The sequence below is a fragment of the Vogesella sp. genome, from assembly GCF_046297735.1.
GTDB lineage: Bacteria > Pseudomonadota > Gammaproteobacteria > Burkholderiales > Chromobacteriaceae > Vogesella > Vogesella urethralis.
Map to the genome: position 1 here is coordinate 57,443 of NZ_JBKBHK010000012.1, position 50,355 is coordinate 107,797.

Annotated in this window: 42 protein-coding genes (1 of these 42 running past the window's edge); 33 read left to right on the forward strand and 9 right to left on the reverse strand. The window is 60.9% G+C overall.

Going from position 1 to position 50,355, the window contains the following annotated elements; translation table 11 throughout:
• Window positions 1-1,668 carry the 5' portion of a PHA/PHB synthase family protein gene (locus ACK4FZ_RS13780; RefSeq protein WP_409821795.1) on the reverse strand. Its footprint begins 102 nt before the window's first position, so only the first 1,668 of its 1,770 coding nucleotides appear in the window; it begins with the start codon at window positions 1,666-1,668; its stop codon lies beyond the left edge, outside the window.
• Between the two features lie 299 nt (window positions 1,669-1,967).
• A complete protein-coding gene (locus tag ACK4FZ_RS13785; RefSeq protein WP_409821797.1) occupies window positions 1,968-3,578 on the reverse strand; it encodes a methyl-accepting chemotaxis protein in 1,611 nt (536 codons plus the stop codon).
• Window positions 3,579-3,693: 115 nt separating this feature from the next.
• On the opposite strand from ACK4FZ_RS13785, the gene ACK4FZ_RS13790 reads away from it, so the two are divergent.
• From ACK4FZ_RS13790 to ACK4FZ_RS13805, 4 genes are all read left to right on the forward strand, one after another.
• A complete protein-coding gene (locus ACK4FZ_RS13790; protein ID WP_409821799.1) occupies window positions 3,694-4,338 on the forward strand; it encodes a fumarylacetoacetate hydrolase family protein in 645 nt (214 codons plus the stop codon).
• Window positions 4,335-4,742, forward strand: a complete 408-nt coding sequence (locus tag ACK4FZ_RS13795) for an RNA-binding S4 domain-containing protein (RefSeq protein WP_144371425.1) — start codon at window positions 4,335-4,337, stop codon at window positions 4,740-4,742. The genes ACK4FZ_RS13790 and ACK4FZ_RS13795 overlap by 4 nt, the downstream gene beginning before the upstream one ends.
• Window positions 4,743-4,905: 163 nt before the next feature.
• Complete coding sequence (locus ACK4FZ_RS13800) at window positions 4,906-6,072, forward strand: MFS transporter (protein WP_409821801.1); 1,167 nt, start codon at window positions 4,906-4,908, stop codon at window positions 6,070-6,072.
• Window positions 6,073-6,175: 103 nt separating this feature from the next.
• A complete protein-coding gene (locus ACK4FZ_RS13805) occupies window positions 6,176-6,691 on the forward strand; it encodes a hypothetical protein (RefSeq protein ID WP_409821803.1) in 516 nt (171 codons plus the stop codon).
• On the opposite strand, the gene ACK4FZ_RS13810 is transcribed toward ACK4FZ_RS13805, so the two are convergent.
• Complete coding sequence (locus ACK4FZ_RS13810) at window positions 6,692-7,465, reverse strand: helix-turn-helix transcriptional regulator (protein WP_409821805.1); 774 nt, start codon at window positions 7,463-7,465, stop codon at window positions 6,692-6,694.
• 184 nt (window positions 7,466-7,649) lie between these two features.
• On the opposite strand from ACK4FZ_RS13810, the gene leuC reads away from it, so the two are divergent.
• The 17 genes from leuC to ACK4FZ_RS13895 all read left to right on the forward strand — a co-directional run bounded on the left by leuC (window position 7,650) and on the right by ACK4FZ_RS13895 (window position 26,552).
• Window positions 7,650-9,056 carry a 3-isopropylmalate dehydratase large subunit gene (gene leuC, locus ACK4FZ_RS13815; protein ID WP_144371430.1) on the forward strand — a complete coding sequence of 469 codons (1,407 nt, stop codon included), beginning with the start codon at window positions 7,650-7,652 and terminating at the stop codon, window positions 9,054-9,056.
• A gap of 16 nt (window positions 9,057-9,072) precedes the next feature.
• Complete coding sequence (locus tag ACK4FZ_RS13820) at window positions 9,073-9,195, forward strand: entericidin A/B family lipoprotein (RefSeq protein WP_409821807.1); 123 nt, start codon at window positions 9,073-9,075, stop codon at window positions 9,193-9,195.
• The gene (gene leuD, locus ACK4FZ_RS13825; protein ID WP_409821809.1) at window positions 9,192-9,830 is read left to right on the forward strand and encodes a 3-isopropylmalate dehydratase small subunit; all 639 of its coding nucleotides are present in this window, start codon (window positions 9,192-9,194) and stop codon (window positions 9,828-9,830) included. The genes ACK4FZ_RS13820 and leuD overlap by 4 nt, the downstream gene beginning before the upstream one ends.
• 59 nt (window positions 9,831-9,889) lie before the next feature.
• Window positions 9,890-10,954, forward strand: a complete 1,065-nt coding sequence (leuB, locus tag ACK4FZ_RS13830; RefSeq protein WP_409821811.1) for a 3-isopropylmalate dehydrogenase — start codon at window positions 9,890-9,892, stop codon at window positions 10,952-10,954.
• Window positions 10,955-11,108: 154 nt separating this feature from the next.
• Window positions 11,109-12,215 carry an aspartate-semialdehyde dehydrogenase gene (gene asd, locus ACK4FZ_RS13835; RefSeq protein ID WP_206210890.1) on the forward strand — a complete coding sequence of 369 codons (1,107 nt, stop codon included), beginning with the start codon at window positions 11,109-11,111 and terminating at the stop codon, window positions 12,213-12,215.
• A 170-nt stretch (window positions 12,216-12,385) separates the two neighbouring features.
• Window positions 12,386-13,399 carry an aspartate-semialdehyde dehydrogenase gene (locus ACK4FZ_RS13840; protein ID WP_409821813.1) on the forward strand — a complete coding sequence of 338 codons (1,014 nt, stop codon included), beginning with the start codon at window positions 12,386-12,388 and terminating at the stop codon, window positions 13,397-13,399.
• Window positions 13,400-13,554: 155 nt separating this feature from the next.
• Window positions 13,555-15,825: a FimV/HubP family polar landmark protein gene (locus ACK4FZ_RS13845; protein ID WP_409821815.1), complete on the forward strand. Its 2,271-nt coding sequence runs from the start codon at window positions 13,555-13,557 to the stop codon at window positions 15,823-15,825.
• A 249-nt stretch (window positions 15,826-16,074) separates the two neighbouring features.
• Window positions 16,075-17,982 carry a FimV family protein gene (locus ACK4FZ_RS13850; protein WP_409821817.1) on the forward strand — a complete coding sequence of 636 codons (1,908 nt, stop codon included), beginning with the start codon at window positions 16,075-16,077 and terminating at the stop codon, window positions 17,980-17,982.
• Window positions 17,983-18,014: 32 nt separating this feature from the next.
• The gene (locus ACK4FZ_RS13855; protein ID WP_409821818.1) at window positions 18,015-18,602 is read left to right on the forward strand and encodes a hypothetical protein; all 588 of its coding nucleotides are present in this window, start codon (window positions 18,015-18,017) and stop codon (window positions 18,600-18,602) included.
• Window positions 18,599-19,387: a tRNA pseudouridine(38-40) synthase TruA gene (gene truA / locus ACK4FZ_RS13860; protein ID WP_409821820.1), complete on the forward strand. Its 789-nt coding sequence runs from the start codon at window positions 18,599-18,601 to the stop codon at window positions 19,385-19,387. Before ACK4FZ_RS13855 ends, truA begins: the two co-directional genes overlap by 4 nt.
• Before the next feature lies 1 nt (window position 19,388).
• Entirely contained in the window at window positions 19,389-20,042 is a 654-nt protein-coding gene (locus tag ACK4FZ_RS13865) for a phosphoribosylanthranilate isomerase (RefSeq protein WP_409821822.1), read from the forward strand.
• A gap of 23 nt (window positions 20,043-20,065) precedes the next feature.
• Complete coding sequence (gene trpB / locus ACK4FZ_RS13870) at window positions 20,066-21,265, forward strand: tryptophan synthase subunit beta (protein WP_144371441.1); 1,200 nt, start codon at window positions 20,066-20,068, stop codon at window positions 21,263-21,265.
• Window positions 21,262-21,591 (forward strand): antibiotic biosynthesis monooxygenase family protein, encoded by a 330-nt coding sequence (locus ACK4FZ_RS13875; protein ID WP_409821824.1) that lies wholly within the window; start codon window positions 21,262-21,264, stop codon window positions 21,589-21,591. Before trpB ends, ACK4FZ_RS13875 begins: the two co-directional genes overlap by 4 nt.
• Entirely contained in the window at window positions 21,588-22,382 is a 795-nt protein-coding gene (trpA, locus tag ACK4FZ_RS13880) for a tryptophan synthase subunit alpha (protein ID WP_409821826.1), read from the forward strand. Before ACK4FZ_RS13875 ends, trpA begins: the two co-directional genes overlap by 4 nt.
• A 78-nt stretch (window positions 22,383-22,460) precedes the next feature.
• Complete coding sequence (gene accD / locus ACK4FZ_RS13885; protein WP_144371444.1) at window positions 22,461-23,333, forward strand: acetyl-CoA carboxylase, carboxyltransferase subunit beta; 873 nt, start codon at window positions 22,461-22,463, stop codon at window positions 23,331-23,333.
• Window positions 23,334-23,566: 233 nt separating this feature from the next.
• Window positions 23,567-24,226, forward strand: coding sequence for a methylamine utilization protein (locus ACK4FZ_RS13890; RefSeq protein WP_409821828.1), 660 nt, complete (start codon window positions 23,567-23,569; stop codon window positions 24,224-24,226).
• Between the two features lies 1 nt (window position 24,227).
• Entirely contained in the window at window positions 24,228-26,552 is a 2,325-nt protein-coding gene (locus ACK4FZ_RS13895; protein ID WP_409821830.1) for an EAL domain-containing protein, read from the forward strand.
• A 127-nt stretch (window positions 26,553-26,679) separates the two neighbouring features.
• Here ACK4FZ_RS13895 and astE read toward each other — a convergent pair whose 3' ends face one another.
• The 3 genes from astE to ACK4FZ_RS13910 all read right to left on the reverse strand — a co-directional run bounded on the left by astE (window position 26,680) and on the right by ACK4FZ_RS13910 (window position 29,390).
• Window positions 26,680-27,693, reverse strand: a complete 1,014-nt coding sequence (gene astE, locus ACK4FZ_RS13900; protein ID WP_409821832.1) for a succinylglutamate desuccinylase — start codon at window positions 27,691-27,693, stop codon at window positions 26,680-26,682.
• Between the two features lie 97 nt (window positions 27,694-27,790).
• Window positions 27,791-28,579 carry an enoyl-CoA hydratase-related protein gene (locus tag ACK4FZ_RS13905; RefSeq protein ID WP_409821834.1) on the reverse strand — a complete coding sequence of 263 codons (789 nt, stop codon included), beginning with the start codon at window positions 28,577-28,579 and terminating at the stop codon, window positions 27,791-27,793.
• A 1-nt stretch (window position 28,580) separates the two neighbouring features.
• Window positions 28,581-29,390 (reverse strand): alpha/beta fold hydrolase, encoded by an 810-nt coding sequence (locus tag ACK4FZ_RS13910; protein WP_409821836.1) that lies wholly within the window; start codon window positions 29,388-29,390, stop codon window positions 28,581-28,583.
• Between the two features lie 136 nt (window positions 29,391-29,526).
• Here ACK4FZ_RS13910 and ACK4FZ_RS13915 point away from each other — a divergent pair, with 136 nt between their 5' ends.
• The 6 genes from ACK4FZ_RS13915 (at window position 29,527) to speA (ending at window position 38,318) form a co-directional block, all read left to right on the forward strand.
• Window positions 29,527-31,332, forward strand: a complete 1,806-nt coding sequence (locus ACK4FZ_RS13915) for a phosphodiesterase (protein ID WP_409821838.1) — start codon at window positions 29,527-29,529, stop codon at window positions 31,330-31,332.
• 468 nt (window positions 31,333-31,800) lie between these two features.
• Entirely contained in the window at window positions 31,801-32,934 is a 1,134-nt protein-coding gene (locus tag ACK4FZ_RS13920) for an ABC transporter ATP-binding protein (protein ID WP_409821840.1), read from the forward strand.
• A gap of 11 nt (window positions 32,935-32,945) precedes the next feature.
• Entirely contained in the window at window positions 32,946-33,863 is a 918-nt protein-coding gene (locus ACK4FZ_RS13925) for an ABC transporter permease subunit (protein ID WP_409821842.1), read from the forward strand.
• Window positions 33,856-34,707, forward strand: coding sequence for an ABC transporter permease subunit (locus tag ACK4FZ_RS13930; protein WP_409821844.1), 852 nt, complete (start codon window positions 33,856-33,858; stop codon window positions 34,705-34,707). The genes ACK4FZ_RS13925 and ACK4FZ_RS13930 overlap by 8 nt, the downstream gene beginning before the upstream one ends.
• Window positions 34,708-34,789: 82 nt before the next feature.
• Window positions 34,790-36,079: an NAD(P)/FAD-dependent oxidoreductase gene (locus tag ACK4FZ_RS13935; RefSeq protein ID WP_409821845.1), complete on the forward strand. Its 1,290-nt coding sequence runs from the start codon at window positions 34,790-34,792 to the stop codon at window positions 36,077-36,079.
• 358 nt (window positions 36,080-36,437) lie between these two features.
• On the forward strand, window positions 36,438-38,318 hold the full coding sequence (gene speA, locus ACK4FZ_RS13940; RefSeq protein WP_409821847.1) for an arginine decarboxylase: 1,881 nt from the start codon (window positions 36,438-36,440) through the stop codon (window positions 38,316-38,318).
• Between the two features lie 148 nt (window positions 38,319-38,466).
• Here speA and ACK4FZ_RS13945 read toward each other — a convergent pair whose 3' ends face one another.
• The 3 genes from ACK4FZ_RS13945 to ACK4FZ_RS13955 all read right to left on the reverse strand — a co-directional run bounded on the left by ACK4FZ_RS13945 (window position 38,467) and on the right by ACK4FZ_RS13955 (window position 43,438).
• Window positions 38,467-39,939 carry a methyl-accepting chemotaxis protein gene (locus ACK4FZ_RS13945; RefSeq protein ID WP_409821849.1) on the reverse strand — a complete coding sequence of 491 codons (1,473 nt, stop codon included), beginning with the start codon at window positions 39,937-39,939 and terminating at the stop codon, window positions 38,467-38,469.
• Between the two features lie 208 nt (window positions 39,940-40,147).
• The gene (pta, locus tag ACK4FZ_RS13950) at window positions 40,148-42,238 is read right to left on the reverse strand and encodes a phosphate acetyltransferase (protein WP_409821851.1); all 2,091 of its coding nucleotides are present in this window, start codon (window positions 42,236-42,238) and stop codon (window positions 40,148-40,150) included.
• 9 nt (window positions 42,239-42,247) lie between these two features.
• Window positions 42,248-43,438 (reverse strand): acetate kinase, encoded by a 1,191-nt coding sequence (locus ACK4FZ_RS13955; RefSeq protein WP_409821853.1) that lies wholly within the window; start codon window positions 43,436-43,438, stop codon window positions 42,248-42,250.
• Between the two features lie 468 nt (window positions 43,439-43,906).
• Between ACK4FZ_RS13955 and ACK4FZ_RS13960 the strand changes: the two genes are divergently transcribed.
• From ACK4FZ_RS13960 to ACK4FZ_RS13985, 6 genes are all read left to right on the forward strand, one after another.
• The gene (locus ACK4FZ_RS13960) at window positions 43,907-45,016 is read left to right on the forward strand and encodes an aromatic ring-hydroxylating oxygenase subunit alpha (protein ID WP_409821855.1); all 1,110 of its coding nucleotides are present in this window, start codon (window positions 43,907-43,909) and stop codon (window positions 45,014-45,016) included.
• A gap of 172 nt (window positions 45,017-45,188) precedes the next feature.
• Window positions 45,189-45,614 carry a hypothetical protein gene (locus ACK4FZ_RS13965; RefSeq protein WP_409821856.1) on the forward strand — a complete coding sequence of 142 codons (426 nt, stop codon included), beginning with the start codon at window positions 45,189-45,191 and terminating at the stop codon, window positions 45,612-45,614.
• Window positions 45,615-45,616: 2 nt separating this feature from the next.
• Window positions 45,617-46,471 carry a DMT family transporter gene (locus tag ACK4FZ_RS13970; RefSeq protein WP_409821858.1) on the forward strand — a complete coding sequence of 285 codons (855 nt, stop codon included), beginning with the start codon at window positions 45,617-45,619 and terminating at the stop codon, window positions 46,469-46,471.
• Window positions 46,441-47,301, forward strand: a complete 861-nt coding sequence (locus ACK4FZ_RS13975) for a DMT family transporter (RefSeq protein ID WP_409821860.1) — start codon at window positions 46,441-46,443, stop codon at window positions 47,299-47,301. Before ACK4FZ_RS13970 ends, ACK4FZ_RS13975 begins: the two co-directional genes overlap by 31 nt.
• An 87-nt stretch (window positions 47,302-47,388) precedes the next feature.
• On the forward strand, window positions 47,389-47,745 hold the full coding sequence (locus ACK4FZ_RS13980) for an STAS/SEC14 domain-containing protein (RefSeq protein ID WP_144371462.1): 357 nt from the start codon (window positions 47,389-47,391) through the stop codon (window positions 47,743-47,745).
• 129 nt (window positions 47,746-47,874) lie between these two features.
• Complete coding sequence (locus tag ACK4FZ_RS13985; RefSeq protein WP_409821861.1) at window positions 47,875-50,184, forward strand: Tex family protein; 2,310 nt, start codon at window positions 47,875-47,877, stop codon at window positions 50,182-50,184.
• Window positions 50,185-50,355: the final 171 nt, after the last annotated feature.

Sequence of the window (50,355 nt, forward strand, 5' to 3'; positions counted from 1 at the left end):
TGCGGCTACCTTGTCACCGGACTGCGGTGCCAGCCAGGCGTCCCAGTCTTTCCACCAGCTGCCGGGGCGGCTTTCAGCGCCGTCCAGCCAGGCATCGGCACTGGCGACCAGATTGTCGTTCACCCAGTAGTTGCGCTTGTCTTTGGTCACCGGGTTGATGGAGCCGGCAATGTGGCCGGAGGCGCCCAGCACGTAGCGGCGCGAGGCGGCACCGCTGAGGTATTGCACGCCGTCGTAGGCCGATTTCCACGGTACGATGTGGTCTTCGCGGGCGGCAAAGATGTACAGCGGGATGTCGATCTGCGATACGTCGATCTTCACGCCGCACAGTTCGATGCTGCCCGGCTTGGTCAGCGCGTTGTTGATGTAGAACTCCTTCAGGAAGAAGGTGTGCATCGGCAGCGGCAGGTCGACGGCGTCGTTGTTCCAGTACAGCAGGTCGAACGGCGGCGGGGTCTTGCCCAGCAGGTAGTTGTTGACCACGTAGTTCCACACCAGGTCGTTGGCGCGCAGGCTGGCGAAGGTGCGGCCCAGTTCCTTGCCGCTGACGATGCCGCCACTGCCGGTGGCCAGCTTGGCTTCGCGGGCCTGGATCAGCTTGTCGTCGATGAAGACCTTGATCTCGCCCGGGTCGGTATGGTCTACCAGCGAGGTCATGAAGGTGGCGCTGTCGATGTAGTTCAGCTTGCGGTGCTTCATCACGCACAGCGCGGTGTTGAGGATGACGCCGCCAATGCAGAAGCCCAGCGCGTTCATCGACGGCTGTTTGGTGATCTTGCGTACCGCTTCGGCAGCGGCGATCACGCCTTCTTCGATGTAGTTGTCCCACTTGTAGTGCTTCATGTCCGGGGTGGCGGAGCGCCAGCTCACCAGGAACACGCGGTAACCCTGGGCCACGAAGTGGCGCACCATCGAGTTATCCTGCTGCAGGTCCATCAGGTAGTACTTGTTCACGCACGGCGGCACGATCAGCAGCGGCTTTTCGTAGACCTGCTCGGTGGTGGGGGTGTACTGGATCAGCTCGATCAGGTTGTTGCGGAACACCACCTTGCCCGGGGTGCAGGCAATGTTCTTGCCGATCTCGAACTTGCTCTCGTCGGACATGGAGATATGACCCTTCTGCAGGTCTTCCACCATGTTCTTCATGCCTTCCACCAGGCTTTCGCCCTTGGTTTCCAGCGCACGCTTCACCACTTCCGGGTTGGTCAGCATGAAGTTGGTCGGGGCCATCGCGTCGATGTACTGGCGGGTGGCAAAAGCCAGGCGTTCTTTGTCTTCGCCTTCCAGCTGGGTTTTGTCTACCAGCTCGGTCATCCATTTGCTGGTCAGCAGATAGCTTTGTTTGAGGAAGCTGTAGAACGGATGGTCGTTCCATTCCGGTGCCGAAAAGCGGCGGTCGCCGGCGGCCGGCTGTGCCTGGGTGGCGGCGGGTTGGCCGAGGAAGCTCAGCCAGATGTTCATCTGTTGCTGGTACAGGTTGTTCTGCAGGGCGATGAACTGGTTGGCGTTTTCCATCATCTGGTTCCACGCGCCGGCCATCGGGTTGGCCGCATCTTGCGGCGACAGGCCGTTACCCAGCGAATTCACGAACTGCTGCATCCACTTCTGATTGGCTTCGGACAGGCTGGCAAAAAAGCTGTCCAGCGAAGTAGGGGTTTCCTGACTCATTGAGATCTCCTTCAAACGGGGGAAGACAAACAGGCCGTGCTGCCGTGCGCGACAGGATGATTGTTCTTGTTTTGGCGCAATCTGCTGAGTAAAGACTTTACCATTGCTTTATGACAAAACACAGCGAGGGCTTGTTGCACTGCGATAAACGCAGCCGCAACGGTTGCATCGGCAACAGCTGGGCGGGATCTGGCGGAGGATTATGACATGTTTATTGAATTGGCATGCGGTTTTCGTGCGTGCATGTCAGGCTGATGCCTGCCGCAGGGCAGGCCGGCGGCAGGCGTGGGGTGGGGGGCTTAAACGATGAAATTGCGGACCTTGTTTTCCAGGTGGTCGGCCTTGTCTTCCAGCTGGTCGGCGTAGCTGTCCAGGTTGACCGCGCTGTCGGCGTTGCTTTCCGATAGCTGGGCAATCTGTTCCACGCGCCGCGCCATGTCGTTGCTGGCAGTGCGTTGCTCGGCCAGTGCGTCGGCAATTTCACTGGCTGACTGTGATACCTCGCGAATGGTGTGCTGGATGCGGGAAATGGCATCCTGGATTTCGGAGGTGAGCGCCTCGCCCTTGCTGACGCGGTTGACGCTTTGTTGCATGGCCAGGTTGGCCGCCTGTGCCGACTGGGTAATCTCGCGCACCATCTGGTCGATCTGGACGGTGGATTGTGCCGAGCGCTCGGCCAGTTTGCGCACTTCGTCGGCCACCACGGCAAAACCGCGGCCCAGGTCGCCGGCGCGCGCGGCTTCGATGGCGGCGTTCAGCGCCAGCAGGTTGGTCTGGTCGGCCACGTCACGGATCACGTCCAGCACGCTGACAATGGTCTGGCTCTGCTGCGCCAGGGCGGCCACTTGCTGTTCACTGTTGCGGATGGCCTGGCCGATGGCGTTGATCTCCTGCAGCGTGGCGTCGATGACGCGCGAGCTTTCGGTGGATACCGTGCCGGCCTGGCTGGCGCGCTGCTGGGCCACCTCGGCGCTATCGGCAATGTGGGTGATGCTGACGGCAAACTGCTCCACCGTGCTGGCAATCGACGAGGTGGCTTCGCTTTGCTGGCGCGAGCTGCCGCTAATGCTGTCGGAGGTCTGACCGATCTGCCGTGCCATCTGGTTGATATTGTCGCTGCTGTGGCGCACGTCCTGGATGATGGTGCCCATGCTGTCCAGCAAACCGTTGAGCTGGCTGGCGATGATGGCCAGCTCGTCCTTGCCGCGTACCGGAATGCGCAGGCTGAGGTCGTGCTTTTGCGTGATGGCCTGGCAGGTGTCGGCCAGTTCGCGCACGCTGCTGTTCAGCCGGCTGGCCAGGCGCCAGGCCATGATGCTGCCGATCAGCAGACTGACCAGCAGCGCGCCGCTGGCAAACAGCAGGCTGGCGTGCAGGTTCTGCTCGCTGCTTTGGTAGTTCTTTTCCGCCTCGGCCAGTTGCAGGTCGATCAGTTGGCTGATGTTGGCGCTAAGCGGGTCCACCGCCGGGTACAGTTTTTTCTCGGCCAGCGTGTGCAGCGCCTCTTTTTGCCCGGCCTGCATCAGCTGGCGGGCTTCGCGTGCTACCCCCAGCGCTTCGCCCAGCCTGGCCTTGGCTTGCTCTACCAGGCGTGCTTCTTCTTCGGTCAGCCGCGTGGCGGTGTAGGCGTCCCACTGGCGCTGGAATTCTTTTTCTGCGGTATTGATGGCGGCGACGCCGTCGCTACTGCTCAGTGTGCCGGCGTTGGTCTTGTGAATGGCATCCACCACATTGACGGCAAACATGTCCGCCACTACCTTCAGCTGCTTGAGCGGAATGACCCGGTCTTGATAGGTGGAAGCGAACGCGTCATTGCTTTTTTGCAGCAACACAAACAGGCTGCCGCACAGCATCATCATCAGTACCAGCAGGCTGCCGGCCAGCCAGAAAACCCGTGCCTTGATGCTCATGCTTACCTCCCAGTAATGTGCACACGCCCTATGCGGATATTTCTGGTTTTAGTGTATTTTTGAATTTGTTGCAGTTCTTTGAATCAATGCGCTTTGTTTTAATAAAGGTTTGTTTATGAATATCCGACTTCAGGGTGAGGATCATCGCGTCGGTACTATTTTCTGTATCGGCCGCAATTACGCCGACCATGCGGCCGAGCTGGGCAATGCCATGGAAGAAGAGCCGGTGGTGTTCCTGAAGCCCGCTGCGGCGTTGCTTGCAGAAGGCAAACCACTCGTCTTGCCGGCCTTTTCACAAGACGTGCATTTCGAGTGCGAGCTGCTGGTGCTGATCGGGCGCGACGCCGACAACGTCAGCATGGCAGAGGCGCTGGATTACGTGGCCGGCTACGGTATCGGCCTCGACCTCACCGCCCGCGACGTACAGAGCGAGGTAAAAGCCAAAGGCTTGCCGTGGACCAAGGCCAAAGGCTTCCGTGGTGCTGCCTGCGTATCGGACTTTGTGCCGGCCAGCGAGCTGGACCCGTTGGCCGCACGCTTTACCCTGCACGTTAACGATGTATTGCGTCAGCAGGGCGATACCACGCTGATGCGCTTTTCGGTGCCGTTCCTGGTGAGCTACCTGTCGCAGCTGTACGGCCTGCGTGCGGGTGACATTCTCTATACCGGCACGCCGGCCGGGGTGGGGCAGTTGCAGCCGGGTGACAGGCTGGCGCTGGACCTGGGCGTGGTACAGGCACAGTGGCAGGTGGCAGCATGAGCAAGGCAAGGTTGGCCGCAGACGACGACAAGGTGCGGCTGGATAAATGGCTGTGGGCGGCGCGCTTCTTCAAAACCCGGCAGCTGGCGCACGAGGCGCTGGAGCTGGGCCGGGTGCTGGTGAATGGCGAACGGGTGAAGGCGTCCCGCGTGGCGCGCGAGGGTGAGCTGCTGCAGATCCGCATCGACCAGCTGGTCTACAACGTTACCATTCTAGCACTGGCCACCCAGCGCCGGCCAGCCGCCGAGGCACGTTTGCTGTACAGCGAAAGCGAGGCATCGGTTGCCGCCCGCGAACACCAGATCGGCTTGCAGAAGGCCGAGCATGCGAGCTTTCCGTACGGTGAGGGGCGGCCTACCAAGAAGGCGCGCCGCGATATCCTGCGCTTCAAGGACAGCTGGTAAGTGGCCGCAGGCGGGCGACGCAACAAGCCTTGCGATCGCCCGTCTTGTGCAGCAGGAAACAGTCTGTTTGCCATCGGGGCGGGCATGCAGGTTTCATGGTGGCGGGCTTTTGCGCTATAGTGTCGCCCCGGTGCGCTGCACCCGCTTCCCTGTGTTACACCCGATGTCTGCTTCTGCCCCTCTCGCTGCGCTGGCAGCGTTCTACTTCAGCTATTTTGCCTTTCAGGGTCTGTTCGGCCCGTTCTGGTCGCTGTATCTCGAGTCGCTGTCGTTCAATACCGTACAAATCTCCATCCTGATGGCGTTGTCCACGCTGGCGCGGATTGTGGCGCCGATGTTCTGGGGCTGGCTGGCCGACCGGCGCGGCAAACGCCGCAGCATCATGCTGTGGACGTCGGTGGTGTCACTGGCCAGCTTCGTGATGGTGGCGCTGCAACACAGCTTCTGGGGCATGTTTACCTGGCTGGCAGTCAATCACTTCTTCTGGGCCGCCGCCCTGCCGCTGGGCGAGGCGTCCACCGCGCACCTGACGCGCAGCCAGCCCGGCCGCTATAGCCGGGTGCGGGTATGGGGCTCCATCGGCTTTGTCTGCTTTGCTGCCAGCGGCGGTTACTTGCTGAATCTGGTGACCATGGCCAACCTGCCGTGGCTGATCGTCGGCCTGCTGGGCTTGATCGTACTGGCCTGCTGGCGCGTGCCGGAAGTGGCCATCGAGCGTGCCAAGACGCGGCCGGAGCCGATCTGGGCTACCGTGCGCCAACCGCACGTGGTGGCGCTGTTTGCCTGCTGCTTCTTGCTGTCGTTTGCCATGGGGCCGTACTACAACTTCTATTCCATTGGTTTGAAGGAAGCGGGTTATAGCGCCAGCACCACCGGTTTGCTGTGGGCTACCGGCGTGATGGCCGAGATCGTGGTGTTCTGGCAGATGCCGCGCCTGATGGCACGCTTTACGCTGGAACGCCTGATGCTGGCGTCGCTGCTGATGTCGGCGCTGCGCTTTGCGCTGATGGCGACACTGCTGCCGGTTGGTGTGGTGGCCTTTGTGGCGCAGCTGGGCCATGCCTTTACCTTTGGCGTGCACCACGCTGCCGCCGTGGGGCTGATTCACCGCAACTTTGCCGAGCAGCACCAGGCGCGTGGCCAGGGCTTGTACACGGTGGCATCGTTCGGTGTTGGTGGCAGTATCGGCGGCCTGTTGGGCGGCGTGCTGTGGCAGCACGGCGGCGTGGGGCTGACCTTTGGCGTGTCCACTTTTGCCTTGCTGCTGGGGGTGGGCGTGTGCCTGAAGTGGTTGCGGCCAACTGCCGCCGAAAGACACAAGGCAAGTTGATTTCGTTAATGCGCGTCTGCTATGCCGCGAGTGGGGATGGCGGACGATTGCACATAGGGCGCAGCCGCCGGTGCGTTGTTGCTACCTGTTGCCGGAGTTCACCATGCGCATGCTGTTACTGATGGGCGGTCTTTTTGCCTCGCTGGCTCACGCGGCGTCTTTGCCGCAAGGCTATCTTCAGTTTGAGGATTATCGTTTTACCGAAGAGCATCAGTACGGCTACGGCGTTAGTCTGTGGCACGACAAAAGTCAGCTGCGCGGGGTGTTGTTCATGAGTGCGGCACTGCAGGGTGATGTGGCAGCAGGCGAAATCGAAGTACAGCAATACAACCCGGCCAGCGGCTACTTGCGCTTCCGTGTGGCAGAGGGGGCAGACCAAGGGCAGCCTTACTATTGCCATTTTGACGGCCAACTGACGACACGCGCGCTATCGGGGTGGATGCGCTGTCGCTATGATTACCGCGCCCGCACCACCGGCGCGTCGCGGCAGGGTGCCCATGCGGTGCGCCTGCTACGTAGTAAAGAGCCGATGGGGATGGCCGATCAAGCCGAATTTGACGCGTGGATGGTGGATTATCTGCGCCGCAATAGTGCCGTAAAGCGCTTCGCATCCCACTGACTACAACAACATCACCAGTTTCAGCTCCGGCGCGTGCGCCAGCCGCAGCGTCAGCTGCTGGTAGCTGAGTCGCCCTTGGCGCGCGTGGTTGAACACCCGCTCGCCGCCTTCTCTTCCCAATACATCCTGCTGCCGCCACAGTTCGTCGAAGGCGGCGCTGCTTTCCCGCAGGCCGGCAATCAGCGCGTTCGCCGCCTCGTGTTGCAGCGCGCTGGTGTCGGCACGGAACTCGGCCACCATGCGTCGCGCCCGCGTCGGCCAGTCGTCTACCAGCTGCGCGGCCAACGGGTGGCAGAACATGAACTGCAGCAGGTTCTTGTCGCCGGGCTGATCCAGCCAGCCGGCAAACAGTTCGCCAGCTTCGGCGTTCCACGCCGGTATCTGCCATAGCGCGTCCAGCACGTAAGCCGGCCGGCTGATGTGAGCGGTAGCGGCGGCCAGCATCTGTTCGGCTTCGGGGTTGGCCGCCGCGCTGCTGTGCTGCGGGTTTTTTTGCCCCGCCAGGTTGAACAGGTACTCGGTTTCGGCGCGCGACAGCTGCAGCGTGCTGGCCAGCGCCGCCAGCGTGGCAGCCGATACCGACTGCGTGCGACCTTGCTCTATCCACGTCAGCCAGGTAGGACTGATGCCGCACAGCGCGGCCACCTCTTCGCGACGCAGGCCTTTGGCACGGCGGCGGCTGCCAGCGGGCAGGCCGGCTTGCTCCGGTTGCAGCCGCTCGCGGTGGCTGCGGATGAAGTCGCCCAGCGGGCTGGTTTGGCTGCTGTTGCGCATGGCAAGGTCTCGCTAGCTGTTAGTGTTAGTACTAGTATAAATGCTTATCTTGTACTAGGAAAAAGCCTGCGTCATGATGGTGGCCAACGCAGGATTTGCGCCGGCGCAAAGCCGGGTGGCGCCGCAGGGCGCACGCTGGCCGGCAGGCAGATCCCTTGTTCCATCCTTACCTGAAGGCGCGACCATGACCGCACAAACCCTGTACGACAAGCTGTGGCACAGCCACGTGGTGCACGAAGAAGCCGACGGCACCGTTTTGCTCTACATCGACCGCCACCTGGTGCACGAAGTGACCAGCCCGCAGGCGTTTGAAGGCCTGAAGTTGGCCGGTCGCCCGCTGTGGCGAGTGGATTCGGTGGTGTCGACTGCCGACCACAACACCCCCACCAACGATTGGGACAAGGGCATCCAGGACCCGATTTCGCGCCAGCAGGTAGAAACGCTGGACGCCAACATCAAGGCCTTTGGCGCGCTGGCTTACTTCCCGTTCAAGGACAAAGGCCAGGGCATCGTGCACGTGATGGGGCCGGAGCAGGGCGCCACGCTGCCGGGCATGACCGTGGTCTGTGGTGATAGCCATACCTCTACCCACGGTGCTTTCGGCGCGCTGGCGCACGGTATCGGCACCTCGGAAGTGGAGCACGTGATGGCCACCCAGACGCTGGTGGCGAAGAAATCCAAAAACATGCTGGTGCGTGTGGACGGCAAGCTGCCGGCCGGCATTACCGGTAAAGACGTGGCGCTGGCGATTATCGGCAAGATCGGCACCGCCGGCGGTACCGGCTACGCCATCGAGTTTGGCGGCGAAGCCATTCGCGAGCTGTCGATGGAAGGCCGCATGAGCCTGTGCAATATGGCCATCGAAGCCGGCGCCCGTTCCGGTCTGGTGGCGGTGGACCAGAAAACCATTGATTACGTCAAAGGCCGCCCGTTTGCGCCGAAAGGCGAACAGTGGGACGCCGCCGTGGCGTACTGGAACACGCTGCATTCCGACGATGGCGCGCACTTCGACCAGATCGTCGTGCTGGACGCGGCCGACATCCAGCCGCAAGTGACCTGGGGTACCTCGCCGGAAATGGTGACCGACATCAACGGCCGCGTGCCGGACCCGGCGCAAGAAGCCGACCCGGTGAAAAAAGGTTCCATCGAGCGTGCACTGGCCTATATGGGCCTGCAAGCCGGCACCCCGATGAGCGAGATTCCGGTAGACATCGTGTTCATCGGCTCCTGTACCAACAGCCGCATCGAAGACTTGCGTGACGCTGCTGCCGTGGCGCGTGGCCGCCAGAAAGCGGCCAACGTGAAGCAGGTGCTGGTGGTGCCGGGTTCCGGCCTGGTGAAAGCGCAGGCGGAACAAGAAGGCCTGGACAAAGTCTTTATCGAAGCAGGCTTTGAATGGCGCGAGCCGGGCTGCTCGATGTGTCTGGCGATGAACGCCGACCGTCTGCAACCGGGCGAGCGTTGTGCCTCCACCTCCAATCGCAACTTTGAAGGTCGTCAGGGTCAGGGTGGCCGTACCCACCTGGTGAGCCCGGCCATGGCCGCCGCGGCTGCCGTCGCCGGCCGTTTTGTCGACTTCCGCGCACTGTAAGCAAAGGCAAACAATCATGACTATCCGACTTCTGGCACTGCTTTCTGTGGTATTGGCCATCACTGGCTGCAACACGGTTTCCGGCATTGGCAAAGATATCAAGAAGGCGGGTAGCGCCATTGAAAGGGCTGCACAATGAAAGCATTCACCACACTCAACGGCCTGGTCTGCCCGCTGGACCGCGCCAACGTCGACACCGACGCCATCATCCCCAAGCAATTCCTGAAATCGATCAAGCGCTCCGGCTTTGGCCCCAACCTGTTCGACGAATGGCGTTACCTGGACCACGGCGAGCCGGGCATGGACAACAGCCAGCGCCCGCTGAACCCGGACTTTGTGCTGAACTACCCGCGCTACGCCGGTGCCCAGGTGCTGCTGGCGCGCGAGAACTTCGGCTGTGGTTCCAGCCGCGAACACGCGCCGTGGGCGCTGGAAGACCAGGGCTTCCGCGTGATCATTGCGCCGAGCTTTGCCGATATTTTCTTCAATAACTGCTTCAAGAACGGCCTGCTGCCCATCGTGCAACCGGCCGAGGTGGTAGACCAGCTGTTCCGCGAATGCGAAGCTGCAGAAGGCTACACGCTGAATGTGGACCTGCCGTCGCAGACCATCACCACGCCGTCGGGCCAGACCTTTGCCTTCGACATCACCGAACACCGCAAGCACTGCCTGCTGGGCGGCCTGGATGAAATCGGCCTGACCTTGCAGCACGCCGACAAGATCAAGGCCTACGAAGCGCAACGCCGCCAATCGCAGCCCTGGCTGTTTGCCTGATACTCCCAAGGTTGGCCGCATGCGGCCAACCTTCTGCCCCATAGCACAGGATAAAGATCATGAAAATTGCAGTTCTGCCGGGTGACGGCATCGGTCCGGAAATCATTGCCCAAGCCAAACGCGTACTGGACGTATTGCGCAGCGACGGCCTGCCGATCGAAATGGAAGAGGCGCCGCTGGGCGGTGCCGGTTACGACGCCTACGGCGTACCGTACCCGGAATTCACCCAGAAGCTGTGCCGCGAAGCGGACGCCGTGCTGCTGGGCGCCGTTGGCGGCCCGCAGTACGACATGCTGGAGCGCCCGCTGCGCCCGGAACGCGGCCTGCTGGCCATCCGTAAAGACCTGAACCTGTTCGCCAACCTGCGTCCGGCCATTCTGTACCCGGAGCTGGCCAATGCCTCCACGCTGAAGCCGGAAGTGGTGTCGGGTCTGGACATCATGATCGTGCGCGAGCTGACCGGTGATATCTACTTCGGCCAGCCGCGCGGCATCGCCGTCAACGAACTGGGCGAGCGCGAGGCGTATAACACCATGCGCTACAGCGAAGGCGAAATCCGCCGCATCGCCCACGTGGCGTTCGGTATCGCGATGAAGCGCAACAAGAAGCTGTGTTCGGTCGACAAGGCCAACGTGCTGGAAACCACCGAGTTCTGGAAAGAAATCATGATCGACGTGGCCCGCGAGTACCCGCAGGTGGAGCTGAGCCACATGTACGTGGACAACGCCGCCATGCAGCTGGTGCGCAACCCCAAGCAGTTCGACGTGATGGTGACCGGCAATATCTTTGGCGACATCCTGTCCGACGAGGCTTCGATGCTCACCGGCTCCATCGGCATGCTGCCGTCGGCGTCGCTGGACCAGAACAACAAGGGCCTGTACGAGCCGAGCCACGGTTCTGCGCCGGATATCGCTGGCAAGAACCTGGCCAACCCGCTGGCGACCATCCTGTCGGCGGCCATGATGCTGCGTTATACCTTCGGCCAGGAAGCCGCCGCCCAGCGCGTGGAAAATGCTGTGAAAATCGTGCTGGCCAAGGGCTACCGTACTGCCGACATTTTTGAAGCCGGCTGCGAAAAAGTCAGCTGCAGCGGCATGGGTGATGCCGTGGTTGCCGCCATGTAAATGACCGTTTTAATGCTGTTCAAATAAAAAAACGACACCCCATTGTGCGAGCTGCTGTTGCCCTGCACAATGGGGTCGATCACTAGATAAGCCTGCCTTCAAGCAGGGCGGGCAAACGGTTTCAAACACCCGACGACATTCAGGAGAAATTATCGTGCGAGTAGGTTTTGTAGGCTGGCGCGGCATGGTGGGTTCCGTGCTGATGCAGCGCATGCTGGAAGAGAACGATTTTGCCGTAATCAACGAGCCGGTGTTCTTCACCACCTCCAATGTGGGTGGTGCTGCGCCCAACGTTGGCCGCGAGGTGCCGCCGCTGAAAGACGCGCGCAATATCGACGAACTGAAAGCGATGGACGCCATCGTTACTTGCCAGGGTGGTGACTACACCGCCGAGGTATACGGCAAACTGCGCGCGGCCGGCTGGACCGGTTACTGGATCGATGCGGCTTCCAGTCTGCGCATGGAAGACAACGCCGTGATCGTGCTGGACCCGGTCAACCGCAACGTGATCGACGCGGCGCTGGCCAAGGGCGTAAAAGATTACATCGGCGGCAACTGTACCAACTCCATCATGCTGATGGGCATGGGTGGTTTGTTCCGTGAAGGTCTGGTGGAGTGGGTATCGTCTATGACGTACCAGGCGGCATCCGGTGGCGGTGCCAACCACATGCGCGAGTTGCTGAAGGGCATGGGCGTGGTGCACGCAGCCGTGGCCGACGAGTTGGCTACCCCGTCGTCCGCCATTCTGGACATCGATCGCAAAGTGGCAGCCTCCATCCGCGAAGACGTGCCGACCGAGTTCTTCGGTGCGCCGCTGGCTGGCGGTCTGATCCCGTGGATCGACAAGCAGCTGGATAATGGCCAGTCCAAGGAAGAGTGGAAAGGCCAGGCCGAAGTGAACAAGATTCTGGGCACCGACGCCACCATTCCGGTAGATGGCCTGTGCGTGCGCATCGGCGCCATGCGCTGTCACAGCCTGGCACTGACCGTGAAACTGAAAAAAGACCTGCCGCTGGAAGAAATCGAAGCCATCATCAAGTCGGGCAACGACTGGGTGAAATGGGTGCCGAACGACCGCGAAATCAGCGTAAAAGAGCTGACCCCGGCGGCCATTACCGGTGGCCTGCAAATCGGCGTGGGCCGCGTGCGCAAGCTGAATATGGGCGGCGAGTACCTGTCCGCCTTCGTGATTGGCGACCAGCTGCTGTGGGGCGCGGCCGAGCCGCTGCGCCGCATGCTGCGCATCCTGATCGAGCGCTAAGCAAATTTGGCAGGGTTTCCTGCAGCGAAAAACACAGCCTGTCACTACGGTGGCAGGCTTTTTAATTTGTGCACGGCTTTATTTGTCAGGCCAGTGCGCTAAAATGACGTCAATTCTATTATCAAGGCAATCTTATATTGCCTGTGTCCGTTTGTTATCAAGGTATTTACATGTCTGAAACCATTCGTCTTGCTGTTGTCGGTGCTACCAATCTGATCGGGGAGGCCGTGCTGGATTTGCTGGCCGAGCGTCAATTGCCGATCGGCCGTGTATTTGCGCTGGATATTGCCGATAAGGAAGGCGAGACCGTTTCTTTTGGCAATCTGGAGCTGGAAGTCGGCGCGGTAGGTGAATTCGATTTCGCCAATGTGTCGCTGGCCATTTTTGTCGGTGGTGCCGACATGACGCGCCAGTATGTGCCGGAAGCGCGCCAGGCCGGTTGCGCCATCATCGATTTCAGCAGTACCTACCGTCTGTCCGATGATGTGCCGCTGTTCGTGCCCGGTGTAAACGAGGCAGTGTTGGACGATCTGGGTGAAGGCCTGCTGGTGGCGGTGCCCAATTGCACCGTCAGCCCGCTGGCGCAAGCGTTGGCCGCACTGAAGGCCAGTGGCCTGCAGCGTGTCAGCGTGGCGACGTATCAGTCGGTATCTGGTTCGGGCCGTGCCGCACTGGAAGAGCTGGCCAACCAGACCACTGCCTTGTTCGGTGCCCGTGATGTGGAACTGGAAGTTTACCCGAAGCGTATTTCTTTCAACGTGCTGCCGCTGGTCGGTGCGGTTGATGAAGACGGTGTCAGCGAAGAAGAGCGTTCCATCGAGCACGAACTGCGCAAGGTGTTGGCACTGCCGGCGCTGGAAGTGGAAGCCAGCTGCGTGCGCGTGCCGGTTTTCTTCGGTCACGGCTGGGCGGTCAGCGTGAAGACCGGTGATGAACTGACCCCGGCCAAGGCGCGCGAGCTGTTCCAGGCCGCCGGCTTGCAGGTGGTGGACGATCCGGCGGGCGAGATGCCGTACGTGACGCCGCTGGAATCGTCCGGTAACGAGGCGGTATGGGTCAGCCGCGTCCGTCGCCAGGGACAGGTGCTGTCGTTCTGGCTGGCTGCCGATAATGCGCGGACCGGTGCGGCCTTGCCTTGTGTGGCGGCGACGGTTGCGCTGATGAAGCGGGGCTATTTTGCTTGACTCGATAAGTCCTAGTACTATTGCATGCAAGCAGGATTGAATTGTTGGATGGGTATTCCGGTGACAGAAGGGCGGCGGCTTGCCGCCGAAGCCATCAAAGGCAGGGCTGTTAGCCGGAATCGACACACTATTTACCGATAAGGTAGCGCATTACGATGCTAGCCAAGAAAAAGATAAGTGCTCTGCTGGTTGCCTTGCTGTTCTCCTCTGCAGCCTGGGGCGGCTTGGGCGGGATTGCTGTCCGCTCCAACTTGGGCGAGGTGCTACGCGCAGACATTGATCTGACCGGCGCCAAGGAAGAAGACATTGTCCGTGTCGGGCTGGCATCCATCGAGACCTTTCGCGATCTGCAAGTTGACTACAGTCCCGCGCTGAGCAGCCTGCGCTTTGCCCTCGCTTACCGCTCCAACGGCCGGCCTTACATTCGGGTGCTGTCGGTACAGCCGATCAGCGAGCCCTACCTGCGCTTTGTCGTGGAGGCGCGCACCGCCAGCGGTCGCTCCATTCGCGAATACACGGTATTGCTTGATCCTGTGGAATACCCTAACAAGGCCGAGGCCATCGAGCGCTCTGCACGTGCCACTGCAGTGACCGAACCGTCCAGGCTCAAACCGGTAGAGCCGGTGCGCTTGCCGTTGCCAGCGCCGGTAGCTCAAACCCCCTCTGACAAGGGTGACGGTACCGTGGTGGTGCGTCGTGGCCAGACGCTTGCTCACGTTGCGCGCGCCATTCGGCCGCAAGGCGCCACGCTGCGTCAGACCATGGCAGCCATCATGCTGGCCAACCCCACAGCCTTCCAGAATGGCGACCCTTCCACGCTGCGCGCGGGTACCCGTCTGAAGGTGCCAACTACTGCCGCTGCACAATCATTGCGTCCGGCTCGCGTGGCAGAAGTGCTGGACGGCAATGCTGCCCCGGCGCGTGCGCCGGTCCGGGGGGCAGACGCCGTGGCAGTACCTGTGCCACAGTCCCCAGCCAAGCCGGTACTGAAGCTGGAGCAGCCTGATCCTGGTTTGTTGGCACAGGATGCGCAGCTAAAGGCTGCCCAGCAGAAAATCCAGGAGCTGGAGCAGAAACTGCAAGCGCTGCAAGCAGGCATGGCTGCACCTGTCGCTGCCAGTGTGCCTGCTGCAGTAGCCATGGCTGCTTCCGAGCCGCAGGCTCAGGCGGCCTCTGTGCCCCAGGCATCGGCGCCGGTAGTGCCCGCTGCAGTACCGGTGCATAAACCGGTAGTCGTAGCCAGTGAGCCGGTAGCAGAAGGCCCTGGTCTGATCGATCAGGTGATGGGCTACTTGCCTTTGATTGCCGCTGGTGTTGCTACGGTGCTGCTGGGTGTCGCCGGTATCCTTTTCATGCGTCGTCGCAAGCGCGGTGCCAAATCTGCCACTGACCTGGCGGGAGCCTCGATTCTGGGTGCTGGAACCGTTGGCCGCGTTGCGGCAGTGGACGAAGCCAGCAGCAATACTTTCCTGGCTGACTTTACCCGCACCGGCATGAATGGCATGGACGCCGGCGAAGTTGACCCGATTGCCGAGGCCGAGGTTTACCTGGCCTATGGCCGTGACCAGCAGGCTGAGGACATCCTTAAGGATGCGCTGAGCAAAGACCCCACTCGTCATGAAGTGCGCATGAAGCTGCTGGAGATCTATGCTGCGCGATCTGACAGGGCTGCTTTCGAAGCCCAGGCGCGCGAATTGCATGCGGCATTCGATGGCAAGGGCACCCTGTGGGCGCGCGCTGCGTCGCTGGGTCTGTCCATTGACCCGAATAACGCCTTGTACGCTGGTGAGTCGCAGGTGGCAGACAAGCCGGCAGCTGCGGCAGCTGTTGCTACCTCTGCCGCAGCTGCATCCATTGATCTGGATTCCGAACTGATGGGCGAGCCCGCTGAACTGGCACCGTTGCCGGCGGATGCTTTCATCGAACCGGAAGCAATTGATACTGGCGATGACGACCCGTTGCGCAATGCGCTGTTTGGCGCTAACGAAACCTCGCCGGCCAGTGCGGAGCCTGCACTGGATCTGGACGATTTGCTGGCTGCCCCAGCACCGCAGCCCGAGCCCGAGCCGGTAGCCGAGCCCGACGACAAGCATATGCTGGATTTTGATTTCAACCTCGACCCGCCTGCCGCTCCGGCAGCAGAGGCAGCAGCCCAGCCTGTCCAGGATGACAATGCTTTCGATTTTGATCTGTCTTCGCTCGAGTCGCTGGGTACTGATGCCCCGGCCCAGCCGGCGGCAGAGCAGGCGCCATCGCTTGATGGCATGAGCCTGTCTGAAGATCCGTTATCCACCAAGCTTGATCTGGCGCGGGTTTACCTGGACATGGGTGACAAGGAAGGCGCCCGTGAGGTGCTGGAAGAATTGCTAGCCGAGGCGCAGGGGCCACTCAAGTCGGAGGCGGAAACCCTGCTGTCATCGCTGTGATATTTGATGCAGATCGATTGCAATAGATGATGGGCTTTCTTATTGCTACGGCTTGCGGGTACTATGGCTGGACATCCAAAAAAACCGAATAAAGGATCAGGGGTGACATTGCGGCCATTGGTGGCTGGGTTGACGATTGCATTTGCAGCGTTGGCACCAGCAGCACATGCAGGTTTGGGGGGGATACGTCTGCTGACGGGGCCAGGAGAGCCTTTTTACGCGGAAGTCACGCTGGACCCGGAGCCCGGGTTGGAAAACCCTTTCGTCGCGCTTGCTTCGCGCGAGCGTTATTCCACGCTGGCGCCTTATTCCGACAAGGCGGCACAGCTTCAGATTCGTACCGTAGAAACTTCGCCTAACCAATACATGGTGCGCATCACCGGCCCTGTGCTGTCGGCTGGCGAAGTGATGAACTTTGCGCTGGAGCTGTCCTGGCCGTCTGGCAAGGTGGTGCGCGAGTACCGCGTTAATGGTGGCTCCTCCTCACCGGCCAAGTCCCCTGCCAAAGACGATGCCAGTGCGGCACTGGCAGAGCGACATCCGCTGATTGACGAGCCCGGTGGCCTGGCTTTTGGCGAAGCACGTCTGTTGTCGGCGCTAGGTTTACCGTTGCGCGCCGAGATCGAACTATTGGGCGACTGGCCGTCCAGCCTTGCATCTGACAGTTTCCAGCTTTCCGCTTTCAACGACCCGGCACTGTCAGCAGCGCGCATCGAGGTACACCAGCGCAAGGGTCGTCAGTGGCTTACCATTCGCAGTGAAACGGTGCTTAAAGCTGCGTTGCTGCGCTTTACCCTGAGTACGCAGCAGCAGGACGAGCAGATTCGTCGTGACTTCACCTTGCGCGCCACCCAGCGAGGCAGCTATCTGTCTGCAGCTTTGCCTGCCGCCGTGCCTGCATTCAAAGGCAGTTACAAGGTGCAACCGGGCGATACCCTGTCGGGCTTGGCCTACCGCTTTGCCGGTGGCAAGCCTGTAGCCAGGGTGGCGCGCGAGATTTATGCGGCCAACCCGCAAGCCTTTGCCCACGGCAATCCCGATCGTTTGTTTGCCGGTAGCTTGCTCAAGGTACCCGAGGCTGGCGGTGAAGCGGCCAATGTGCAAGCGCCAACAGAGGCGTCTTCTGCGACACCTGCTGTTATCTCTGGCAAGGCTGCTCCTGCAGCAGCTGCGGCACAGCCCGTTGCGCCTGCCAAAGTGGATGAGGTTGCCAAGCCGGCTAGCGCTGTCGTGTCGCAGCAAGCCTCCGCGCCGCAGGCTAGCGTGGTGCAGGATGCCTCTGCGGCGCAGGCTGCAGCGCTGGAGCAGGAAAAACTCGCCCAGCTCAAGGCCGCGCAGCAGCGCCTGGCCTGGCTAGAGGCAGAAATCAATCGCCTGTCCAGTCAGGCAAGCCAGCCGCGGGTGATTCCGCACCGCCCCGACATGGACGCCTCCGCAGATCAGGATGAGGCGTTTCTCGACGAGAACCTGACCCAGTGGGTGTTGTATGGTGTCGGTGGTCTGTCGGTAGCCAGCTTGCTGGCTTGGTTGCTGGTTAAGCGTCGTCGCGCCAGCAAGCCCAAAGTAACTGTGCCTTCGCTGGGCCGTGCTGGCATGGGGCCAGTCACTATCAGCGCTTCGTTGGGCCCGGACGAGCAGCCGCTGGTGCAGCCCATCGCCGACGACATCAATCTGCAAACCATCGATGTGCTGGCCGAAGCGGACGTGTTGATGGCGTACGGTCGCTTTGATGCGGCCGAGCAGCTACTGCGCGAAAGCCTGAGCAACGAGCCGGAGCGCGAAGACTTGCGCATGAAACTGCTGGACCTAATTGCGCGCAAGGGCAATAAGCAGGAGTTCGAGTCGGTAGCGCTGGACCTGCTGGCCGTATTCGGCCCGGAGAGCGCCCTGTGGAAGCGCGTGCTGCAGCTTGGCGGCAATCTCGATCCGGATAACCCGCTGTATCGGCCTGCGCCCGATCAGCCAGAACACTTTGCCATGGCAAAACCGCCCGCGGTAGATCTGGGGGTGTTTGCCCCGGATTCTGAAGACAGGGTCCCGCTGACCAGCCAAGTTGATAATGCCGAGGCAGCACAAGACTTGGCGAGGCTGTACCGCGAGATGGGCGATACCGAAACGGCCGATGCCCTGTTGCGCGAGGCAGGCGTCAAGCAGTGAGAGCGCCGCGTTTTCACCCAGCAGCCAGCCTTGTGGTCTGGCTGTTTTTCATTGTGGCGCTGGCTATGCTGCCGCTGCCGGCCTTGCTGTGCCTGATGTTGGCCGCAGCGGGTTGGCCGCGCTTGCTGTGGCAGGCGGTGCAGCGCATGCGCTGGCTGTTGCTGGCCACGGCCTTGCTGGCCGGCTGGTATGTGCCCGGCTTGCCATTGTGGCCGGCGCAAGCCTGGTCACCCAGCTGGCAGGGTTTGCAACTAGGTGCTGCCCAAGCGCTACGCCTACTGTTGATGGCGCTTAGCCTGCGCCTGCTATGGCGGCATTACGGTAGCGGTGCCATGCTGGCCGCTGTGCTGTACCTGCTGCAGCCCTGGCGTGCTGCCGGCGTGCCGGTGCAGCGTGTTGCCGTGCGTCTGGTGTTGACGCTGCAGTACGCCGAAGCACTGCTGGCGACGCAGCCCAAGCCTTCGCTGGCTTGGCTGCAGCAGCAGTTGCTGGCGCAACAGGGGTCACAAACGCAGCCGGATCAGGTAGAGTTGGGTTTTTACCCTTGGCATAGCCGGGACAGTTGGCTGCTGCTTGTAGCAGCACTGGTTCTGGCCATCATCATGAAAGCAGTTCAATGAGAATCGCGCTCGGCCTGGAATACGACGGGCGCGCCTTTGCCGGCTGGCAGACCCAGCCGCATGGCAATACGGTACAGGACAAGCTCAACGCCGCGCTCAGCCAGATTGCGGGCCATCCTGTTGTGACGTTGGCCGCAGGGCGCACCGATGCCGGCGTGCACGCGCTGATGCAAGTGGTGCATTTCGAGACGCAGGCGCAGCGCCAGCTTGGCGCCTGGGTGCGCGGCGTCAACGCCTTGCTGCCGTCGTCGGTGGCGGTGGTGTGGGCGCAAGAGGTCGGCGACGATTTTCATGCCCGCTTTTCGGCGTTTTCCCGTTCCTACCGCTATTTTTTGCTGACCCATCCGGTGCGCCCGGCACTCACCGCGGGGCGCGTGGGCTGGTACCACCAGCCGCTGGACGTGGCCGCCATGCGCGCGGCGGCGCAGGTATTGCTGGGGCAGCATGATTTTTCCAGCTTCCGTGCGTCCGAATGCCAGGCCAAGTCGCCGCTAAAGCACCTGCAGCAGCTGGATATCGTGGAAGAACGCGGCTTGATCCGTTTTGACCTGACCGCCGACGCTTTCTTGCACCATATGGTGCGCAATATCGTGGGTACCCTGCTGTACGTCGGCAAGGGCAGCCTGGACGTGGCCGGGGTGCAGGCACTGTTGGCCGCACGCGACCGCAGCAAGGCGCCGCCCACCTTCATGCCGGACGGCCTGTACCTGACCGGCGTGGGCTACCCGCCGCAGTTTGGTCTGCCAAGTGAGGCGCAGCCCGAGCGGCTGACGCTGTGGGGCTGACATGACGACACGAATCAAGGTATGCGGCTTTACCCGCCCCGATGACGCCGCTGCGGCGGCGGTGCTGGGGGTGGACGCCATCGGGCTGGTGTTTTATGCCCCCAGCCCGCGTTGCGTGACCATCGCCCAGGCGCAAGCCATCATCGCCGCGTTGCCGCCGTTCGTGACGGTGGTGGCGCTGTTCGTCAACCCGAGCGAGCAAGAAGTACAGCAAGTGCTGGCGGCTTGCGCCATCGACGTGCTGCAGTTCCATGGCGAAGAGTCGCCGGCGTTCTGCCGCAGTTTCCAGCGCCCGTACCTGAAAGCGGTGCGGGTACGCCCCGGCATGGACTTGTGCGCCTACGCGGCCAACTACCACGATGCCCGCGGCTTGCTGACCGATGCGTTTGTGGAAGGCGCGCACGGTGGTACCGGCGCGGTGTTTGACTGGACGCTGATTCCGCCGGTACTGCCTTTGCCGCTGATACTGTCCGGCGGGCTGGATGCGGCCAACGTGGCCGACGCTGTGGCGCGGGTACGCCCGGCGGCGGTAGATGTATCCAGCGGCGTGGAAGCTGGCAAGGGCATCAAAGACCCGGCGCGGGTAGCGAGCTTTGTCGCTGCCGTGCGTCAGGGTGAGATTTCGATAGTGCAGGGCGCGGACCCTGCGCTTTAAAACAAAACCATCAGGAGCATGCCATGAGCAGTTATGACTTCCCCGATGCACGCGGCCGGTTTGGCGCGTATGGCGGTGTCTACGTAGCAGAAACATTGATGGCAGCCTTGGACGAGCTGAATGCCGAGTACGCCCGCGCCAAGGCTGATCCGGCGTTCTGGCAAGAGTATCACCATGAGCTGAAGCACTTCGTTGGCCGCCCCAGCCCCATCTATCACGCCAAGCGCTGGTCGGAGCAACTGGGCGGTGCGCAGATCTACTTCAAGCGTGAAGACCTCAACCACACAGGTGCCCACAAGGTAAATAACACCATTGGCCAGGCGCTGCTGGCCCGCCGCATGGGCAAGAAACGCGTGATCGCCGAAACCGGTGCCGGTCAGCACGGCGTGGCATCGGCCACCGTGGCCGCCCGCTACGGTATGGAATGTGTGGTGTACATGGGCGCCGAAGACGTGAAGCGCCAGGCGCCGAACGTATTCCGCATGAAGCTGCTGGGTGCCACCGTGGTGCCGGTTGAAAGCGGTTCCAAAACCCTGAAAGACGCGCTGAACGAGGCAATGCGCGACTGGGTGACCAATATCGACAGCACTTTCTACATTCTGGGTACCGCCGCCGGCCCGCATCCGTACCCGATGCTGGTACGTGACTTCCAGCGCATCATCGGCATCGAGGCCAAAGAGCAGATGCAAGAGATGGTTGGCCGCCAGCCGGACATGGTGGTGGCGTGCGTAGGGGGTGGCTCCAACGCGATTGGTATTTTCCACCCCTACGTCGACGTGGACGGCGTGCGCCTGGTGGGCGTGGAAGCAGGGGGCGACGGTGTGGAAACCGGTCGCCACGCCGCGCCGCTGTCGGCCGGCAAGCCGGGCGTGCTGCACGGCTTCCGCAGCTACCTGATGCAGGATGAAGATGGCCAGATCATCGAGACCCATTCGGTGTCGGCCGGTCTGGACTACCCGGGCGTGGGCCCGGAGCACAGCCTGCTGAAAGACATCGGCCGCGCCGAGTACGTTGCCATCAACGACGACGAAGCATTGCGCGCCTTTGAAGACTGCTGTCACCTGGAAGGCATCATCCCGGCGCTGGAATCCAGCCACGCGCTGGCGCACGCGGCCAAGGTGGCACCCACCATGGGCAAGGACCAGATCATCCTGGTCAACCTGTCCGGCCGTGGCGACAAGGACATCAATACCGTTGCCGGCCTGATGGGCATCACGCTGTGATCGCGGCGCCGGTACTGGAAGCAGCCTATCTGCAAGTGAAGGCCGGGGCGGAAGCCGCGTTCGAGCAGGCGTTTGCCGCCGCTTCGCCGCTGATCGCCGCCATCGACGGTTACGCCGGCCATACCTTGCAGCGCTGCCTGGAAGTACCGGGGCGCTACCTGTTGCTGGTGCAGTGGCAAACGCTGGAAGCCCATACCGTGGGTTTCCGGCAGTCGCCGCAGTATCAGCAATGGCGCGCATTGCTGCACCATTTCTATGATCCGTTCCCGGTGGTGGAGCACTTCGCCACCGTACTGAACTACCCATGCAAGGACCACACCGCATGAGCCGCGTAGCAGAAACCTTTGCCCGCCTGCAGGCTGCAGGTGAGAAAGCCCTGATTCCCTTCATTACCGCTGGCGACCCGAACCCGGCGCTGACGGTTGACCTGATGCACGGCCTGGTTGATGGCGGTGCCGACATCATCGAACTGGGCATTCCGTTTTCCGACCCGATGGCCGACGGCCCGGTGATTCAGCGTGCCAGCGAGCGCGCCCTGGCGCACAAGGTTGGCCTGCGCCACGTGCTGGCGATGGTGAAAACCTTCCGCCAGCAGAACCAGTACACCCCGGTGGTGCTGATGGGTTACCTGAACCCGGTACACGTACTGGGCTACCAGGCTTTTGCCCAGGCTGCGGCTGAGGCCGGCGTCGATGGCGTGCTGACGGTAGATTGCCCGCCGGAAGAGGCGGAAGAGCTGACCGCCGCCCTGACCGCTGCAGGGCTGGACCCGGTATTCCTGGTGGCACCCACCACGCCGATCGATCGGGTACGTGACATTGCCCGTCTGGCACGGGGTTACGTCTACTATGTGTCATTAAAAGGGGTGACCGGCGCAGGAAATCTGGACATTGACGACGTAGCGCGTAAAATTGCCGCCCTTAGAGAACACATTACTGTGCCGATCGGCGTCGGCTTCGGTATCCGCGACGCGGAAACCGCCCGCGCCATCTCCGTGGCAGCCGATGCCGTGGTGGTGGGTAGCCGTCTGGTGCAGGAAATCGAGGCGGCTACACCCGAAACTGCCAAAGAGCAGTTGACCCGTCTGGTGGCTACATTGAAAGCCGCTATCCGTTAGAACAACGCTGGACGACCCGTGCCAGCCAGCCTGCGGCCAACCTTGGGTGGCCGCAGCTTTTAGATTCAAGGAGTCAGCATGAGCTGGTTGAACAAACTCCTGCCGCCGAAAATCAAGCGCGATACGCGTGCGAGCAAATCGTCGGCGGTGCCGGAGGGGCTGTGGAGCAAGTGCCCGGCCTGCGAGGCGGTGCTGTACCACACCGACCTCCAAAGCAACCTGCAGGTCTGCCCGAAGTGTGATCATCATCACCCGATCAACGCGCGTGAACGTCTGGACATGTTGCTGGACGCCGAAGGCCGTCGTGAGATCGGTGCAGAAGTGAAGCCGGTAGACATCCTGAAATTCAAGGACAGCAAACGCTATCCGGATCGTCTGGACGCCGCGCAGTCCTCCACCGGTGAAGACGACGCCCTGGTGGTGATGCAAGGCAGCATCAATAACCAGCCTGCCGTAGTAGCCGCTTTCGAGTTCCGCTTTATCGGCGGTTCGATGGGCTCGGTGGTGGGCGAGCGCTTCGTGCGCGGGGTGCAGGCGGCCGTTGAGGCGCGAGCACCGTTCATCTGTGTGGCGGCGTCCGGTGGCGCCCGCATGCAGGAAGGCCTGAACTCGCTGATGCAGATGGCCAAGACCTCGGCTGCGCTGCAGTTGCTGTCCGATCACCAGCTGCCGTTCATCTCTATTCTGACCGACCCCACCATGGGCGGCGTGTCCGCTTCGTTCGCCTTCCTGGGCGACGTGGTGATCGGCGAGCCTGGCGCGCTGATCGGTTTTGCCGGCCCGCGCGTGATCGAGCAGACCGTACGCGAAACGCTGCCGGAGGGCTTCCAGCGCTCCGAGTTCCTGATGGAAAAAGGCGCCATCGACATGATTGTTGATCGTCGCGAGCTGAAGGAACGGGTTGCAACCTTGCTGGCCATGCTGCAAAAGCTACCTGGCGCGGCAGCCTGACCGTCCTTCCTCGCCGTGATTACCCCTTTTGCCTGGCAAAAGGGGTTTTTCTTTTGTATGCGCGTGTTTGAACCTTGCGCCATGGGTGTGGCTCGGTATGCTTGGAGGCAGACTGCGGTTCGCGCTTTTATTCGCTGTTCTGGTTTTACATTATTAATTATTATAGAAAGATGCGATCTTATTGTTGAATTGTCTTATGTGTATGCATCGAATGACATAAGGGTGGGAATTTAATGGATAATGCGCCATTGCCAAGCAAGCGTAGTGCAATGCAGGCTTTGCTGAGTCGTGTGGCGGTCTGTGCACTGGGTTTTGTACTGCTGGCCTCTCAGGTAATAGCTGCCGAAGTCTCCGTGCATGTGCTGGACGATCAGAGCGCTCCGGTTGCTGATGCGGCCGTTTACTGGCTGCCGCTGTCGGGCAGGGCGCCACGTGGCAGCTTGCAAGGCACCATCGAGCAGGCGGACAAGACCTTCATGCCCTATGTGTCGGTGGTACAGACGGGTACGGCGGTCAGTTTTCCTAATCGTGATACGGTGCGCCACCATGTATACAGCTTTTCAGCGCCCAAAGTGTTTGACCTCAAGCTGTATACCGGTACCCCCGCCCAGCCGGTAGTGTTCGATAAACCGGGGCTGGTCGCCCTCGGCTGCAATATCCACGACTGGATGCTGGCCTACGTGCTGGTGGTAGACAGCCCTTGGTTTGATGTCAGTGCGGCCAACGGTCGTGCCGTGGTAAGGAATCTCCCCGTCGGGGACTACCGTATGGTGGTGTGGCATCCTCGAATGAAAGAAGAAATCATGCAGCAAGTCAAAATAACCGGTGCGACACAATCTGTGCGCATCAAGATAAGCCTGAGCAAGCCAGAGCTGCGCAGACAGGGGGCTTAAGGTGCGCTTTAGCCAGACACTCCGTTTTCGCGTTACCCTGCTGTTCACCACCTTGCTGGCCATTGTGCTCGGTGTTTCCTTTTTCATGGTCAGTGCGGCCAACCTGGACATTTTTGAAGACCAGGCCGAGCAGGAGCTGGAAACCGGGCAGCGCGTGTTCAATCGGTTGCTGGAACAAAACGATAAGTTACTGATTCAGGCGACCCAGGTGCTGGTGGGAGATTTTGCTTTCCGCGAGGCGCTGGCTACTGCCGATGGCCCGACCATGCTGTCCGCCCTGCAGAACCATGCCAACCGCTTGGGTGCCGAATTGGTACTACTGAGCGACTTGCAAGGCAGCGTACCCGCAGACAACAAGGGTGTAGCCAAAGAGGGCGTCTACCCATTCCCGGACCTGATGAAAACCGTGCGCAAGGACGGAGTGGCCAGTGCCATCAAGGTGGTGAACGGCGAAGCCTACGAGCTGGTAGTGGTACCGGTGAAAGCGCCGGTAGTGATTGGCTGGATTACACTGGGCGTTAAGCTTACCCAGAAGGTGGCGCAGGATCTCAAGGAAATGTCCGGCCTGGAGGTGACTTTCCTCAGCCGTTCTGCGGATGGCCGCTTGCATAGCTTTGCTTCCACGCTGGACCGGCCGGTGTTGCAAGATCTGTTGAGCCAGCCGGAACGTTTGCACGAAAAGCAGCTGGAATTGGCTGGTGCACCGTACCAGACGCGCATGCTGTCGATTGCCACCGGCCCTGGTGACAAAGTGTATGCCGTACTGCAACGCCCGCTGCAAGAGATTCTGGCCCCGTTTTATGCGCTGCAGAAGGCGCTGCTTGGTTTGGCTGTTGCCAGCCTGCTGCTGTGCATTCTGGCCAGTTTCAAGGTGGCTGGCATTGTTACCCGGCCTTTGTACCGGCTGGTGTCGGTAGCCAGGAAGATTCGTGATGGCAGTTATTCAGAACAAGTGCTGCGCCCGGAAACCTACGAGCTGGCCGAACTGGCAGACAGCCTGGATCACATGCAGACTGCCATTGCCGAGCGTGAGCAGGAGATTCTGGCATTGGCCTACCGCGATACGCTGACCGGCTTGCTGAACCGCGCAGGCTTCCTTAGCGAGCTGGCCAAGCGGCTGGACACGCCGGGCCAGAGTCAAACCGTGATGTTGCTCGATCTGGACCGTTTCCAGCAGCTTAATGACACCCTGGGCCACGTTGCCGGAGACCGGGTGATCATGCGTATCGGCTTCTGGTTGCACGCCGAGGTAAGCCGTTTTGGCGGCGTACTGGCCCGACTGGGTGGCGACGAGTTTGCTTTTGTGGTGGCCGGTACCGACTATCACGAAGTACTACAGGCTGTCTTGCAAGGCTTTGAGCGTCAGCTGGCCGTGGACGAGAAGAAGCTGGACGTGCGTGCCAGTATCGGTATCGCGTCCTACCCCGAGCATGCCGCCAGTGCACAGGACTTGCTGCGCTGCGCTGACGAAGCCATGTATGTATCCAAGCGCAAGAAGTGCACCGTATCGGTATACGATGCGGCCAAGCGCCAGTTCCGCGAAGAGCACCTGTCTTTGCTGGGCGATCTCAAAGAAGCGCTGAACCAGGAGCAACTCACGCTGCATTACCAGCCCAAAGTAGCGCTGGATGGCACTGGCCATTGCGAGGCGGAGGCGCTGGTGCGCTGGGAGCACCCGGTGCGGGGGTTTGTGCCGCCGTTCGAGTTCATTCCGTTTGCCGAGCAGACAGGGTATATCCGCGAGATCACGCACTGGGTGATTGCGCGTGCGTGTATCGATGCCGCTGATTTGTTGGCGCAGGGCATGCCGGTGCGTATCTCGGTCAACCTATCAACGCGTGACCTGCTGGACCCGGCCTTGCCGGCTTTTGTTGATAATTGCCTCAATATGGCGGCTTTGCCCAAGCAGTACCTGTGTCTGGAGATTACCGAGAGCGGGGTGATGGAAGACCCGGATAAGGCGCTGGAGACGCTGCATGCCTTGCGTAATATGGGTATGGCACTGGCGATTGACGACTACGGCACCGGCTATTCGTCGCTGGCCTATGTCAAGCAACTGCCTGTATCCGAACTCAAGATCGATCGTGCTTTCGTCAAGGGTGTGGTGGAAAGCGAAGCTGACGCGATGATTGTGCGTTCTACCACCGAGCTGGCGCACTCGCTTGGCTTCAAGGTGGTGGCAGAGGGGGTGGAGACACTGGCCATTAGCGATAAGCTGCGCGAGCTGGGCTGCGACTATGGGCAAGGCTACTACTATGCCAAACCGCTGCCGCTGGCAGCGTTCCAGCGATGGTTGCGGGACTATCAGCAAGCAGCGCCAGATTGACCAATCTTCAGGTGCGGCCTGCCTGAAAAATATGCGGCACAGCCAAGTGGCTGATGCCGCATATTTTTTTTTGTCTTCTCACAGCTTTTCCACAGCTTTTTCCCGATTTGCTGTGGATATCTGTGTTTCAGGCGTCGCTGTCGAGGCTGGCGGGCGCGATCACGATGCCGGCACGCAGGCCGATACTGACCTTGGGGTTGGGAAACAGGATGCGCTCCTGGCCGCCACGGGCGATGTAGCGGCTGTCGCCGTCTTCGGCGATCACCATGCCGTCCGGCAAGGCAGTGAAGTTCTCTACGTCATCGGCCAGGTGCAGGACGAACTCGCCGCTGAGCTTGATCAGGTCGTAGCTGGCACGGAACAGCTGCACCCGCTGCGGCTGGAACGGCGGTGTTACCGGTTTGCGACCGCTGACCAGCAGCCGTAGTGCCTGGTCGATGCCGGCAAAGCGGGCCAGCTCGTTGTGGCCGAACGGGCGCGCCTTGCCCAGCTCGAGTGTGAACGCATCCGCCTGGCAGTGGTGGCTGGTGAAGTAGCTGTATGTGGCCGCCGGCTTGCTGTGCAGCAGTACGGTACCGATGTCCGCTGCTGCCAGCCACATCAGTTGCTCGCGGTTGTGCGCCCGCTCGTGCAGGTAGGGGTAGATGGCAAAGCGCTCGAAGACCGAGCCGCGGATGGCGGTGTGCAGGTCGTAGTGGCGGCGCGGGCCATGTGCGTCGCCGAAGAAGCGCTGTGCGGCCAACTCCAGCTCGGCGGCACGCTGCGCCTCTGCAGCATGGGGTTGGCTGGCGTGCTGGCCGTTAAACAGCCGGTTCATGTCGTAGTCGATAAAGCGTTTGCCGGCCCGCATTGCCGGAATGTTGCCCAGTACCACCAGCAGGCGGGTGGCAAGCGGTAGTTGGCCGCAAAGGATGTCATTGACGATGCCCGATAGCACTTCGATCGGGGCGGTCTCGTTGCCGTGTACGCCGGCAGATAGCAGTACGCTTTCGGCATGCGCTGCCACGGTTTGCGGTTGCAGCTGCAGCAGGCCTGGGCCCAGCCATTCGGCTTGCATGCCGTGTTGCTGCCAGTAAGTCACAGTCGGGGTCTGCCCCTGCAAGGTCTGCTGCAGGAAGTCGGTGGCTTGGAACGGGTTCATGATGTTTTCCTTGTAGACCAACCCATTCTAAACAAAGACCCGTGCGGCATTGTGACTGCGGCACGGGTCGTGAACGTTGATGGCGCAATGCTGAAAGTCAGCGTAACCAGTCGGGCGCCCGCTTGTCGAGATAGGCGTTGATCCCTTCTCGACCTTCATCACTCATCCGTACGGCAGTGACCTGATCGATGCAAAGCTGGACTGCTTGCGAGCTAGTGCCGAGCAAGGCCACTTCGTTAACCATGCTCTTGGCCGCAGCCATGGCGTGTGGGCCGTTTTGCAGCAAGTGGCGCAATGACATTTCCAGGCAGCCGTCCAGTTCGTCTGCTTCCACTACCTGATGTACCAGACCCAGTCGTTTGGCCTTGCCGGCGTTAAAACGTTCGGCAGAGACAAAATAGCGGCGGGCAGCACGGGCACCAATGGCACGAATCACGTACGGTGTGATACTGGATGGGATAGTACCTAGTTTGACTTCGGAAAACCCAAACAGGCTGTCGGTGCCGGAGATGGCCAGGTCGCAGCAGGCTACCAGCCCGACACCTATGCCGAATGCCGAACCGTGAATCTTGGCAATGGTGGGCTTGGGCAGGTTGTCCAGCGTGTGTAGCAGTTCGGCCGTCAGTGCTGCTTGCTCGCGTAGTATGCCCTCGCTGGCGGTGTTCATGCGCGCCAGCCATTGCATGTCGTGTCCGGTAGAGAAGTTCATACCGCTGCCGGTCAGGATGACAGCACGAATGCTGGGGTCGTTGCCCAGTTCGCGCAGCTCGCGCGTTAGCCGTACGGTCATGCCATCGTCGATGGCGTTATGCAGTTCGGGGCGATGCAGGGAAACGGTCGCCACATTGCGATCGTCAACCGAGAGCAGGATGCAATCCTGGGCCATGTCATGCCTCCTTGGGGGCGGGTTGGGTTTCGGCAAACTGGAAAATATGCTGGCAGAACACGTGCGGTGCTTCCAGGTGAATGGCGTGGCCGACACCCGGCAATATGCTCAGGGTGGCACCTGCAATGCCACTTTGCAATAGTCTGGCTTGATACAGTGGCGTTAGCCGGTCCTCGTCGCCCACGATGATGTGTACCGGCAGTTGTAGCTCGTCCAGCCAGCTACGGGCATCGTGAGCCATCACGCCGGCGATGATGCGTTCTACATTTGGCCACGCTACGGTAGCGGCAATACGTCTTAGGTCGGGTAGCATGGCCCGGCCGGCTTGCAGGAAGCGGCTGGAAAACAGCCATGGCAGGCTGATGTCGAAGCGCAGGTCTGCACCGCCGGTTTTTTCGGCCTGCGACCAACTGGCGGCGATTTCTGTGTTGACCGCATCCGACCAGGCCAGGGTAGCGGCCAGCAGCAGCCGTTGTACCCGCTGCGGGTGGCGGCGGACAAAGTGCTGCGCCACCATGCCGCCATAGGACAATGCCACCAGATAAACAGTGTTGATCCCCAGCGCGTCGAGCACGGCAGCTGCGTCATCGGCTTGTTGCGGTAGCGGGTAGCCTGGCTGGGGTGTGGCCTCGCTCTGGCCCTGGCCCTGAAAGTCCAGCCGTATGACTTGATAGCGTTGTTCCAGCTGCGGCAGCAGCAAGGTCCAGGCTGCCGTACTCATGGTAAGGCCGTTGAACAACAGTAGAGGCTGCTTGCCTTGTCCGCTGATTTCGTAAAACAGCTGGCGACCGCCGGTCTGGATGAATGGCATGTTGTCGTCCTCTTGGCTGGGTTTTTCTCATTCTAGGCAATTTATTGGCATGCCGTTGGCCGCACGCAGGCTGGCTTCCTTTATTTGTCACATTAACTGATTAAAGTGCACGGGTTTCTGATAGTGGATGATCATCATGAATGCCTTCTGCGACGATGTGACCCTGGCTAGTCCGCCACCGGCCCCTAGCCGTGTGCTGTTAGAACGCATCATTCATGAAGGCTTGGTGCAGGTGGTATTCCAGCCTATTGTTTATCTGTCCAGCGGTGAGCTGGTGGGCTACGAAGCCTTGGTGCGGGGGCCGTCAGACTCCATCCTGCATTCGCCGGTGGCGCTGTTTGCCCATGCGGCCGAGGCTGGCCTGTCTGCGGTGCTGGATCAGGTGTGTATGGCCGCCGTATTGCGGGAGTTTGGTCGCCAGCAGCTGCCAGGCCAGCTCTTCATCAATGTGATGCCGGATACCCTGCTGTGCGAAGATCTGACGGTAGACAGCCTGCTGGGCATGCTGGCGGTTAGTGGTCTGCCGGCATCGCGGGTAGTGCTGGAGCTGACCGAGACACGCCCCAATGCCGGCTACCCCATGTTGCGCAAAGTGGTGGATGCCTTGCGGGGGGGCGGTTTGCGTTTGGCCCTGGATGATCTGGGGGAGGGCTACTCAAATTTGCGTTTATGGAGTGAGCTGAGCCCGGAGCTGGTCAAGCTTGATAAGTATTTCGTTCAAAATATTCACCAGGATCCGATAAAACTGCAGTTTGTCCGTTCCTTGGTGGACATGGCACGCGCTGCCGGCTCTACCCTGGTGGCTGAAGGCATCGAACTGGCAGAGGAGCTGGCGGTCTTGCGCGATCTTGGTGTGCTGATGGGGCAAGGCTACCTGATGGCGCGCCCGGCAGCGCGGCCAGAGCGTGTGGCCCGCTATGCCTTGCCGGGTCATACAGTACCCAGGGTTGGCCGCAAACTGCCGCAGGCGCGCAACCTGCTGCAGCAGGTTGCGCCGTTGCCCGATAGCGCCAGTTGCGAACAAGCCTATCGTTTGTTTGCCGAGCAGCCCGAGTGTTTTGCCATACCGGTGTTGCGCCATGGCCGACCGGTGGGCTTGCTGTCGCGGCATCACGTACTCGAATCGTTTGCCAAGCCGTTCAATCGCGAGCTGTTGGCCAAGAAAGCCTGCATGGTGCTTGCCGATCCGGCGCCGTTGGTGGTGCCGGCGGAGCTGGACGTGCACGCCCTGTCCAGCCGGCTGGTGGCGGCAGAACGGCGTTATTTGCTGGATGGTTTCATCATCGAAGAGAACGGGCTCTATCTCGGTATGGGAAACGGCCAGGACCTGATGCGTGTGATCAGTGAGCAGCAGTTGATCGCGGCGCGGTACGCCAATCCGCTTACCGGTTTGCCCGGTAACGTCCCGATCAGTGACGAGGTGGCGCGCATGCTGGATGAAGGCGTGGCTTTCGTAGTGGCTTATGTCGATCTGGATTACTTCAAGCCCTTCAACGATCAGTACGGTTATGGTGCAGGCGATGACATGATTCGCTTGCTAGGCACCATTCTGGAAAGCGTCGTTGATGCCTCACGCGACTTTGTCGGCCATGTTGGCGGGGATGATTTCGTACTGTTGTTGCAAAGCTGCAACTGGTTGCAGCGCTTGCAGCAGGTATTGCAGCAGTTCGATCAGAGCGTGTTGTCACTGTTTACCGAAAGCGATCGCTTGGCGGGCGGCTTCTGCGTGGCCGACCGCCTGGGACAGGTGCAGTTTTTTCCGCTGACCAGTGTTTCCATTGGTGTGTTGCAGGTGCGGCCAGGTTTCTTTACCTCACACTACGCGGTTGCCTCAGCGGCTACGCATGCCAAGAAAATGGCGAAAAAACAGGATGGTAGTGCCATTTACTACGAAAATTCGACGCAATCCGGCCTTGTTCATAGCAATGCAGCGCTTGTTTGATCGGTTAAACGGCATGCCGCATGCCGAAGTACTGCTGCGCTGCAATCCCTTTTATTGCCATCAATATGGCGATCGTTCGGCAATTTTGTGCTGCACTGCAGTATCTGACGTGTCGTTCTGATGTCTTTTTGCATTTTTCCATCCCCGGTTGTCAATTTTATTAAACATCGGCTAATCTGGTTTGGCTTGCTGAAGCGGTGGTGCCAATTTGGTGCGTGTATTCGGCCTTGTCGGCTGCATCGGAGTATTGCCCGACGCGGCCCTGTCCGGCCTGTCATGACGCATCCAACAGGCCAGGCCTGTCGCAGTCGGCATGCTTTGTGCATGCCTGAGGTCAAGCCTGGCGTCTGCCGCATTCGAACAGCCGTATTGCTAGCGGGCTTAAGAGCAAGGTAGGGTAGGGGTTGGCCGCCAGAAGGCAGAAGTGAACATTACAGGGGGTGATTCACACCCTCATGAGGAAAAATCATGGTGGAAACTGTCAAACAGACTGCAGCGTCCGCAAAGGACACGCCGTACCTGCGTATTGCCAACGTGGTGAAGAAGTTCGGTGATACCACAGCGGTGGATGGGGTGGATCTGGAGATCCGCAAGAACGAAATCTTTGCCCTGCTGGGCAGCTCGGGCTGCGGCAAGTCCACCTTGCTGCGCATGCTGGCCGGCATGGAGCGACCCACCTCGGGCAAGATCATTCTGGACGGCGAAGATATTACCCCCCTGGCGCCTTACGATCGCCCGATCAACATGATGTTCCAGAGCTACGCGCTGTTTCCCCACATGAGTGTGGCCGACAACATTGCCTTTGGCCTGAAGCAAGACAAGATGCCCAAGGGCGAGATCGACGCCCGTGTGGCCGAAATGCTGGACCTGGTGCAAATGCGCAAGTACGCCACCCGTAAACCCTATCAGCTTTCGGGTGGCCAGCAGCAACGCGTGGCGCTGGCACGCAGCCTGGCCAAGCGCCCCAAACTGTTGTTGCTGGATGAGCCGCTAGGTGCGCTGGACAAAAAACTGCGTCAGCAAACCCAGTTGGAACTGGTCAACACGCTCGAACAGGTTGGCGTTACCTGCATCATGGTGACCCACGACCAGGAGGAGGCCATGACCATGGCTACCCGCATCGGCATCATGAGCGAAGGCCAGTTGCTGCAGATCGGCAGCCCGGCCGAAATCTACGATTACCCGAACTGTCGTTTCACCGCCGAGTTCATCGGCGAGACCAATATGTTCGAAGGCCCGGTGGTGGTGGATGAGCCGGACAGCGTAGAGATCGAGTCAGCCGAATTGGGCGGGCGCATCCATATCGATCACGGCATCACCGGCCCCAAAGGCATGCAGGTTTGGGCCAGCATCCGTCCGGAAGACGTCCACCTCAACGTTGCCCCGCAGCCGGCAGGCCCTAACGTGGCCCGTGGCGTAGTGCATGACATCGCTTATCTGGGCAGTTTTTCCATCTATCACGTCAAGCTGGGTAGCGGCAAGATCGTCAAATCGATGGTGGCGGCCAACCACTGGCACGAAAACGGCATTACCCCGCCGACTTGGGGTGATACGGTGTACGTGGGCTGGCGCCCCGACATGCCGGTTGTGCTGACCCGTTAAGGAGACGCGTGATGAATCTCGCAAGATTGATTCGCCGGCTCACGCCAGGCAAAGGGGCGGTTATCGCCATTCCTTACTTCTGGTTGCTGCTGTTCTTCCTGGTGCCGTTCTTCATCGTACTGAAGATCAGTTTTGCCGAGCAGGACCTGGCGATTCCGCCATTTACCAGCCTGTTGCAAGTGGAAGATGGTGTGCTGCGCAGCCTCAGCCTGTACTTTGGCAACTTCCATTTCATTTTTACGGATGGTCTCTATGCGGCGACTTATCTCTCGTCGCTAAAGGTGGCGTTCTTTACCACCGTCATGTGCTTGCTGATCGGTTACCCCATCGCCTATGCCATCGCGCGTGCCGACCCGGCACGCCGCAACGTGTTGCTGATGATGGTGATGCTGCCGTTCTGGACCTCCTTCCTGTTGCGGGTGTACGCCTGGATGGGTCTGCTGAATGAAACCGGGCTCATTAACAGCTTTCTGATGTCAATTGGGCTGATCAGCGAGCCCTTGCACCTGTTCCACAACGACTTCTCGCTGTACTTGGTGATGGTTTATGCCTACCTGCCGTTCATGATCCTGCCGCTGTTCTCGCACCTGGTGAAAATGGACATGCGCTTGCTGGAGGCAGCCGCCGACCTGGGGGCCGGCCCGATCAAGGCATTCCTGACCATCACGCTGCCGCTGTCCAAAAACGGCATCATTGCGGGTTCGATGATGGTATTCATCCCGGCGGTGGGCGAGTTCGTGATCCCCGAGCTGGTGGGTGGTACTGACACGTTGATGATCGGCAAGGTGCTGTGGAACGAGTTCTTCGATAACAACAACTGGCCGATGGCGTCGGCGGTGGCCATCATCATGGTGCTGATGCTGATCGTACCGATTGCGCTGCTGCACCGTTACGAGACGCGCGAGCTGGAGGGCAAAGGCAATGCATAACAAACTGTCGCCATTCCTCAAGGGCGTGCTGGTGGTGGGCTTTCTGTTCCTGTACATCCCCATCGTGAGCCTGATCGTGTACTCGTTCAACGAATCCAAGCTGGTAACGGTTTGGGGCGGGTTCTCCACCAAATGGTATGTCTCGCTGTTCAACAACGAGCAGATCATGTCGGCGGTGAAGCTGTCCATCCAGATTGCGCTGGCCAGCGCCACCGCTGCCGTAGTACTGGGTACCATCGCTGGTTTTGTCTTGGCACGCTTCAAGCGTTTTAAAGGCAGTACGCTGTTTGCCGGCATGATGACGGCGCCGATGGTGATGCCGGAGGTGATTACCGGCTTGTCCATGCTGTTGCTGTTCATCTCGCTGCAACAGGTAATCGGTGTGCCTAGCGAGCGTGGTTTCTTCACTATCTGGGTAGGCCATACCACGCTGTGCATGGCCTACGTGGCGGTGGTGGTGCGTTCGCGCTTGCTGGAGATCGACAAGAGCCTGGAAGACGCTGCCATGGATTTGGGGGCGCGTCCGCTAAAGATCTTCTTTGTGATCACGCTGCCGCTGGTATCGCAGGCCATTGCTTCTGGCTTCCTGCTGTCGATGACGCTGTCGCTGGACGATCTGGTGACCACTGCCTTCCTGTCGGGTCCGGGTTCGACTACCTTGCCGCAGGTGATCTTCTCCAAGGTGCGTCTGGGGCTGAACCCGGAGATCAACGCGCTGGCCAGTATTACCGTGCTGGTAGTCGGGGTTGTGGTATTAGTGGCCAACTACCTGATGCTGAATGCGCAGCGTAACCGTGAAAAGGCGATTGCCGCTGCCATGCGCGAAAGCGGCGCTACCAGCTGATAGGGGTAGTGCCCGTCACGGCGTAGCCTGTAAAGGCTTCGCCGTTTTTCATGTCTGTCGAAGGATGATCTGCGAGGAAATCATGCTGACCTTTGCCCATCAATCCCATGCGCCGTCGTACTACGCCGCCACGGCGCGGTTTTGGCAGCCGGGCCCCGCACTGCAAGGCGATGTCGACTGCGATGTGTGTGTAATCGGCGGCGGGCTCAGTGGCGTGTCCGCCGCGCTGAACCTGGCCGAGCAGGGCTTGCGCGTTATCTTGCTGGAGGGTGCGCAGATCGGCTTTGGTGCCTCGGGGCGCAATGGTGGCCAGGTGATTGCCGGCTACGCTGCCGAAATGGATACCTTCCGCCAGCAGCTGGGCGAGCAGGGTGCACGCCAGTTGTGGCAGATGTCGGTAGAGGCCATCGACATTATTGAGCAACGCGTGACGCAGCATGGTATTGCCTGTGACTGGACGCGCGGCTTTTGCAATGTGGCGGTGAAGCCGGCGCACCTAGCCGGCTTGCGCGAGTGGCAGCAGGAATTGGCCGATCGCTACCAGTACCCGTACTGCCAGCTGTGGGAGCGTGAACAGTTGGCCGCGGTGCTGGGCTCGGCGCGTTATCAGGGCGGGTTGTACGACCCGCTGTCCGGCCATCTGCACCCGCTTAACTACCTGCTGGGGCTGGCGCAGGCGGCGCGTGACGCCGGGGTGGCCATCTACGAAGACACGCCGGCGCTGGCGTTCCGTAGCGGCGAGGCGCCGCTGGTGCAGTGCGAGGGCGGTAAGGTGCGTTGCCGGCAGCTGGTGCTGGCCGGCAATGCCTATCTGGGCAAACTGGCACCGGCGTTGAATCGGCGCATCATGCCAGTGGGCACTTACGTGATTGCCACCGAGCCGCTGGGCGAGGCGCGCGCCCGCAGCCTGATCGGCAACGGCATGGCGGTGTGCGATACCAATTTTGTACTCGACTACTACCGGCTGTCGGCCGACCATCGCCTGCTGTTTGGCGGCAAGGTCAGTTACTCCGGCCGCGAGCCACGGCAGCTGGCGCAGGCCATGCGTGCCGACATGCTGCGCGTGTTTCCGCAATTACACGACGTGCGCGTCGATTACGCTTGGGGCGGCTTCTGCGACATCACGCTGAACCGGGCGCCAGACTTCGGCCGCCTGGCACCCAATATCTATTACGCCCAGGGTTTCTCTGGCCACGGCGTGGCCATCACCGGCCTGGCAGGCAAAGTGATTGCCGAAGCGATTGCCGGCGACGATAGCAGGCTGGCGCTGTTCGAGCGGCTGCAGCACCAGCCTTTCCCCGGCGGTGCCTTGCTGCGTACCCCGGCGCTGGTGCTGGGCATGGCCTGGTACCGGTTGCGCGACTTCCTGTAGTTGGCCGCGACGTGGCTGGCCCTTGGGCCAGCTGTGCCCGGCGGGTGTTCAAAATCATGGACGTTGGCAGGCCTGCGGCCAACCTTTTAGCTGGCGCTGGATAGAGACAAAACAGTCATATGAACGCGCTATGCTGCCTTGCAGCAAGTGGCGGCTTGGGCTGGGGTGTTAATTAAAATGGACGGGTAAAAATACTGCTTGTCAAGCAGCGTGATGTTGCTAAAATCCGCGCTCGTTTTTGCGGCGCCTGCCGCACTCTGCGCGCTCCGACATCCCAGGCCCACATGAAGCTTTCCAGCCCGAAAGCCGCGCACTAAGGAGCAGTTTCCATTTATTGCATAACTAGGGAAATCCTTTCATGGCTTGGACTGTGGCGGATAGCCGTAGCCTGTATGGCATACGGCACTGGGGCGCTGGCTATTTCAATGTCGGCGAAAATGGCTGCGTAAAAGTACGCCCGAACGTACATCAGCAACGCGAAATCGACCTGTTCGAACTGGCGCACACGCTGGGTGATCGTGGTCTGGACATGCCGCTGCTGGTGCGTTTCCCCGACATCCTGCAAGACCGTGTCACCCGCCTGTGCCACGCTTTCGACAATGCGATTGCCAGCCAAAACTACGGCAACCGTTACACCGCCATCTACCCGATCAAGGTGAACCAGCAAGAAGCGGTGGTGAAGAGCATTATCGCCACCCAGGACGTATCTATTGGCCTGGAAGCCGGCTCCAAGCCGGAGCTGATGGCTGTGCTGGCGCTGGCGCCCAAGGGCTGCACCATCGTTTGCAATGGCTACAAAGACCGCGATTTCATCCGCCTGGCGCTGATGGGCCAGCGTCTGGGTCACGAAGTGTTCGTGGTGATCGAAAAAGAATCTGAAGTCGACCTGCTGATCCAGGAAAGCGCCAAGCTGGGCGTGAAGGCCAACCTGGGCCTGCGCGTACGCCTGTCGTCGCTGGCCTCCAGCAAGTGGGCCGATACCGGTGGCGAGAAGGGCAAGTTCGGTCTGTCCGCCGCGCAGCTGATTTCTGCGGTAGACAAGCTGGTAGCCGCCGGCCACGGCGACAACGTACGCTTGATGCACTTCCACATGGGTTCGCAGATCGCCAATATCGCCGACTACCGCGCCGGTTTCCGTGAAGCCATCCGTTACTTTGGCGAGCTGCGCGCGCTGGGCCTGCCGGTGGACCATGTGGACGTGGGCGGTGGCCTGGGTGTGGACTACGACGGCACCCACTCGCGTAACGCCAGCTCCATCAACTACGACATGGACGAGTACGCCAGCGTGATCGTGTCCATGCTGTCGGAGTTCTGCGACGAGAATGCCATTCCGCACCCGCGCATCCTGTCCGAATCCGGCCGCGCCATGACCGCGCACCACGCCGTGCTGCTGGTCAACGTCACCGACGTGGAGCGCTTGCCGGACACCATGCCCGCCATCGACGACCTGTCGGCCATGTCTCGCCCGGTACGCAAGCTGGTGGAGCTGATGAACCTGACCGATGCGGAAATGGTGACCGAAACCTACTACCGCGCCAGTCATCTGGTGTCCGAGGCGTCCGACATGTATGCCGAAGGCCGCCTGACGCTGAAAGAAAAAGCTGTGGCCGAGCAAGTGCACGCCGCGCTGTGCCGTCGTCTGCAAGCGCAGCTGACCGCCAGCCAGCGCAGCCAGCGCCAGGTATACGACGAGCTGACCGACAAGTTGGCCGACAAGTACTTCTGCAATTTCTCGGTGTTCCAGAGCCTGCCGGATACCTGGGCCATCGACCAGGTGTTGCCGATCATGCCGATTCACCGCCTGGACGAGCAGCCGACCCGCCGTGCCGTACTGCAGGATCTGACCTGCGACTCTGACGGTAAAGTGAAGCAGTACGTCGACCAGCAGAGCATCGAAAACAGCATGCCGGTGCACGAAGTGAAAGCCGGCGAGGAGTACCTGATCGCCGTCTTCATGGTAGGCGCGTATCAGGAGATTCTGGGCGACATGCACAACCTGTTCGGCGATACCGACTCGGTGAACGTGTACGTGCGTGATGGCGGCAAAGTCAGCTTCGAAGGTGTGGAAGAGCACGACACCATCGAAGACATGCTGCGCTATGTGCACCTGTCGCCTGAGGAAATCCTGAACCGCTACGAAGCCAAGGCGCGCGTGGCCGGCCTGACGCAAGAAGAGCGCTCCAGCTACTTCGCCGAGTTCTGCCGCGGCCTGAAGCAGTCCTCCTACCTCAGCGTGTAACACGCACAGGGTTGGCCGCGTGCGGCCAACGCCGGTATCGTCACCCCCTGCGGTTTTGCCGCCGGGGGTGATTTTTTTCCTGCAAGCGCCACAAACAAAAAGCCACGCTGCGTGCAGCGTGGCTGGTAGGGGAGGGGCGTGTGCCGGCTCAAGCCTGCTTGAACAGGCGCACGCTTTCCCCCAGCTCGGCCATCAGGGTATCCAGCCGTTCGGTGGCCTGGGCAATGGTTTCCACTTCGCCACTCAGCGTACGGGTGGCCTCGCCTACGGCCGTGATATTGCTGGTGAAAGCGGCAAAGCCTTGATTTTGCGACTCTTCGGCCTTCGATACCTCGCGTAACAATTGGTTGAGGCGGTGCGTATCCTGAATGATGCCGGCCAGGCGCTGCTGGGCGTCAACGGTGTTTTCGCGGCCACTACGCATTTGTGCATTACCGTCGCGGATGGCGTCGATCGCCTGGTTGGTGCCATCGACGATCAGACGGATCTTCGATTCGATGTCCAGCGTGGCTTGTTGCGTACGCTCGGCCAGCTTGCGCACCTCGTCGGCCACGACGGCGAAGCCGCGGCCCATTTCGCCGGCGCGCGCTGCTTCGATGGCGGCGTTCAGCGCCAGCAGGTTGGTCTGGTCGGCGATGTCACGAATCAACTGTACGATGCCGCTGACCTCGGCGCTGCGTTGTCCCAGGTCTTCCATACGCTCGGCGGCGCGGGCGATCACCTCACCAGCCTGGTTCAGCTGGCTGACGGCTTTGTCCATCGCCAGACCACCACCGTTGGCCGCCTCGCCGGCGTGGCTTGCCATGCTGGTGGCGCTTTGCGACTGGCTGGCATTGTGCGAGGTAACGGCCGCCATCTCCTGCGCTGCACCGACCATTTGCTCGGCGCGCTTGCGCTGCTCGCTCATGGTGCGGGCAATCATGTGGGTGCTGCCAGTGATTTCGCGGCTTTCGGTGCTAGCAGCGTGCAGCGAGCGGGTAACCTGCTCCATCATCTGCTTCATGGCAGCGGTAGCCCGTTCGGCTTCTTCACGGGCCGCTTCCAGTTTTTCGAAGGTACGTGTTTTAGCGCGGTCGTAAGCCAGTGCCAGCGTCAGTACCACCAGCGACAAGCCTATCAGCGACTTGGCCTGCAGCTTGGGCAGCTCTTCGAGCGGGATGGGAGTGGGCGGTATATCGCCGGCGGCGGACAAGCCCAGCATCAGGCCAATCATGGCAAAGGTAAACAGTGTCCACACAATGCCTGCAGTACGGCCGCCGACAAAGATGGCGGCAAATGGAATGCAGGCAAACCACATCACGCTGGTGGACATGATGCCGCCGTTAACGTAGACCATCCAGGTGACCATCGCGAACATCGTCAGGATGGTGTATTGCGCCACGGTGCGCAGTGCGCCACTAAGCTTGAGTAATAGTGGCCCCAGTAGCATCAGAACACCGCCCAGCACGATGCCGTGTGCCATCGCATCGTGCTGTAGTTTGTAGTAGGAAATGGCAAACAGTGGCGAGATGGTGCCGGCCAACAGCCCGACGCTGACCACGGTACGGGCGCGGATCAGGTTGTCCGGTATCTGTCGTACTGGTTCGGGTATGAACCACTCGGTCAAGGTGTAAAGCGACATGTTGCATCCTCGTTGTGTTGTGTTGGGCTGCGCCAACTTTAAAAAATATAGTTATTTTTCAAGACTTTCGTAGCAATGCTAGAGCAGTATTTTTAATTGAACAAGCGTTGGCTTGTTCAATGCAATCTATCGACATAATTTATGCTGTCGGAAACAAAAAAGCCCGCAGCGGCAGGGCCGGTGCGGGCGGTATGGCGTTGGTCTAGCGTTAGCGTTGGTGCAGCTGTTCGGCCTGGATGGCGGTCAGGGCGATGGTGTAAACGATGTCGTCGACCAAAGCGCCACGCGATAAATCGTTTACCGGCTTACGCAAACCTTGCAGCATCGGGCCGACCGACACCACATTGGCGGAACGTTGCACCGCCTTATAGGTGGTGTTGCCGGTGTTCAGGTCGGGGAACACGAACACATTGGCGCGGCCCGCTACCGGGCTGTCCGGCGCTTTCTGGCGGCCAACCGATTCCACGCTGGCGGCGTCGTACTGCATCGGGCCGTCGATCAGCAGGCCGGGGCGTTTTTCGCGGGCAATGCGCGTGGCTTCGCGCACTTTTTCCACGTCGTCGCCACTGCCAGAGCTGCCAGTGGAGTAGGAGATCATCGCCACGCGCGGCGGAATGCCGAACGCCGCTGCCGAATCGGCGGACTGGATGGCAATGTCGGCTAGCTCTTCGGCGCTCGGGTCCGGGTTGACGGCGCAGTCACCATACACCAGTACCTGGTCCGGCATCAGCATGAAGAACACGCTGGACACCAGTTTGGCGTCCGGTGCGGTCTTGATCAGCTGAAGCGCAGGGCGGATGGTGTTGGCGGTGGTGTGCACGGCGCCGGAAACCAGGCCGTCCACTTCGTCCAGTGCCAGCATCATGGTGCCCAGTACCACGTTGTCTTCCAGTTGCTGTTCGGCCATCGGCGCGTTCAGCCCCTTGTTCTTGCGCAGCTCGACCATCGGCGGCACGTAGCGGGCGCGCACTTCGTTCGGGTCGACGATTTCCACGCTATCGGGCAGTACCACGCCCTGGGCTTCGGCTACCTGCAGGATCTCGGCGCGTTCGCCGATCAGCACGCAATGGGCAATGCCTTTCTCGTGGCAGATGGCGGCAGCCTTGACCGTGCGCGGCTCGTTGCCTTCCGGCAGTACGATGCGCTTGGCGGCGTGACGCGCTTTTTCCATCAGCTGGAAGCGGAAGGCCGGCGGCGACAGGCGTTTTTCGCTGGTCTGGCCAATGCGCTGGCGCAGCTGGCCGGTTTGTACGCGCTCGGCCACGAAAGCCACTACGCGCTCCATGCGTTCCAGATCGTCTGCCGGTACCTGGCGGTTCATGGCAGCGATCAGCGTGGTGGTGTCCAGCGTATTGGTTTCGATGGACAGTACCGGCAGGCCACTGGTGAACGCCTTGTGGCACAGCTGCTGGATGCGCTCGTCTGGCTCGGCGTCGCACGTGAGCAGCAGGCCGGCCAGCGGTACGCCGTTCAGTGTGGCCATGGCAGTAGCCAGGATGATGTCTTCGCGGTCGCCCGGGGTAATCACCAGTGCACCCGGTTTCAGCAGGTGCACGATGTGCGGCACGCTGCGCGCCATTACCGAAATGCTGCGCACGCGGCGACGCGTCAGCTGGCCGGCGTGCAGCAGCTTGGCTTTCAGGTAGTTGGCCACGTCCAGCGTGCGCGGCGCCATCAGGTCTGGCTCCAGCGGAATGCCGCCCAGGCACGGAATGCGGCGCTTCTGGATCAGCTGGCTGGATTCAGCGATCTCGCCGGCCAGGCGCTTGACGTCCTGTTCGGTGTCGATGCGGTTCAGGATATAACCGGCCACGGCATTGCTGCGGCTGCCAAAGGCCTGGATGGCGATCTCCAGTTTCTCTGCCAGTTCGTGGCTGGGCTGGGTGTTGGCCGCACCCACCAGAATCACGTCAGACTGCAGGGTACTGGCCAGCTTGCTGTTGATGTAGGTGGTGAACACGTGTTGCTGGTCTTGTACCAGGCCTTCCACGATCACCACGTCCACGCCTTGTGCCGCCTGCTGGTACAGGCTGACCACCTCTTCCATCAGCTGGTCGAGCTGGCCCTGGCTCAGCAGGTGCTCGGCACGCTCCATCGGCAGCGGTTCCGGCACGTGGAGGTGGCACAGCTCGCGCGCGAAGTGGCTGGAGCGTTCCGGCTCGTTCGGGTCCAGGCCCTGGGCGATCGGCTTGACGAAGCCGACCTTCAGGCCATCCTGCTCCAGCGCACGCACCAGGCCCAGCGACACCGAGGTCAGACCGGCATCAAAACCGGTCGGGGCAATCAGAAAAGTGTGCATGGTGGCTCCTTAGTTGCCCTGGGTCAGTGCAGCGGTATCCAGTGCGATCATCAGCTCTTCGTTGGTGTTGACCACGACGGCGGCTTTGCTGTCGGCGCGGCTGATGCGGCCTGCTTTGCCACGGAAAGCGGCTTCGTTGGCGGCGTCATCCAGCTGGAAGCCCAGGAAAGCCAGCTTGTTCAGCACGTTGGCACGCACGAACGGCGAGTTTTCGCCGATGCCGCCGGTAAACAGCAGTATGTCGATACGGCCCAGTGCCACCACCATGGCGGCGATCTGTTTGGCCAGGCGGTAGCAGAACACTTCCATAGCAATAATGGCGCCAGGGTGACCGTTGGCCGCGGCTTCTTCCAGTTCGCGGCAGTCGCTGGACAGCTCGGACAGACCCAGCAGGCCGGATTGCTTGTTCAGCAGTGCGGTCACACCGTCTACGTCGGTGTTCAGCGCGCTGGCCAAGTAGCCGAACAGGCCGGGGTCGATATCGCCGGAGCGGGTGCCCATTACCAGGCCTTCCAGCGGGGTCAGCCCCATGCTGGTGTCGACAGACTGGCCGTTCAGGATGGCGGCAACCGAGGCGCCGTTACCCAGGTGGGCGCTGACGATGGCACTGTTGTCCAGGCTGATGCCGGCCATCTGCGCGGCCTCGGCGGCCACAAAGCGGTGGCTGGTGCCGTGGAAGCCGTAACGGCGTACGCCGTGCTCGCGGTACAGTGCCATCGGTACGGCGTACAGATAGGCGTGTTGCGGCATGGTCTGGTGGAAGGCAGTGTCGAATACGGCTACCTGCGGCAGGCCCGGGAAGCAGGCTTGGGCGGTGCGGATGCCCAGCAGGTTGGCCGGGTTGTGCAGCGGCGCCAGGCGGGCGCAGTCTTCGATGGCCGCAATCACCTGGTCGTCAATCAGGGTGGAGGCATGGAAGTTCTCGCCGCCGTGTACCACGCGGTGACCGATGGCAGTGACGGTGTCGGTCAGGGCGCGCTCGTCCAGGTAGGCCAGAATGGCCTTCATGGCGCCGGCGTGGTCGCCTTGCGCCAGCGACAGCTCTACCTTCTGGCCATCCTGCTTGAAGGTGATGCAAGCGTCGGCCAGGCCCAGTTTTTCTGCCAGGCCGGTGAGGGTAGTAGCCTGGTTCTGGGTGTTGATCAGGGCAAATTTCAGCGAGGAGCTGCCGCAGTTGATGACGAGAGTGTGGGTAATCATGTGTTATCCGTTAGCAGTAAGACATCATGGATGAGTCTGTGCTGATGTTGCGTATTCTTTTTATAGCGTGCGCTTTCAGGGTTGCCGGCTTTCTGCCGTCACGCGCAAGGGGCGCATTATCGCCCTTTGTGATGCATTGCACCATAGGGGTTGAGCCTGATTTTTGCTAATGGCTCATTGTCAGCGTTTTGTCTGACAACATCATGAAAGAAAAAGACTTTCTGCATGAAACTTTGCAGAACCCGCATTTGTCAGATTTTTTAGCACCTACGCCTTGACTTGACACAAAAGCACGCACAAAAAAGTGCTTGCCCCGGGGGGGGATTTAGCCCACAATCCCGCCCCTGAACGTTTCGGGGTGGTGTGCAAAGCCCCTGTTCTGCAAGTGTTTTTTAATAGCTCTCCGTAAACTCGTTAAGAGCGAGATTCGGCTGGTCTTATATCTTCTTCCACGGAGGTGTGGGAATAATGTCTGATCTGGCTTCGTCCCAGCTGCTTAAGGCTTCTGCAGCGCAGTTGCCCGTTTTTACCTACTTTGACCCGGCTTTTTACGAGCTGGAGCAAAAAATCCTGTTTGCCGATGCCCCGCAGTACTACGGCCACGAACTGATGGTGCCCAACGAGGGCGACTATCACACGCTGGACTGGATGGGCCACGGCAAGATGCTCAAGCATGTCAATGGCGACATCAAGCTCATCTCCAACGTATGCCGTCACCGCCAGGCGCTGATTTACCAAGGGCGTGGTAACGGTAACCATATCGTGTGCAATCTGCACGGTTGGACCTACGACGCGGAAGGCAAGCTGGTGGGTGCCCCGCATTTCCCGGAAACCCCGTGCCTGAACCTGAACCAGACCGAGCTCACCCGCTGGAACGGCCTGCTGTTCGACGCCAAGCGCCAGGTGCAGCGCGACCTGGAAAAACTGGGTGTTGCCAAGCACATGACGTTTGAAGGCTTTGCCTATCACAAGTCGTTTACCACCGAGTACAACTTCAACTGGAAAACCTTCATCGAGGTGTACTCCGAGGATTATCACGTCGACCCGTTTCATCCGGGACTGGGTAACTTCGTCAATTGCGCCGACCTGAAGTGGGAGTGGGGCGACCACTACCACGTGCAGACGGTGGGCGTGAAGAACCAGCTGGCCCGCTCCGGCAGCAAGGTGTACGGCAAGTGGCACGAAGAGGTGCTGAAGCGTTACGCCGACCAGCAGCCGGAATTCGGTGCCATCTGGCTGACGTACTACCCCAACATCATGGTGGAGTGGTACCCGCACGTGCTGGTGGTGAGCGTGGTGATCCCGCGCGGCCCGGAGAAGTGCACGGTAACGACCGAGTTCTACTACCCGGAAGACATTATCTGGTTCGAGCCCGATTTCATCGAGGCCGAGCAAGCCGCCTACTTCGAAACCGCGGTCGAGGACGACGAGATCTGTCAGCGCATGCACGAGGGCCGCAAGGCGCTGTGGTTGCGCGGCGAGAGCGAGGTTGGCCCGTACCAGTCGCCTACCGAAGACGGCATGCAGCATTTCCACGAGTACTACCGCCGCCTGATGGGGGCAAATCTGGCTGGCTAAGACGCCGGCTTGTGCGGCACAATGCAAAGGCGCGGATATCCGCGCTTTTTTCTTGCCCATACGCCCTATGCAAGTTCGTCGTCATTCCCGGTTGTTGGCTGTCTTGCTGTGCTTGCCCCTGCTGGTCCATGCGGCCCCCTATCGCCACGCCGGCCTTGGGGTGGCATTAGCGTTGCCCGATGGTTGGAAGGTGCGCGCCGCCACGGAAGGGGGGGTGCGGGTGCTGCCGCCGAAAATGGAAGACCGCGAACGCAGCGGCGTGGCCGTACGCGTGTGGCGCGAACGCTTGCGCGGTGGTGGCACGGCGCTGGAGCGGCTGGCTAACCGTTATCGCAAGGCACAGGGGGTGCGCGAGGCGGCTATCAGTACCCGCCTGGATCGCAAGGCGGGCAGGCTGGTGTTGGAGTATCGCGAAGGCGCCTATGTGCAGAATGGCTTGTGGATACTGCGGCAGCACCTTAAGGTCATTCAGCAGGATGGCAAGCAAGCGGTGGTCGCGGAGTGTGTGGCCAACGCCTCGGAGTACCATCGCTACCGCCGTGCCTTTGCCGATCTGTGCCTGGGCATGGTGGTGCGTCCGCCAGCTGCCAAGAGCTGAGTATGGCACCCTGGTTCGCGCGTCTGGGCTCGGCGTGGATGATTCTGGCAGCCGCCAGTTTTGCCGCCATGAGCTTGCTGGTGGCCAGGAGTAGCCAGCAACTGGGGGCGGTAGAAATCCTGTTCTATCGCACCTTTATCGGCCTGTTGGTGCTGTTGCCGCCGGTGCTGCTGGGGCGCGAGCGGGTGGCAACCGTGCACTGGTCCGGTCACCTCAAGCGTAGCCTGGCTGGTTATGTGTCGATGGCCCTGCTGTTCTATGCACTGGCTCACCTGCCACTGGCTACCGCCGTTACCCTCAATTACACCTCCTCGCTGTCGTTTGCCGTCTGTTGCGTGCTGCTGCGTGGTGATCGTCTTGGCCATTTGGTCAAGATGGCGCTGCTGCTGGGTTTTGTCGGCATTGTGCTGATTCTGCGGCCAACCTTCGATCAGGGACAGTGGCTGGCCGGGCTGGCCGGTTTGTTGTCAGGCGTGGGGGCAGGGCTTGCCTTGTTTCATGTGCGTGAGCTGGGCGAGTTGGGCGAACGCCCCGGGGTGACGGTGTTCTGGCTGTATTGTCTGTCTACGGTGTGTGGCCTGGTCTGGGTGTTGTTGCAGGGTGGTTTTACGCCGCTGGCGGTGAGTGATCTGGGTCTGCTGTTGGCGATGGGGCTGTTGGGTTTGCTGGGCCAGTTGGCCATGACGCGCGCCTACAAGGAAGGGCGCAAGTTCGTGGTGTCCAGTCTAGCTTATCTCACCGTAGTGTTTTCTGCCCTGCTGGGCGTAGTGTTTGGCGGCCAGTTGCTGTCGCTCACCGCCTTGTTGGGCATGGCGATGATTATTGCGTGCGGCATGTTGGCCGCGAAGGGTTCGTAGTGGGCGGTGCGTGGTGGATGGTGCTGGCGGCAGCCAGCTTTGGCTTGATGGGCGTGTTCGTCAAACTGGCTTCGGCCACGCTGGGCACCGTGGAGCTGGTGTTCTGGCGTACCGCCTTTGCGGTGCTGGTGCTGGGGGCGGCGGCCCTGCTGCGGCGCCAGCGTTTTGCCACCCCCTTGCTGGGGCAGCATATCAAACGCGGGCTGCTGGGTTATGTCTCGCTGCTGTGCTACTTCTACGCCATCAGCCATCTGCCGTTGGCCACGGCGGTGACGCTCAACTATACCTCGCCGCTGTTTCTGGCGCTGTTGTCGGTGCTGCTGCTACGCGAACGTTTGCCGCGCAGCGCCTGGTTGGCCATCGTGCTGGGTTTTGCCGGTGTGGCCTTGCTGCTGAAACCGACGCTGGCCGGCCTGGGCGTGCTGTCTGGCGTAACCGGCTTGTTGTCCGGTTTGCTGGCCGGCTGGTCCTACCTGCATGTGCGCGAGCTGGGGCAAGCCGGCGAGCCGGAATGGCGCACCGTCTTCTTCTTTGCCTTCATTTCCACGCTGGGTGGCCTGCTGCTGATGCTGTTCCAGACCTGGCACCCGCTCACCGCGGCCAACCTGCCGTGGGTGCTGGGCTTAGGCGTCAGCGCCATGGTGGCGCAACTGGCGATGACGCGCGCTTACAAGGTTGGCCGCAAAATGCTGGTGGCCAACCTGTCTTACCTGACGGTGGCGTTCTCGGCGCTGTTCGGTGCGCTGCTATGGCAGCATTGGCTGGGCTGGCAAGAGCTGGCTGCCACAGGTTTGATCATTCTCAGCGGTATTCTGGCCAGCCGGCGCTAGAATGAAAGCGTAAACCAACAGGCATGGAGCCGCGCCCGCATGGGCTGGCGCAAGGGGGCAAGATGCCGCATAGCAAGGAGCAACAGCATGATTTCCATTCGCGAGCAGGATTACGGGCTGGACGTCGCCCTGTTTAACGAGTTCACCCTGGCGGATTTCAAGCTGCTGGAAGCCGCGCTGCTGAAGCGTGCTGCAGAGCAGGGGCGCCCCGATGTATTGCTGGATCTGTCCGGCATGAAAGATTTCACCCTCGACATGGCGCTGGAAGAAGTCCGCTTCATGCGCGCCCACGAGAACGACTTTGGCCGCTTTGCCATCGTGGCCGACGATGTATGGGTAAGCCTGGCCACCCATCTGTCCGGCTTGCTGACGCACGCCCGTGCCCAGCATTTCGAGACCGTGGAAGAAGCACAAGCCTGGTTGCTGGCGCCGCAGCCGCTGTAAAGCTTGTCTGTCTGCACCGAAGGCAGCGTCACGCTGCCTTTTTTCATATTGCCATCGCTAGCAATCTTGATTTTCCCGCCTATGCCGTTACAGTAGCGGCTTCCGTTTTACCGACAACAACAAAAGCCCATGCTGAAAAGTATTGCCAGCCGCCTGGCGGCCGAACTCGCCGTGCGCGAAGCGCAGGTCACTGCCACCATCGACCTGATTGACGAAGGCGCAACCGTGCCTTTCATCGCCCGTTACCGCAAGGAAGTCACCGGCGGCCTGGACGACACCCAGCTGCGTCTGCTGGCCGAGCGTCTGGTTTACTTGCGAGAGCTGGACGATCGTCGCGACACCATCCTCAAAAGCATTGCCGAGCAAGGCAAACTGACGCCACAGCTGGAAGCCGCGCTGTACGCCAGTGACAACAAGACCCAGCTGGAAGACCTCTACCTGCCGTACAAGCCCAAGCGCCGCACCAAGGCGCAGATTGCGCGCGAAGCCGGGCTGGAGCCGCTGGCGGACAGTCTGCTGGCCGATCCGACGCAGCTGCCGGAGCAAGCTGCCGCAGCCTATGTCGATGCTGCCAAAGGCGTGGAAGACAGCAAGGCCGCACTGGACGGTGCTCGTGCCATCCTGATCGAGCGCTTTGCCGAAGACGCCGAGCTGCTGGGCCAGTTACGCGAAAAGCTGTGGAACGAAGGCGAGCTGGCAGGTGCCGTGGTGCCGGGCAAGGAGCAAGAGGGAGCCAAATTTGCCGACTATTTCAATCATCGCGAAGCTATCAAAACCACGCCATCGCACCGTGCGCTGGCGCTGCTACGCGGCCGTAACGAAGGCATCCTCACCCTGGCATTAAAATACCAGCCGGACGACACGCCGATCACGCAGCGCTCCGACTATGAAGGCCTGATCGCCGCTCGTTTCGGCATTCGCGACGCCGGTCGTCCGGCAGACAAGTGGCTGCTGGACGGTGTGCGCCTGTGCTGGCGTGCCAAGATTTTCCTGTCGCTGGAGCTGGAGCTGGTGTCGCGCATGAAAGAAGCCGCCGACGCCGACTCCATCAAGGTATTTGCGGCCAACCTGAAAGACCTGCTGTTGGCAGCTCCGGCCGGTGCCCGTGCCACCCTGGGTCTCGATCCGGGCCTGCGTACCGGTGTCAAGGTGGCGGTGGTAGACAACACCGGCAAGCTACTGGACACCACTACCATCTTCCCGCACGAGCCGCGTCGCGACTGGGACCGCTCCATCGCCACATTGGCTGCATTGGCGCATCGCCATAAAGTGGAGCTGATCGCCATCGGTAACGGCACCGCCAGCCGCGAAACCGACAAGCTGGCGCAAGAGCTGATCAAGGCCTACCCGCAACTGGGCCTCACCAAGATCGTAGTGAGCGAAGCCGGCGCTTCGGTGTACTCGGCGTCCGAGCTGGCGGCTAAAGAATTCCCCGACCTCGACGTCAGCCTGCGTGGTGCGGTGTCCATTGCCCGCCGCTTGCAAGACCCGTTGGCCGAGCTGGTGAAGATCGACCCGAAATCCATCGGTGTCGGCCAGTACCAGCACGACGTCAACCAAAGCCAGCTGGCACGCAGTCTGGATGCAGTCGTAGAGGATTGTGTGAATGCTGTTGGTGTCGATGTGAATATGGCGTCGGTACCGTTGCTGACCCGCATCTCCGGCCTTAACAGCACGCTGGCGGCCAACATCGTGGCGCATCGCGATACCTATGGCGCCTTCCGCACCCGTCGTGACCTGCTAAAAGTTAGCCGTCTGGGCGAGAAAACCTTCGAGCAGGCCGCCGGCTTCCTGCGCATCAGCAACGGTGACAATCCGCTGGACGCGTCGTCGGTGCACCCGGAAGCCTACCCGGTGGTGGAAAAGATCGTGGCCAAGACCGGTCGGGCGGTGAAGCAGATCGTGGGCGACGCCACCTTCATCAAAGGCCTGCGCCCGGCCGACTTTACCGACGAGCGTTTCGGCTTGCCGACGGTGATGGACATCCTGAAAGAACTGGATAAGCCCGGCCGCGATCCGCGTCCCGAATTTAAAACCGCCACTTTCCAGGATGGTGTGGAGGATATCAAGGACCTGCAGCCAGGCATGATCCTGGAGGGCGTGGTCACCAACGTGGCCAACTTTGGTGCCTTTGTCGATATCGGTGTGCATCAGGACGGGCTGGTGCATATCTCGGCACTGTCCAATAAATTCATCGATGATCCGCGCAAAGTGGTCAAGGCGGGCGATGTGGTGAAGGTCAAGGTGCTGGAGGTGGACGTGCCGCGTAAGCGCATTGCCCTTACCATGCGTCTGGACGATGAGCCGGGCGCGGCGCGCAGCAGCGCAGCGCCGGCCAGGGGGAATGAGCAGCGCCGGGCGCCGGGTCGCCAGTCCGCCCCGGCCGACCTCGGCGGTGGCGCCATGGCGGCGGCCTTTGCCAAGCTGCGAAAAAACTAGTTTTTACCGAAGAAGCCCGGCGTTAGCCGGGCTTCTTTATGCGGGTTCGGAAAGGTTGGCCGCATGCGGCCAACCTTTTTGCTTTTCGTCACCTTTGCAAATCAGCTACTTAAGCAATTACTTGCACTTTTTTGCAGGCGAGGTGTTGACGGCCCAGAGCGTGGTGGGTAT

Coding starts and splice junctions, on each gene's coding strand:
- ACK4FZ_RS13945 (WP_409821849.1), bottom strand. CDS start 39,939: ATGTCGCTTTACACCTTGACCGAGTGGTTCATACCCGAACCAGTACGA.
- trpA (WP_409821826.1), top strand. CDS start 21,588: ATGAGCCGCGTAGCAGAAACCTTTGCCCGCCTGCAGGCTGCAGGTGAG.
- accD (WP_144371444.1), top strand. CDS start 22,461: ATGAGCTGGTTGAACAAACTCCTGCCGCCGAAAATCAAGCGCGATACG.
- pta (WP_409821851.1), bottom strand. CDS start 42,238: ATGCACACTTTTCTGATTGCCCCGACCGGTTTTGATGCCGGTCTGACC.
- ACK4FZ_RS13805 (WP_409821803.1), top strand. CDS start 6,176: ATGCGCATGCTGTTACTGATGGGCGGTCTTTTTGCCTCGCTGGCTCAC.
- ACK4FZ_RS13915 (WP_409821838.1), top strand. CDS start 29,527: ATGAATGCCTTCTGCGACGATGTGACCCTGGCTAGTCCGCCACCGGCC.
- ACK4FZ_RS13785 (WP_409821797.1), bottom strand. CDS start 3,578: ATGAGCATCAAGGCACGGGTTTTCTGGCTGGCCGGCAGCCTGCTGGTA.
- ACK4FZ_RS13795 (WP_144371425.1), top strand. CDS start 4,335: ATGAGCAAGGCAAGGTTGGCCGCAGACGACGACAAGGTGCGGCTGGAT.
- ACK4FZ_RS13935 (WP_409821845.1), top strand. CDS start 34,790: ATGCTGACCTTTGCCCATCAATCCCATGCGCCGTCGTACTACGCCGCC.
- ACK4FZ_RS13890 (WP_409821828.1), top strand. CDS start 23,567: ATGGATAATGCGCCATTGCCAAGCAAGCGTAGTGCAATGCAGGCTTTG.
- truA (WP_409821820.1), top strand. CDS start 18,599: ATGAGAATCGCGCTCGGCCTGGAATACGACGGGCGCGCCTTTGCCGGC.
- ACK4FZ_RS13910 (WP_409821836.1), bottom strand. CDS start 29,390: ATGCCATTCATCCAGACCGGCGGTCGCCAGCTGTTTTACGAAATCAGC.
- ACK4FZ_RS13845 (WP_409821815.1), top strand. CDS start 13,555: ATGCTAGCCAAGAAAAAGATAAGTGCTCTGCTGGTTGCCTTGCTGTTC.
- ACK4FZ_RS13970 (WP_409821858.1), top strand. CDS start 45,617: ATGGCACCCTGGTTCGCGCGTCTGGGCTCGGCGTGGATGATTCTGGCA.
- astE (WP_409821832.1), bottom strand. CDS start 27,693: ATGAACCCGTTCCAAGCCACCGACTTCCTGCAGCAGACCTTGCAGGGG.
- ACK4FZ_RS13820 (WP_409821807.1), top strand. CDS start 9,073: ATGACTATCCGACTTCTGGCACTGCTTTCTGTGGTATTGGCCATCACT.
- ACK4FZ_RS13955 (WP_409821853.1), bottom strand. CDS start 43,438: ATGATTACCCACACTCTCGTCATCAACTGCGGCAGCTCCTCGCTGAAA.
- ACK4FZ_RS13905 (WP_409821834.1), bottom strand. CDS start 28,579: ATGGCCCAGGATTGCATCCTGCTCTCGGTTGACGATCGCAATGTGGCG.
- leuC (WP_144371430.1), top strand. CDS start 7,650: ATGACCGCACAAACCCTGTACGACAAGCTGTGGCACAGCCACGTGGTG.
- ACK4FZ_RS13840 (WP_409821813.1), top strand. CDS start 12,386: ATGTCTGAAACCATTCGTCTTGCTGTTGTCGGTGCTACCAATCTGATC.
- ACK4FZ_RS13925 (WP_409821842.1), top strand. CDS start 32,946: ATGAATCTCGCAAGATTGATTCGCCGGCTCACGCCAGGCAAAGGGGCG.
- ACK4FZ_RS13865 (WP_409821822.1), top strand. CDS start 19,389: ATGACGACACGAATCAAGGTATGCGGCTTTACCCGCCCCGATGACGCC.
- ACK4FZ_RS13790 (WP_409821799.1), top strand. CDS start 3,694: ATGAATATCCGACTTCAGGGTGAGGATCATCGCGTCGGTACTATTTTC.
- leuD (WP_409821809.1), top strand. CDS start 9,192: ATGAAAGCATTCACCACACTCAACGGCCTGGTCTGCCCGCTGGACCGC.
- ACK4FZ_RS13980 (WP_144371462.1), top strand. CDS start 47,389: ATGATTTCCATTCGCGAGCAGGATTACGGGCTGGACGTCGCCCTGTTT.
- ACK4FZ_RS13800 (WP_409821801.1), top strand. CDS start 4,906: ATGTCTGCTTCTGCCCCTCTCGCTGCGCTGGCAGCGTTCTACTTCAGC.
- ACK4FZ_RS13930 (WP_409821844.1), top strand. CDS start 33,856: ATGCATAACAAACTGTCGCCATTCCTCAAGGGCGTGCTGGTGGTGGGC.
- speA (WP_409821847.1), top strand. CDS start 36,438: ATGGCTTGGACTGTGGCGGATAGCCGTAGCCTGTATGGCATACGGCAC.
- trpB (WP_144371441.1), top strand. CDS start 20,066: ATGAGCAGTTATGACTTCCCCGATGCACGCGGCCGGTTTGGCGCGTAT.
- leuB (WP_409821811.1), top strand. CDS start 9,890: ATGAAAATTGCAGTTCTGCCGGGTGACGGCATCGGTCCGGAAATCATT.
- ACK4FZ_RS13920 (WP_409821840.1), top strand. CDS start 31,801: ATGGTGGAAACTGTCAAACAGACTGCAGCGTCCGCAAAGGACACGCCG.
- ACK4FZ_RS13960 (WP_409821855.1), top strand. CDS start 43,907: ATGTCTGATCTGGCTTCGTCCCAGCTGCTTAAGGCTTCTGCAGCGCAG.
- ACK4FZ_RS13985 (WP_409821861.1), top strand. CDS start 47,875: ATGCTGAAAAGTATTGCCAGCCGCCTGGCGGCCGAACTCGCCGTGCGC.
- ACK4FZ_RS13810 (WP_409821805.1), bottom strand. CDS start 7,465: ATGCGCAACAGCAGCCAAACCAGCCCGCTGGGCGACTTCATCCGCAGC.